At 63.6% G+C, this 56242-nt stretch carries 53 protein-coding genes, 1 tRNA gene and 1 rRNA gene (1 of these 55 cut by a window edge); 20 read left to right on the top strand and 35 right to left on the bottom strand.

From position 1 onward, the window contains the following. The 5 genes from hemN to O3300_RS17180 all read right to left on the bottom strand — a co-directional run. Positions 1-564, bottom strand: the 5' end (the start) of a protein-coding gene (gene hemN, locus O3300_RS17200) for an oxygen-independent coproporphyrinogen III oxidase (RefSeq protein WP_099666007.1). The gene continues 885 nt to the left of window position 1, outside the view; only the first 564 of its 1449 coding nucleotides appear in the window; it begins with the start codon at positions 562-564; its stop codon lies off the left edge, out of view. A 24-nt stretch (positions 565-588) separates the two neighbouring features. After that, on the bottom strand, positions 589-2247 hold the full coding sequence (locus O3300_RS17195) for a PAS domain-containing methyl-accepting chemotaxis protein (protein WP_305053630.1): 1659 nt from the start codon (positions 2245-2247) through the stop codon (positions 589-591). 195 nt (positions 2248-2442) lie between these two features. Continuing rightward, complete coding sequence (locus tag O3300_RS17190; RefSeq protein WP_305053629.1) at positions 2443-4554, bottom strand: EAL domain-containing protein; 2112 nt, start codon at positions 4552-4554, stop codon at positions 2443-2445. A gap of 42 nt (positions 4555-4596) precedes the next feature. Next, complete coding sequence (gene yiaA / locus O3300_RS17185; protein WP_289918812.1) at positions 4597-5028, bottom strand: inner membrane protein YiaA; 432 nt, start codon at positions 5026-5028, stop codon at positions 4597-4599. 84 nt (positions 5029-5112) lie between these two features. Continuing rightward, positions 5113-6060: a DUF808 domain-containing protein gene (locus tag O3300_RS17180; protein WP_305053628.1), complete on the bottom strand. Its 948-nt coding sequence runs from the start codon at positions 6058-6060 to the stop codon at positions 5113-5115. A 191-nt stretch (positions 6061-6251) separates the two neighbouring features. Here O3300_RS17180 and O3300_RS17175 point away from each other — a divergent pair, with 191 nt between their 5' ends. From O3300_RS17175 to O3300_RS17165, 3 genes are all read left to right on the top strand, one after another. Further along, positions 6252-6893 carry a LysE family transporter gene (locus O3300_RS17175; protein ID WP_251349666.1) on the top strand — a complete coding sequence of 214 codons (642 nt, stop codon included), beginning with the start codon at positions 6252-6254 and terminating at the stop codon, positions 6891-6893. 112 nt (positions 6894-7005) lie between these two features. Beyond that, entirely contained in the window at positions 7006-8793 is a 1788-nt protein-coding gene (locus O3300_RS17170) for a DUF6600 domain-containing protein (protein WP_305053627.1), read from the top strand. A 350-nt stretch (positions 8794-9143) separates the two neighbouring features. After that, entirely contained in the window at positions 9144-9440 is a 297-nt protein-coding gene (locus O3300_RS17165) for a DUF493 family protein (protein ID WP_070257888.1), read from the top strand. Here the strand turns inward: O3300_RS17165 and O3300_RS17160 are convergent. Further along, positions 9433-10632 carry a multidrug effflux MFS transporter gene (locus O3300_RS17160; RefSeq protein ID WP_305053626.1) on the bottom strand — a complete coding sequence of 400 codons (1200 nt, stop codon included), beginning with the start codon at positions 10630-10632 and terminating at the stop codon, positions 9433-9435. The two genes, O3300_RS17165 and O3300_RS17160, sit on opposite strands and share 8 nt — an antisense overlap. A gap of 125 nt (positions 10633-10757) precedes the next feature. Here O3300_RS17160 and O3300_RS17155 point away from each other — a divergent pair, with 125 nt between their 5' ends. From O3300_RS17155 to O3300_RS17140, 4 genes are all read left to right on the top strand, one after another. After that, positions 10758-12230, top strand: coding sequence for a PLP-dependent aminotransferase family protein (locus O3300_RS17155; protein WP_305053625.1), 1473 nt, complete (start codon positions 10758-10760; stop codon positions 12228-12230). A gap of 75 nt (positions 12231-12305) precedes the next feature. Beyond that, a complete protein-coding gene (gene lipB, locus O3300_RS17150) occupies positions 12306-13010 on the top strand; it encodes a lipoyl(octanoyl) transferase LipB (RefSeq protein WP_099666016.1) in 705 nt (234 codons plus the stop codon). A gap of 37 nt (positions 13011-13047) precedes the next feature. Beyond that, positions 13048-14058: a lipoyl synthase gene (gene lipA / locus O3300_RS17145; protein ID WP_077398299.1), complete on the top strand. Its 1011-nt coding sequence runs from the start codon at positions 13048-13050 to the stop codon at positions 14056-14058. A 145-nt stretch (positions 14059-14203) separates the two neighbouring features. Next, entirely contained in the window at positions 14204-14866 is a 663-nt protein-coding gene (locus O3300_RS17140) for a uracil-DNA glycosylase (RefSeq protein ID WP_305053624.1), read from the top strand. Between the two features lie 68 nt (positions 14867-14934). On the opposite strand, the gene O3300_RS17135 is transcribed toward O3300_RS17140, so the two are convergent. From O3300_RS17135 to O3300_RS17120, 4 genes are all read right to left on the bottom strand, one after another. Next, complete coding sequence (locus O3300_RS17135) at positions 14935-17106, bottom strand: TonB-dependent receptor (RefSeq protein ID WP_305053623.1); 2172 nt, start codon at positions 17104-17106, stop codon at positions 14935-14937. A 92-nt stretch (positions 17107-17198) separates the two neighbouring features. Continuing rightward, positions 17199-17543 carry a hypothetical protein gene (locus O3300_RS17130; protein WP_305053622.1) on the bottom strand — a complete coding sequence of 115 codons (345 nt, stop codon included), beginning with the start codon at positions 17541-17543 and terminating at the stop codon, positions 17199-17201. A gap of 67 nt (positions 17544-17610) precedes the next feature. Continuing rightward, the gene (locus O3300_RS17125) at positions 17611-18384 is read right to left on the bottom strand and encodes a helix-turn-helix transcriptional regulator (RefSeq protein WP_305053621.1); all 774 of its coding nucleotides are present in this window, start codon (positions 18382-18384) and stop codon (positions 17611-17613) included. Further along, the gene (locus O3300_RS17120; protein ID WP_289899746.1) at positions 18374-18919 is read right to left on the bottom strand and encodes a YbhB/YbcL family Raf kinase inhibitor-like protein; all 546 of its coding nucleotides are present in this window, start codon (positions 18917-18919) and stop codon (positions 18374-18376) included. The genes O3300_RS17125 and O3300_RS17120 overlap by 11 nt, the downstream gene beginning before the upstream one ends. Before the next feature lie 220 nt (positions 18920-19139). Between O3300_RS17120 and O3300_RS17115 the strand changes: the two genes are divergently transcribed. After that, positions 19140-20297: a PepSY domain-containing protein gene (locus O3300_RS17115; protein ID WP_305053620.1), complete on the top strand. Its 1158-nt coding sequence runs from the start codon at positions 19140-19142 to the stop codon at positions 20295-20297. A gap of 90 nt (positions 20298-20387) precedes the next feature. Continuing rightward, positions 20388-20810: a PaaI family thioesterase gene (locus O3300_RS17110; protein WP_076564607.1), complete on the top strand. Its 423-nt coding sequence runs from the start codon at positions 20388-20390 to the stop codon at positions 20808-20810. A gap of 2 nt (positions 20811-20812) precedes the next feature. Here O3300_RS17110 and O3300_RS17105 read toward each other — a convergent pair whose 3' ends face one another. The 7 genes from O3300_RS17105 to O3300_RS17075 all read right to left on the bottom strand — a co-directional run bounded on the left by O3300_RS17105 (position 20813) and on the right by O3300_RS17075 (position 25797). Then, on the bottom strand, positions 20813-21508 hold the full coding sequence (locus O3300_RS17105; protein ID WP_305053619.1) for an anti-sigma factor domain-containing protein: 696 nt from the start codon (positions 21506-21508) through the stop codon (positions 20813-20815). Next, a complete protein-coding gene (locus O3300_RS17100) occupies positions 21505-22095 on the bottom strand; it encodes a sigma-70 family RNA polymerase sigma factor (protein WP_077398290.1) in 591 nt (196 codons plus the stop codon). Before O3300_RS17100 ends, O3300_RS17105 begins: the two co-directional genes overlap by 4 nt. Before the next feature lie 218 nt (positions 22096-22313). Further along, entirely contained in the window at positions 22314-22835 is a 522-nt protein-coding gene (locus O3300_RS17095) for a peroxiredoxin (RefSeq protein ID WP_305053618.1), read from the bottom strand. 93 nt (positions 22836-22928) lie between these two features. Beyond that, entirely contained in the window at positions 22929-23615 is a 687-nt protein-coding gene (locus O3300_RS17090; protein WP_077398288.1) for a BON domain-containing protein, read from the bottom strand. Next, positions 23608-24204: a phosphoheptose isomerase gene (locus O3300_RS17085; protein WP_034752465.1), complete on the bottom strand. Its 597-nt coding sequence runs from the start codon at positions 24202-24204 to the stop codon at positions 23608-23610. Before O3300_RS17085 ends, O3300_RS17090 begins: the two co-directional genes overlap by 8 nt. A 57-nt stretch (positions 24205-24261) precedes the next feature. Further along, positions 24262-24621 (bottom strand): YraN family protein, encoded by a 360-nt coding sequence (locus O3300_RS17080; protein WP_099666026.1) that lies wholly within the window; start codon positions 24619-24621, stop codon positions 24262-24264. 9 nt (positions 24622-24630) lie between these two features. After that, positions 24631-25797 (bottom strand): penicillin-binding protein activator, encoded by a 1167-nt coding sequence (locus O3300_RS17075; protein WP_305053617.1) that lies wholly within the window; start codon positions 25795-25797, stop codon positions 24631-24633. Between the two features lie 213 nt (positions 25798-26010). On the opposite strand from O3300_RS17075, the gene rsmI reads away from it, so the two are divergent. Further along, positions 26011-26919: a 16S rRNA (cytidine(1402)-2'-O)-methyltransferase gene (gene rsmI, locus O3300_RS17070; protein ID WP_289906072.1), complete on the top strand. Its 909-nt coding sequence runs from the start codon at positions 26011-26013 to the stop codon at positions 26917-26919. A 5-nt stretch (positions 26920-26924) separates the two neighbouring features. Here rsmI and O3300_RS17065 read toward each other — a convergent pair whose 3' ends face one another. The 3 genes from O3300_RS17065 to O3300_RS17055 form a co-directional block, all read right to left on the bottom strand. Further along, complete coding sequence (locus O3300_RS17065; RefSeq protein ID WP_305053616.1) at positions 26925-27362, bottom strand: hypothetical protein; 438 nt, start codon at positions 27360-27362, stop codon at positions 26925-26927. Next, entirely contained in the window at positions 27301-27912 is a 612-nt protein-coding gene (locus O3300_RS17060) for a nucleotidyltransferase domain-containing protein (RefSeq protein ID WP_305053615.1), read from the bottom strand. The genes O3300_RS17065 and O3300_RS17060 overlap by 62 nt, the downstream gene beginning before the upstream one ends. A gap of 65 nt (positions 27913-27977) precedes the next feature. After that, positions 27978-28673: a hypothetical protein gene (locus tag O3300_RS17055; RefSeq protein ID WP_305053614.1), complete on the bottom strand. Its 696-nt coding sequence runs from the start codon at positions 28671-28673 to the stop codon at positions 27978-27980. Positions 28674-28785: 112 nt separating this feature from the next. Between O3300_RS17055 and O3300_RS17050 the strand changes: the two genes are divergently transcribed. Next, positions 28786-28862, top strand: a tRNA-Pro gene (locus O3300_RS17050). 105 nt (positions 28863-28967) lie between these two features. On the opposite strand, the gene O3300_RS17045 is transcribed toward O3300_RS17050, so the two are convergent. The 12 genes from O3300_RS17045 to O3300_RS16990 form a co-directional block, all read right to left on the bottom strand. Next, positions 28968-29888, bottom strand: a complete 921-nt coding sequence (locus O3300_RS17045; protein ID WP_099666031.1) for a hydroxymethylglutaryl-CoA lyase — start codon at positions 29886-29888, stop codon at positions 28968-28970. A 1-nt stretch (position 29889) separates the two neighbouring features. Next, positions 29890-30822, bottom strand: a complete 933-nt coding sequence (locus tag O3300_RS17040; RefSeq protein ID WP_305053968.1) for a glyoxylate/hydroxypyruvate reductase A — start codon at positions 30820-30822, stop codon at positions 29890-29892. A 21-nt stretch (positions 30823-30843) separates the two neighbouring features. Next, positions 30844-32871 (bottom strand): acetyl/propionyl/methylcrotonyl-CoA carboxylase subunit alpha, encoded by a 2028-nt coding sequence (locus tag O3300_RS17035; RefSeq protein ID WP_099666033.1) that lies wholly within the window; start codon positions 32869-32871, stop codon positions 30844-30846. 94 nt (positions 32872-32965) lie between these two features. After that, positions 32966-34012 (bottom strand): biotin synthase BioB, encoded by a 1047-nt coding sequence (bioB, locus tag O3300_RS17030; RefSeq protein WP_099666034.1) that lies wholly within the window; start codon positions 34010-34012, stop codon positions 32966-32968. 32 nt (positions 34013-34044) lie between these two features. Beyond that, positions 34045-34836 (bottom strand): dethiobiotin synthase, encoded by a 792-nt coding sequence (bioD, locus tag O3300_RS17025; RefSeq protein WP_305053613.1) that lies wholly within the window; start codon positions 34834-34836, stop codon positions 34045-34047. Further along, positions 34826-36022, bottom strand: coding sequence for an 8-amino-7-oxononanoate synthase (bioF, locus tag O3300_RS17020; RefSeq protein ID WP_305053612.1), 1197 nt, complete (start codon positions 36020-36022; stop codon positions 34826-34828). Before bioF ends, bioD begins: the two co-directional genes overlap by 11 nt. 1 nt (position 36023) lies before the next feature. Then, positions 36024-37352, bottom strand: a complete 1329-nt coding sequence (gene bioA / locus O3300_RS17015) for an adenosylmethionine--8-amino-7-oxononanoate transaminase (protein WP_305053611.1) — start codon at positions 37350-37352, stop codon at positions 36024-36026. A gap of 45 nt (positions 37353-37397) precedes the next feature. Continuing rightward, the gene (locus O3300_RS17010; RefSeq protein ID WP_099666038.1) at positions 37398-38186 is read right to left on the bottom strand and encodes an enoyl-CoA hydratase/isomerase family protein; all 789 of its coding nucleotides are present in this window, start codon (positions 38184-38186) and stop codon (positions 37398-37400) included. 21 nt (positions 38187-38207) lie between these two features. Continuing rightward, entirely contained in the window at positions 38208-39830 is a 1623-nt protein-coding gene (locus O3300_RS17005; protein ID WP_289918840.1) for a carboxyl transferase domain-containing protein, read from the bottom strand. 40 nt (positions 39831-39870) lie between these two features. Further along, complete coding sequence (locus O3300_RS17000; protein WP_305053610.1) at positions 39871-40323, bottom strand: YchJ family protein; 453 nt, start codon at positions 40321-40323, stop codon at positions 39871-39873. A gap of 80 nt (positions 40324-40403) precedes the next feature. Further along, a complete protein-coding gene (locus tag O3300_RS16995) occupies positions 40404-41690 on the bottom strand; it encodes a D-amino acid dehydrogenase (protein ID WP_305053609.1) in 1287 nt (428 codons plus the stop codon). Positions 41691-41781: 91 nt separating this feature from the next. Next, complete coding sequence (locus tag O3300_RS16990) at positions 41782-43101, bottom strand: serine hydrolase (RefSeq protein ID WP_305053608.1); 1320 nt, start codon at positions 43099-43101, stop codon at positions 41782-41784. A gap of 227 nt (positions 43102-43328) precedes the next feature. Between O3300_RS16990 and O3300_RS16985 the strand changes: the two genes are divergently transcribed. Next, on the top strand, positions 43329-44069 hold the full coding sequence (locus O3300_RS16985; protein WP_077398269.1) for a GntR family transcriptional regulator: 741 nt from the start codon (positions 43329-43331) through the stop codon (positions 44067-44069). A 2-nt stretch (positions 44070-44071) separates the two neighbouring features. Here the strand turns inward: O3300_RS16985 and O3300_RS16980 are convergent, their stop codons facing one another. Then, positions 44072-45199, bottom strand: a complete 1128-nt coding sequence (locus O3300_RS16980; protein WP_305053607.1) for a nuclear transport factor 2 family protein — start codon at positions 45197-45199, stop codon at positions 44072-44074. A gap of 142 nt (positions 45200-45341) precedes the next feature. Then, a complete protein-coding gene (locus O3300_RS16975) occupies positions 45342-46571 on the bottom strand; it encodes a helix-turn-helix transcriptional regulator (protein ID WP_305053606.1) in 1230 nt (409 codons plus the stop codon). A gap of 57 nt (positions 46572-46628) precedes the next feature. Between O3300_RS16975 and O3300_RS16970 the strand changes: the two genes are divergently transcribed. The 7 genes from O3300_RS16970 to O3300_RS16940 all read left to right on the top strand — a co-directional run bounded on the left by O3300_RS16970 (position 46629) and on the right by O3300_RS16940 (position 54090). Next, positions 46629-47510 (top strand): N-acetylmuramic acid 6-phosphate etherase, encoded by an 882-nt coding sequence (locus O3300_RS16970; RefSeq protein WP_099666046.1) that lies wholly within the window; start codon positions 46629-46631, stop codon positions 47508-47510. Positions 47511-47555: 45 nt separating this feature from the next. Next, entirely contained in the window at positions 47556-48866 is a 1311-nt protein-coding gene (locus O3300_RS16965) for an MFS transporter (RefSeq protein WP_305053605.1), read from the top strand. Positions 48867-48956: 90 nt separating this feature from the next. Continuing rightward, positions 48957-50618 carry a glycoside hydrolase family 10 protein gene (locus tag O3300_RS16960; RefSeq protein ID WP_289918855.1) on the top strand — a complete coding sequence of 554 codons (1662 nt, stop codon included), beginning with the start codon at positions 48957-48959 and terminating at the stop codon, positions 50616-50618. 94 nt (positions 50619-50712) lie between these two features. Continuing rightward, positions 50713-51693, top strand: a complete 981-nt coding sequence (locus O3300_RS16955) for a BadF/BadG/BcrA/BcrD ATPase family protein (protein ID WP_305053604.1) — start codon at positions 50713-50715, stop codon at positions 51691-51693. Then, positions 51690-52490, top strand: coding sequence for an N-acetylmuramoyl-L-alanine amidase (locus O3300_RS16950; RefSeq protein ID WP_305053603.1), 801 nt, complete (start codon positions 51690-51692; stop codon positions 52488-52490). The genes O3300_RS16955 and O3300_RS16950 overlap by 4 nt, the downstream gene beginning before the upstream one ends. 83 nt (positions 52491-52573) lie before the next feature. After that, a complete protein-coding gene (locus O3300_RS16945) occupies positions 52574-53476 on the top strand; it encodes a LysR family transcriptional regulator (protein WP_251349699.1) in 903 nt (300 codons plus the stop codon). Then, positions 53476-54090 (top strand): M15 family metallopeptidase, encoded by a 615-nt coding sequence (locus O3300_RS16940; protein WP_305053602.1) that lies wholly within the window; start codon positions 53476-53478, stop codon positions 54088-54090. Before O3300_RS16945 ends, O3300_RS16940 begins: the two co-directional genes overlap by 1 nt. On the opposite strand, the gene O3300_RS16935 is transcribed toward O3300_RS16940, so the two are convergent. Beyond that, positions 54091-55470, bottom strand: a complete 1380-nt coding sequence (locus O3300_RS16935; protein WP_289899767.1) for a sodium-dependent transporter — start codon at positions 55468-55470, stop codon at positions 54091-54093. Positions 55471-55986: 516 nt separating this feature from the next. Between O3300_RS16935 and O3300_RS16930 the strand changes: the two genes are divergently transcribed. Then, a 16S ribosomal RNA gene (locus O3300_RS16930) occupies positions 55987-56242 on the top strand; the annotation flags it as partial.

The raw sequence follows: 56242 nt of genomic DNA, 5'->3' as shown, positions 1-56242 counted from the left end.
CACGCCCAGGCTGATGCGGTTGAAACCTTGCGCGCGCAGCGAAAACACGCGTTCGCGCGACACGGTGCGCGGGTCGATCTCGATCGAATATTCGCCGTCTTCATCGGAAGCGAATTCGAAATGCTGGCGCAAATGCGCCATCAGTTCATCCATCTGCTTTTCGCTCAGGTAGGTGGGCGTGCCGCCGCCGAAGTGTAATTGCTCGATCTGGTTCATGCCGGCAAACAGCTTGCCCTGCATGGCGATTTCCTGTTTCAGGTAGCTGAGATAGGTGGCCGCCTTGCTGCGGTCTTTCGTGATGATCTTGTTGCAGGCGCAGTAGTAGCACAGGGTGTCGCAGAACGGCACGTGCACGTACAGCGACAGGGGACGGCGGCCGCCGCGCATGCGCAGGGCTGCCAGCGCTTCGAGGAAGTTGCCGTAGCCAAATTCCGCATTGAAACGGTCGGCGGTCGGGTAGGACGTGTAGCGCGGGCCGGACTGGCTCATCTTGCCGATGATGACCGGGTCGAATTCGACGACGGCGTCCAGGTCGGCGGAAGCACTGCTGAGTAGTGTAGGCATGATGTGTGTAAAGTCTTGAAAGGTTTAGGCGGCCAGGCGTTTCATGGCGGGTTTGCCGGCGTTCGCGGCGCCAGACTTGCCGCCAGGCATGGCGACGCGGCGCGGTGGCGGCATCTTGCCGAAATTGAACAGGCTCACGGCTTGCGACAGGCTGGCCGCTTCTTCCGCCAGGCGCGTGGCGGCCGCGGCGGCTTCTTCCACCAGGGCCGCGTTCTGCTGCGTCACCTGGTCCATGTGGGCGATGGCCTGGTTGACCTGGTCGACGCCGATGCTCTGTTCGCGCGAGGCGATGGAAATTTCCTGCATGATGGCCGTCACCTGCTTGACGGAGCTGACCACCTGTTCCATGGTGGCGCCGGCGCGGTTGACCTGCAGCATGCCGGCGCCCACCTTGCCGACGGAAATTTCAATGAGTTGCTTGATATCCTTGGCTGCCACGGACGAGCGCTGCGCCAGGTTGCGCACTTCGCCCGCCACCACGGCGAAGCCCCTGCCCTGCTCGCCGGCGCGGGCCGCTTCCACGGCCGCGTTCAAGGCCAGGATGTTGGTCTGGAAGGCGATGCCTTCGATCAAGCCGATGATGTCGACGATTTTCTTCGACGAGGTGTTGATCTCGTCCATGGTGGTGATCACTTCGGAAACGATCTCGCCGCCCTGCACGGCCACTTTCGAGGCGGCCACGGCCAGCTCGTTCGCCTGCACGGAGTTGTCCGCGTTCTGTTTCACCGTCGACGAGAATTCCTCGATGCTCGAGGCCGTCTCTTCCAGGCTGGCCGCCTGCGATTCCGTGCGGCCCGACAAGTCCATATTGCCGACGGCGATTTGCTTGGTGGCCACGGCCATGGTTTCCACGTTGATGCGCACGTCGCGGATGGTGGCGATCAGGTTGCTGTTCATCTGTTGCAGCGCGCGCAGCAGTTGTCCCACTTCATCCGTGCTCTCCGTTTCAAAACTGCCCGACAGGTCGCCGGCGGCAATGGCCCGCGCGCCGTTCAGGGCCTTGCCCAGCGGCTTGAGCACGGACATGCGCAAGGTGTACCAGAGGAAAACGTTGATCAGGAAACCGAACAGGGTGGCGCCGAAGATGGCGTAATTGGTGATCTGGCCGCCGCTGGCGAACAGGCTGATGACGCACACCAGCAATTGCAGGCAGTTGACGATGGAGGTGGCGGCCCAGATGCGCAGGTTGAGCGACATGTGCGTCAGGCTGTGCAGCAGGTGCGCCAGGCCCGGGCGCACGATCTGCCCGTTCTTGATGACGATGTTGCCGCCTTCCTTGTTGCGGATGGCCGCGTAGGCTTCTTCGGAGGCCTTGACCTGGTCCTTGTCCGCCTTGACGCGCACGGACATGTAGCCGATGGTCTTGCCCGCTTCGCGGATGGGCGTGACGTTGGCGCGCACCCAGTAGAAATCGCCGTTCTTGCAGCGGTTCTTGACTAGGCCCGTCCACGGCGTGCCGGCCTGGATCGAGGTCCACAGGTCGGCGAACGCTTCGGCCGGCATGTCCGGGTGGCGCACGATGTTCTGGGGCGAACCGAGCAGCTCGGCCTCGCTGAAGCCGCTGACCTGACTGAAGTAGGGGTTCACATACACGATATTGCCGTTCATATCCGTTTTCGACACGATGGCCTGATCGTCCAAGACGAGGACTTCACGGTTAGTCACTGGCAAATTTTGTCGCATGGTCGCGGCTTCCTGATCAGTTAAATAGGCAATTGGTGAGTAAGACTTGCACGATTGCAAGAATGGAGATCAGTGTAAGGAGTCGCCTGCGCAAATTTATTGATGTAGATCAAAATCCTCAAGATTGGTCGTGCTTGCACGCATTTAGCGATAGCAATGCGGCATTGTTTTAAAGGCACTGGTTGTCGGCAGCGGCTAATCGATACCCGCCGTCAGGGGGCGCAGGCTGCCCACGGCGTAGCCTTGCGCATAGTCGATGCCCAGTTCGCGGATGACGGCCAGGGTGGCTGCGTCTTCCACGTATTCGGCCACCGTTTCCAGGCCCATCACGTGGCCCACTTCATTGATGGCCTTGACCATGGCGCGGTTGATGGCATTGGTGGCGATGTCGCGCACGAAGACGCCGTCGATCTTCAAATAGTCGACGGGCAGGGCTTTCAGGTAGCCGAACGAGGAAAAGCCGCTGCCGAAGTCATCGAGCGAGAAGCGGCAGCCCAGGGCCTTGAGCTGGCGCATGAACACTTGCGCCTTGGGCAGGTTGGCGATGACGGCCGTTTCCGTGATTTCAAAGCAGATTTGCTCGGGCGCAATCGCGAATGCCACGAATTGCTCGGTGATGTAGTCGTGCAAGCCGGCATCGGCCAGCGACATGCCCGACAGGTTGACGGAATACAGGGCCGGTGCGCGGCGCCGGCTTTCCGCCAGCGCGGCCAACGGCGGCAGGCTGTCGCGCACGCTCTGGATATGCGCGCAGACGGCGCGGATGACCCAGCGGTCGATGGACAGCATCATGTCGTAGCGTTCGGCGGCCGGGATGAAAGCGCCCGGCAAGATCAGGTCGCCCTTGCTGTTGCGGATGCGGATCAGCACTTCGTCGTGGTGTTCCGGGCTGTCGTGCAGGTGCACGATGGGCATGGCGTACAGGCGGAAATAGTCGTGGGCGAACGCTTCGTTCAGGCGGGAGATCCACAGCATTTCGCCATGCCGCTGCGCCAGCATGACATCGGACTCCTGATAGATATGGATACGGTTGCGGCCCTGCTCCTTGGCCAGGTAGCAAGCCTGGTCGGCCGCGCTCAGCAGCTCGCTCATGGACTTGCTGTCCTGGCTGATTTCCACGATGCCGATGCTCACGCCCAGCTCGAAGCTGCGTTCGTCCCAGGCGAAACGGAAATCGCGCACGGACTGGCGCAGCTGTTCGCCGATCAGGCGCGCATGTTCGAGCGGACAGTGCGGCAGCAGCACGCCCAGCTCGTCGCCGCCCAGGCGCGCCAGGATGTCGCTGTCGCGCATCCGCCCCTGCAGCATCTTGGCCAGCAGCTGCAGCAGCACGTCGCCGGCGCCGTGGCCGCAGGTGTCGTTGATGACCTTGAACTGGTCCAGGTCCAGGTACAGCAGCGCATGCGCGTGGCCATCCTGCTTGGCCGTGCGCAGGGCACCGGCCACCAGGTGCTCGAATTCGCGCCGGTTGATCAGGCCCGTCAGGGTATCGTGCGTGGCTTGCCACGACAGTTCCTGGCTCAGCTTGCGCTCGTGGCTGACGTCGCGGAACACGACCACGGCGCCGAGGATGTGGCCGTCGCGCGACCAGATGGGCGCGGCCGATTCCTCGACGGCGATGCGCCGCCCGTCGCGCGTGACCAGTTGCGAGCGGGGCGAAATGCCGATGGCCTGGCGCTGTTGCAGGCAGCGCATGGCCACGTGCTCGCGTGCGTCGCCCGTGCGTTCATCGGCCAGCGGCATGGTCAGGCCGATGTCCAGGCCCTGCGCCAGCTCGTTGCTCCAGCCCGTCAACTGCTCGGCCACCCGGTTCAGGTAACGCGTCTTGCCCTGCGGATCGGTGGTGATGACGCCGTCGCCGATGGAGCTGAGCGTCACTTCGGCCAGTTCCTTGCGCTCGGCGATCATGAGTTCGCGCGCCATGTGCTCGGTGATATCCCAGATGATGCCCAGGGTACGGTCGGGCCGGCCGCCGGCATCCAGGAAGATGTGCGCCTTGGCCGCCAGCCAGTGTTCGCTGCCGTCGGGCCAGACGACGCGGTATTGCAAGGCGTAGCCGCCGCGCCGGCGCACGCCGTCCTGCAGCACGTTGACCACCTTGTCGCGGTCGCCGGCGTGCACGCAGTCGAGAAAGCTGCGGAATGGCTGCGTCAGCGCGCGTTCTTCCAGGCCCAGCAAGGTGGCGCCCTTGGCCGACCAGCTGACCGTGCCGTCGATGACCTGGCCAGCGACGATGCGCGAATCCCAGATCGCCATGTGCGCCGCCTCCAGCGCCATCTGCAAACGTTTCTGCTGGTCGCCCATCATCCTCTCCCGACATGGATACAGGAATAGACGCGCCGCTGGTGTTTAAGTTCCCGGCAGCTCGGCGGGTGTGCTGGCCGAGGCGCGCGCCACGTCGCGCACGTTCTTTTGCACGGCCACGGCAGCAAACAGGCTGAGCAGGAACGCCATGGCATAAAACCCTTTCTCGCTGTTTTGCAGGGTGGCGTTCCACAGGCCCACGGTCAATAACAGCAAGGCCAGCAGCACGGAAATCCAGCACAGGCCGAAATAGATGCCCGTCACGGCGATGCCTTCGCTGCGGTCGCGCACGGATTTTTGCAACGAAATGGCGGCGAACAGGCCATACATGAGGATGGTGAAGTAATAGCCCTTCTCGTTGAGGGCCATCGTGGCGTTCCACAGGCCGGACAGATAGGTGACGATGCCGATCAGCAATGCCGCCCAGGAGGCGCCGATAAAGGCGCTGCTGGGGCGTGGGGCGGGGGAAGCATGCATAGGGTCTCCATGGGCAGCGGGCGCCGCCGGCATGGCCGGGGCGGCAGGCACGGATGCGCCTGCCGCTCCATCAGACCAGAAAGCTTATTTGCTTGGCTTGATCATGCGCAACAAAGCCGACACGGCCGTGACGCCGGCCAGCACCAGGCCGCCGGCGATGAGGCCGGCCACCGCGTTGATCAGGCTGGGCGTGACGGCCGCCAGCACGGGGCCGATGCCGGCCACGCCGCCGACGGCTTCCTCGACGTGGTGCAGCATGCCGCTGGCCCACGGCCAGCCGTGCGTCAAAATGCCGCCGCCGACCATGAACATGGCCAGGGTGCCCACCACGGAGAGAAACTTCATCAGTTTCGGTGCCGCCGACACGAGCATGCGGCCAAAGCCGCGCACGCCGTCCATCAGCGCGCCCGCGCCCTTGCGCGCCGCCAGGTAGAAGCCCGCGTCGTCGAGCTTGACGATGCCGGCCACCAGGCCGTACACGCCCACCGTCATGATGAGGGCGATGCCGACGACGACGGCCACCTGCTCGGCGAAGGTGGCCGTGGCCACCGTGCCCAGCGCGATGACGATGATTTCCGCCGACAAAATGAAATCGGTGCGGATGGCGCCCTTGATCTTGTCCTTTTCCAGCGCCACCAGATCGACCTGCGGGTCGCGCAGCGCCTGCGCCAGCTCGGCCTTGTGGCTGTCGTCCGGGTGCAGGTATTTGTGCGCGATCTTTTCGAAGCCCTCGAAGCATAGGTAGGCGCCGCCCACCATCAGCAGCGGCGTGATGGCCCATGGGGCAAACGCGCTGATGGCCAGCGCGGCGGGCACGAGGATGGCCTTGTTCTTCAGCGAACCGACAGCGACGGCCCACACGACGGGCAGTTCGCGCTCGGCGCGCACGCCGGCCACTTGCTGCGCGTTCAGGGCCAGGTCGTCACCGAGCACGCCGGCCGTCTTCTTGGCGGCCACCTTGGTCATCAGGGAAACGTCGTCGAGGATGCTGGCGATGTCGTCGAGCAGGGCCAGCAGGCTGGAGCCGGCCATCTCAGCGCGCTCCCACGGTGGTGGCAGGAAATTGTGGAGCGAGGAAAGTGTTGTTTTTCATGATGTTATTCTTGGTTGTACGGCAAGGAACGATGTGGCGAAGGCGTGACCGCGATCTTACCTCAGGCGGGGCCGGCAAGGCCGCACGGGCCGGGTTAAAATTGCCTCTCATCACCATTTTTGGAAACCGCATGCCCTTTGCCACCTGGATCACCTTTGTCATCGCCGCCTCCATCATCGCCGTCTCGCCCGGCTCGGGCGCCGTGCTGTCGATGTCGCACGGCCTGTCCTACGGGGTGAAAAAGGCCAGCGCCACGATTCTCGGCCTGCAGCTGGGGCTGCTGGTGGTGCTGGGCATCGCGGGCGCCGGCGTCGGTTCCTTGCTGCTGGCGTCGGAAGTGGCCTTCAATATCGTCAAGACGGTGGGCGCCTTGTACCTGATCTACCTGGGCCTGTCGCAATGGCGCGCCAAGGTAGCCGTGACGGGCGACCTGCATGCGGACGCCGTGGCGCCGTCCATGCGCCGGCGCGTGCTGACGGGTTTCCTGACCAACGTGACGAATCCGAAGGGCATCATCTTCATGGTGGCGGTGTTGCCGCAATTCATCAGCCCCACGTCGCCGCTGCTGCCGCAATTGCTGATCCTGGCCGTCACCATGTGCACGATCGACCAGATCGTCATGCACAGCTACGCCTTTTTAGCGTCCTCGATGCAGCGCTTCTTCCGCGACGCGCGCGCCGTGAAAAAGCAGAACCGCTTCTTTGGCGGCTTGCTGATGGCCGTCGGCGCCGCCCTGTTCTTCGTCAAGCGGGGCGGCCAGACGGCGTCCTGAGCCAGATCAAGATGCAAACATTTGTAAGCCCGCTTGCGATGCCCGCCCGATAGGACTGTAATCGGGGTGTTGTCTACCTTTCATCTCTGTCCGTCCTGCCTGGAGCGCTGCCATGCGTCCGACCCTGTCTTCCCCCTTCTTGAACACCGTGTGCGCCGTGCTGCTGTCGTCGGCGTGCTCCCTGGCCCTGGCGCAAGACCCGCCCGCCCGCGTGGGGCGCATTTCCACCGTCGAAGGGCAGGTGCTGGTGCGCGCCGGCGAGGGCGAGGCGCAAAATGCCCTGCTGAACTGGCCCGTCACGACGGATAACCGCTTGACTACCCTGCGCGGCGCGCTGGCGGAATTGCGCGTGGGTGCGGCCGCCGTGCGCCTCGATGGTGATTCCGAGCTGGAAGTGAGCGAGCTCGATGACGACAGTTTCAAATTGCACCTCGGATATGGCACGGTCAGCGTGCGCGTGCGCAATCCCGACGCGCTGCGCGGCTTCGAGCTGACCACGGCCCAGGCCCGCGTGATCCTGACCCAGCCGGGCTGGGTGCGCATCGAGGCGGGGCGCCAGCCCGGCACCAGCATCGTCAGCGTGCTCGAAGGCGCGGCCGACGTGGATGGCGCGACGGGCAGCGTCACCTTGCGTGCAGGCAAGCGCGCCGAATTGACGGACGAAGAATTGCGCACGGGCGCCTTGCAGAGAATCGCCTTCGACAACTGGCCCGAAGCCTTGCCCGCCGCCGCGCCGGCCTTGCGCTATGTCACGGACGATACGACCGGTTATGAAGAGCTGGACCGCTATGGCGCCTGGCAGGACAACGCAGAATACGGCCCCTTGTGGCTGCCCAGCACGGTACCGGCCGGCTGGGCGCCGTACAGCGACGGGCGCTGGACGTGGATCGCGCCGTGGGGCTGGACCTGGGTCGACAATGCGCCGTGGGGCTATGCGCCCTCGCATTACGGCCGCTGGGTGCTGCTGGGCCAGCGCTGGGGCTGGGCCCCGGGCCGCGAGCGCGGCCGCGTGCCCTGGGCGCCGGCCCTGGTGGGCTGGGTCGGCGGCAATCACGGGACCGGCCACGGCCAGCAGCCGGGCGTGGGCTGGTTTCCCCTGTCGCCGCACGAGCGCTACGTGCCTGGCTACCGCAGCAGTGCCGAGTATGAACGCCGCCTCAACCGCGTCGCCGACGGGCGCCGTTCCGTGATGGGCGAGCGCGAACGCCGTGAAGGCATGACGATGCTGCCGGGCGAGCGTTTTGGCGGCGCGCGCACGGTGGACGTGCCGCGCCGCAACCGCACCATCATGCCGGCGCCCGTGCTGCAAAGCATGCCCTTGAGCACGCCGCCTGCGCCGGCGGGCAACTGGCAGCGTCCCGCCGATGCGCCGCGCCAGCAAGACGGTTTCCGGCGCGACTGGGGCAACCGTCCTGGCCGTTTGCAGACGGACGATGGCCAGACGCACCTGGCGCCGCGTCCCATGCAGCCGAACCGGCCGCCCGTGCCAGTCCAGCCGCCGCAGCCGCCGATGCCGGCCCAGCCCGTGATGCCGGCGGTGCCTTCCTTGCCGCCCGTGCAAGACCCGGTGGCGCACCCCGGCTGGCGTGGCGAACAGCGGCCGCAGCCGCGCCCCGCCATCGAGCGTCCTGCCGAGGTGCAGCGCCCGGACGGCAACCGCTGGGAGCGTGGCGGCCGCCGCGAAGTGCTGCAGACGGCGCCGCCGCCTGCCATGCCTGCGCCACCGCCCGTGGCCCAGCCGCGGCCCGCGCCGCCGCCGATGCCGGCTCCTGTGGCACGTCCGGCACAGGAGGCGCGCGGGGGCGAACGCAGCGGGCCGCCACGTGAGCGGAACAATGACCGGGGCAATGAGCGCGGCGGCCCCGGCCGTAATGGCCGGATGCAGGAAGCGGAGCGCTGAACTGGCCGCTGGCGCTGGCTGCCTGTCCGTCCGGTCATGGATTATCGACGTTCAAGCCGCCAAACCGACAGTTCGTCACATTTCAGCGGTCAAGCCGCGGTGTTTTGTCTACAGTGGAGTCATTGCAGCACAGCGCAATGCCTGCGCGGCTGACAGCACCGATTTTCCGGCTATTTTGTCCAAACGAAATAGTTTTCGCCAGCTTACAAAGCTGGCTTTTTTTTTCCGCGCCCCTGGCGCCATGGCGGCGGGCGCAGGCGCCGCCAAAGTTGGCTACAATACGCCTTTCTGCAGCCGCCGCGCGCCATGCGCCGCGCCGTCTGTTCTGACCGGCACTGATTGGATTTCCCATGCAAACCACCCCACCCACCGAAGTGACGATTCCTCCCAGCGAATCGCTGATCGAATACCCGAGCGACTTTCCCATCAAGATCATGGGTCCGACGCATGTCGACTTCGCGCCGACCATGCTGGAACTGGTGATCAGCCACGATCCGACCTTCCACGCAGGCCGCATGGAAGAGCGCCCATCGGGCAAGGGCAATTACACGGGCCTGACCGTCACCGTGCGCGCCATCAGCCGCGAGCAGCTCGACGCCCTGTACATGGCGCTGTCGGGCCACCCGATGGTCAAGATCGTCATGTAAGGCTGGCTGCCGCCACGCTGGCCCGGCTCTTCGTGAGCAGCCAGACGGCGGCAAAGGCCGCGCTGGCCGCCGCCGTCACCCACAGCAGCGGTTGTGCGCTGCCGTCCGTGATGGCGGCGATGACGGCGCCGCAGGCGGCCGTGATGAGCATTTGCACGAAGAAGAACAGGCCCGAGGCGCTGCCCGCCTGGTCGCCGTACGGCTGCAGCACGGCCAGCTGGCAGGCGGGGATGGCCATGCCCACCGACACCATCACCAGCAGCATGGGCGCCACCAGCGACGCCACGTGCCGCGGCGCCAACGTACCGGCCAGCAACAAGCTGGCCGCACCCGCCACATTGATCAGCACCGCCACGCCCAGCATGGTATCGGCGCCCAGGCGCGGTCCCAGCGCGCGAAACAGACTCGATCCCGCGATATAGCCGCTGACCGTCAGCGCGAACACCAGCGCATATGCGTGCGGCGACAGGTGCATGCCCCTTTGCAACAGCACGGACGATTCCGCGATGAACGGGAAATACGTGCAATATACACAAGCGATGGCCAGCGCATAGCGCAGGAAATACGCGTCGCCCAGCAGGCGGCGGTACAGCGCCAGGGTATTGCCCTGTGGCACGACGCTGGCCGGCCTGGTTTCCGGCACCCAGGCGGCGATCAGCCCCAGCGACAGCGCTCCCAGCAGGCACAGCACGCCAAACACGGCGCGCCAGCCGAACGCCGCATCGAGCACGCTGCCGGCCAGCGGCGCCAGGATCGGCGACAAACCCATCACCATCGATATTTTGCCCAGCATGCGCGCCTGCGTGGCGGGATCGAAGCGGTCGCGCACCATCACCCGGCCGATGATGGTGCCGCTGCAGCCGCCGAACGCCTGCAGCACGCGCGCGGCGATCAGCACGTGCACGTCGGAAGTCACGGTGCAGACGATGCTGGCGAGTACAAAAATGCCCGTGCCGGCCAGCAGCACGGGGCGGCGTCCGTAGCGGTCGGCCAGCGGCCCGCACGCGAGCATCGAGGCGGCCGAGCCGGCCATGAACAGGCTCAGGGTCAGTTGCAGCTGCGCATCGCTGGCATGCAGGGCATCGGCCATGGCCGGCAGCGAAGGCAGATAGATGTCGATGCTGATGCGCGACAGGCAGACCAGCAGCAGCACGATGCCGCCCCAGGCCCATAAAGCGATTTGTTTCTGCATTGTTTTACACGATCCAGGCAAGCGTGCGCCCCGCTGGCGCACCGGAACGGTGAGAGTAGAATGTTTGTGGTGTAATGCGAAGTGCCAGTCATCAGAAAATTCATTGGACCACTTGGACGATTATTATGCCCCGAGGAAAATCACCGCACGCCCTGGACTTGCCTCGCCCCACCAGCTGGCTCGACAAGGCGGGCGTCAACAAGCAGGATGGCGCGTATGAAGCGCTGCGCTCGGCCATCCTGACGAAGATGTTGCCGGCGGGCAGCCGTTTGCCATCCAGCCGCACCCTGGCGGAACGGTGGGAGTTGTCGCGCGGCACCATCGAAACCGTGTTCGACCGCCTGCACGCGGAAGCGTACGTGACGCGCGTGCCCGGTTCCGGCACGCGCGTGTGCGCCGTCGTGCCGGAGCGCTTCCTGATGGCGGGCCTGGGCGACGCCGTTCCCGCCCCGCTGGCCGTGGCGCCCGCGCCTGCCTCGGATACGGGCGTGCGCGACGGCTTGCCCTTCGTGGCGCGGCGCGCCGACGCCAGCCTGTTTCCCATGGCTGCCTGGTCCAAGTGCGCCACGCGGGCGCTGGCCGCCGCCACGCCGGAGCAGTTGTGCAGCGCCGATCCCGCCGGCTTGCCCGAACTGCGCCAGCAGATCGCCGATTTCCTCGCCAAGTACCGCGGCGTGCGCTGCGACCCGCAAGACATCCTTGTCACGACCGGCATCCGCCACGCGATCGACTTGCTGGCGCGCAGCATCGTGCGCGAGGGCGACAAGGTGTGCCTGGAGGAACCGGGCTATCCGGCCGCGCGCGCCCTGTTCGCCCTCGCGGGCGCCGTGCCGGTGGACATAGCCGTCGACGCCGAGGGCATCGATTGCGCCGCCCTGGCCGCGCACGCGGATGCCCGCCTCGCCTACGTGACGCCGGCGCACCAGTCGCCGCTGGGCGTGACCATGTCCGTCACGCGTCGCCTGGCCTTGCTGGAATGGGCGAACGACCACGGCGCGTGGGTGCTGGAAGACGATTACGACAGCGAATTCAATTACCAGAGCGCGCCGCTGGCAGCCTTGAAGGCGCTGGACCAGTACCAGCGCGTGATTTATTGTGGCAGTTTTAACAAGACCCTGTTTGCCGGCCTGCGCGTGGGCTTCATGGTGCTGCCGCCCGCCTTGCGTCCGCAGTTGCTGCGTACCCTGCAGTTGACGGGCAGGTCCGTGGGCGTGACGGAGCAGCTGGCGCTGTCCGCCTGGATGGAGGATGGCGCTTTCGTGCGCCATTTGCGCCAGGCGCGGCTGGCCTACAAGGAGCGGCGCGACCTGCTGCTGGCCTGCCTCGAGCAGATTGCCCCCGGGCGCTACGCCATTTCCGGCCAGCAAGCGGGTTTTCATTGCGTGCTGTGGTTGCCGCCGGGCAGCGACGAGCGGACGTTTTGCGCGCGCGCGGCGCACGAAGGGCTGGCGCTGCAGCCGCTCGGTGATTTTTGTCACACCGCACAATTGGCGCCAGCCGTGCTGCTCGGCTACACGGCCTTGAATGGGCCCCAGATACGCCATGCTGCACAAAAATTGGGCAGATTGTTGCTGTTGCCGGAGTCTGCCCCGGAATGAAACGGCGGCCTGGCTTATAATCACGGCTTCGCCGCAGCGTCCGCAGGGCGCCGGCAGCTGATTACAGAATCCGTCATGACCACCACCCGAACCGAAACGGCGCTGATCCGCGAGCTGGGCCGCGTCGATTACGAGCCGACCTTTGCCGCCATGCGCGCCTTTACCGACGCGCGCACGACGGACACGCGCGACGAACTGTGGGTCGTCGAGCATCCGCCCGTATTCACCCTGGGCCTGGCGGCCGACCGCGGCCACCTGCTGGCCGGCGCGGAGAATGTGCCCGTGGTGCAGACGGACCGTGGCGGCGAAGTGACGTTCCACGGCCCTGGCCAGGTGGTGATTTACCTGCTGATGGACTTGCGCCGCAACAAGCCGGGCGGCAAGCTGTATGCGCGCCAGTTCGTGCATAAAATCGAGCAAGCCATCATCAACGTGCTGGCGGCGTATAATCTCGCTGGCGAACGCATCGATGGCGCGCCTGGCATCTATATTGCCGGCGGACCAGACAAGGGTGCGAAGATCGCCGCGCTGGGCTTGAAAGTGCGCGGCAACGGCTGCACCTACCATGGCGTGTCGCTCAACGTGGCGATGGACCTGGCACCGTTTTCCTGGATTAACCCTTGCGGCTATTCCGGCCTGAAGACGGTGGACATGCGCAGCATGGGCGTGCTGGCGCCGCTGGCCGACGTGCAGCGGGCCCTGGCCCACGAATTGACCGTATTACTCGATGTAAGCGAAGTAAACAGCGCCGCAGGCGCGCCTCAGGCAGCGGATGCCTGAGCAAACAAACCAACATGCCCCTCAAGGGCTTGCAGCCATGACTTCTGAGACCATTTCCAGCACCGCCCCCGCCGCTCCCGCCGCCTACAACCCGAGCGAAAAGCAAAAAGGCGCCAGCAAGACTTCGCGCATCCCGATCAAGATCATTCCGATCGAGCAAGTCGAGCGCCTGAAAAAGCCGGACTGGATCCGCGTCAAGGCCGCTTCGGCATCGACCCGCTTCTATGAAATCAAGGACATCCTGCGCGAAAACAAACTCGTGACGGTGTGCGAGGAAGCCAGCTGCCCGAACATCGGCGAATGCTTCGGCAAGGGCACGGCCACCTTCATGATCATGGGCGACAAGTGCACGCGCCGCTGCCCGTTCTGCGACGTCGGCCATGGCCGCCCGGATCCGCTGGATAAGGAAGAGCCGGCCAACCTGTCGAAAACCATCGCCAAGCTGCGCCTGAACTACGTCGTCATCACCTCCGTCGACCGCGATGACTTGCGCGACGGCGGCGCCGGCCATTTCGTCGAGTGCATCCAGCAAACGCGCGCCCTGTCGCCGAACACCCGCATCGAAGTGCTGGTGCCCGACTTCCGCGGCCGCCTGGAAAAAGCCCTGAACCTGTTCAAGGATGGCTTGCCTGACGTCATGAACCACAACCTGGAAACGGCGCCGCGCCTGTACAAGGAAGCCCGTCCCGGTTCCGACTACATGCACTCGCTGAAGCTGCTGAAAGACTTCAAGGCCATGTACCCGGACGTGAAGACCAAGTCCGGCATCATGGTGGGCCTGGGCGAGACGGACGAGGAAATCCTGCAAGTCATGCGCGACATGCGCGAGCACGACATCGACATGCTGACCATCGGCCAATACCTGGCCCCATCGAACAGCCACTTGCCCGTACGCCGCTACGTGCACCCGGACGTGTTCAAAATGTTCGAGGAAGAAGCCTATAAAATGGGCTTCACCCACGCCGCCGTGGGCGCCATGGTGCGCAGCTCGTACCACGCGGATGAACAGGCGCACAGCGCCGGCGTGGAATCGGCGCTGAATTTCTAAGCCCTTTGTGCTGTATCAAGCCGCCCGCTGCAGAGCCGGGCGGCTTTTTTTTTGCCTGTGCGTATCGTATGCGCCTCATCCGGCCGGGCGTTCTATACTATCGTGCTGAAAATGCATGGTTGACGAATAGGCTATGAGGTGAGGCATGGACGTACGCATCGACGCATCGTGGAAGGCGCGGCTGGAGGCTGATTTCGCCGAACCTTACTGGGAACGCCTGGCCGCCTTCGTGAAGGCGGAATATGCGGCGGGGCCGTGCTGTCCACCCGGCAAAACCATCTTCCGGGCCTTCGACCTGACGCCGTTCGAGCAGGTGAAAGTCGTGATCCTGGGGCAAGACCCGTACCACACGCCGGGCGCGGCCATGGGACTGTGCTTTTCCATCCCCGACGGCACGCCGCCGCAGCCCAGCCTGCAGAATATTTTCAAGGAATTACAGAGCGACGCAGGCGTCGTACGCACCCGGACGGATTTGTCCGACTGGGCGCAGCAAGGGGTATTTTTGCTCAACAGCGTGCTGACCGTGCGCGCGGGGGCGGCCGGTACGCATGCGGGCAAGGGCTGGGAAAAGCTGACGGACAGCGCCATCCGCCACCTGTCCGCCGAGCGCAGCAATCTCGTCTTCATCCTGTGGGGCGGCTACGCGCAAGCCAAGCGGCCCCTGATCGACCCCGGCAAGCACCTGGTGCTGACGGCGCCCCATCCATCTCCCTTGTCGGCGAATAAAGGTTTCTTTGGCAGCAAGCCGTTCAGCCTGGCAAATGCGTATTTGCAAGCGCACGGCCAGGCGGCCATCGCCTGGGGATAAGGCATGACACGGTACGGCAACCGACAGCGGCAGGCGTTGCTCCCTGCCGCTGTCTTCGCGCGTAACTCTTAAAAACTCGTCGATAAACCCGCATAGATGCTGCGGCGGGCGCCGTACTGCGGCGCTCCCACGCCCACGCCGGAACCGTCGCGCAGCAGGTAGGACTTGTCGAACAGGTTGATCAGGGCCAAACGTCCTTCCACCTTGCCGACCGGCGTATTTTTCCACGTGTGCGTGAGCGCCGTGTTGACGGTGAAGTAACTCGGCAAATGGCCTGAATTCGGCGCGCCGCCATCCGGCGTCATGCGCAGGCCGCTGCCGTAGAGGAAGTCAGCGCTCACTTGCGAATCGCCGAAGTGATAATGGCCGCCGCCGGACAGCGTGTATTTCTGGTCATGATCGAGATAGACATAGTTCTTGCTGATGTAGTTCAACTCATCGGCGCCAAACAGGGCCTGGCCCGAATTGATGTTGCGGCCCTGCGCCTTTTGCGTGCTGGCGTTGAGGAACAGGCCCCAGTTTTTCTCGCTGTAGATGGCCGACAATTCCAGGCCCTTGGCGTAGCCATCCGCATAGTTGAACGGCGTCAAAATCAATGCCTGGCCGAACTGGCCTTCGTCCAGCAGGTTGTTGATCTTTTTATAGTACACATCGGCCGTCACGGTCAGCTTCGGACTCACCTGGTGGCTGATGCCCACGTCGTAATAATGCGTGCGCTCGGCCTTGACGTTGTCCGACTGGCCGATTTCCGGCGCATTCGTCGTGTTCGCGTACAGGTCGATGCTGCCTTGCGCCGCCAGTTCCTGCGGCGGCGGCGTGAAGTAGCGCGAATAGCCCGCGTGCAGGGCCGTGCCCGGCGCCAGCTGGTATGCCAGGTTCACGCGCGGACTCCATTGCTGCTCGCTCGTGTAGGCCGAGACCTTGTCGAAACGGGCGCCATAGTTCAGGGTCAAGGGCTTGCTGATATGCCATTCATCCTGCAGGTAGAAACTGGCCAGGGTGCCCGTCTTGCCGCTGTTGTCGACGATGGAAACCGGCGTGGTGGCGCTTTGCGCGCCGTCCAGCGCCGGGAAGACGGCCACCGTGTTGTCGCTCGTCGTCTTCTGGCGCGTGTAGGCCAGGCCGGCGCGCACGGTATGGTCCTGGTGCAACTTGTAGCTGATATCGAACTGGGCACCCGAGGCGCTGTTCGCGCGGCGCGAATCCGAGGCCACGCCGTTGTAGATCAGGTCGCCGATGGAGTCCGGCGTGAAGTGCAGCTCCGAATACTGGTGGAAGGCGGAGACCTGGTAATTGAGGTCGCCCAGGCTCTTTTGCAGCGACAGCACGAGGAAGCGGTTCACTTCGCGCTGGTTTTCATTCAGCTGCGACGACGGCAAGGTGGACGTGCCCGCCTGCGCATCGCTGTGACCGGCCAGCGAGAAGCCCGGCGCCTGGTCCGGATTGTTCGGGATCTGGAAGCGGCCGTTATACGTGCCGAACATGGCGCCCAGGCGCGTGTTGTCATCAAGGAAATACGACAGGCTGCCGAACGATTTGTTCTGGCGCGTCTTGTCGTGCAGGGCGCTGCGCGTGTCCTGCGGGTTTTCCACGCCCAGGGAATTGCCCAGGTAGCTGCCGGACAGGTAGTAATTGAACTTGCCCACGCTGCCGAAAAATTCCGCACTCGGCTCCACATGGTCGTGGCTGCCGACCATGATGCCGATGCGCCCGCCCGGCGTCATGCCGCCCTCCTTCGTTTCGATGTCGACGATGCCGGCCGTGCGCAGGCCGAACTGGGCCGGCAAGGCGCCCGTCATGAAATCCGTCCTGTCGATCAGGCGCGTGTCGATCGACTGGCCAAAGCCGCTGATGCTTTCCGGCAATTGCACGCCATTGATGCGGTATTGCACGTTGGCATGGTCGTCGCGCACGTGCAGGGCGCCGGAACCCTTCGAATCCTGCGATACGCCCGGCAGGCGCAGCAGCACTTCATTGAACGGCGTGTTGTCGCCCTGGCCCAGCATGTCGACCATGTGGCTGTCGATGCTGTAGATGGTGGTGCCGACTTTCGGCGACAGCTCGATGCGCGCGCTTTTCAAATGGGCGGACGTGACTTCCACTTTTTGCATCTCTTGCGGGGCAGCATCGGCGCCGGACGCTGCCGGGCTGGCATCCGCGGGCTCGGCGGCATGGGCGGAAAAGCTGAACAGGCTGGCAAGGGCGAGCGACAGCGCGCTCAGGCGTGGTGTGTGTTGCATGGTGAACCTCGAAAATAGTCTACGCCAGGCGGCCCGGCGCGCATGAGGACGCGGCGGTGCAGCCTGAAAAAAGGATAAAAACAGCGTGGGAACTACAACGAGGCGGCAGGCGGGCCGCGCACGGGCGGCAAGATGAGGGCGGCGGCGGGCGCCAGGGTGGCGGGCGCGATGGCCAGCAAGCGGTACGGCAATAACTGGGCGGGCGGCTCGGTGACGGCCGGCGGCACGGCGATATCGGCCACCTTGTCGATGACGGTGGCGCACAGCGCGCACTCTTCCGCGTCGAGGCTGGTCTTGTGCAGGTGCGAGGCGGCCGTCGACAGCAGCAACACGAGGGCCAGCGCACTGAATAGCGCCACGCACAGCCGCCACGGCGTGCGCGCGAGGGCGGCGGCACCGTGATGAGCAAGCTTGCGGGTGGGCTGGCGGGAAGACATGGGCGCATAGTAGCAAGAAAAACGCCGCCTTGTCAGCGCTTGTTGCGTCATTTGCGCCGGAGCGAGCTTACAGGGTGGCGCGCAAGTCGCGCGGCGACAGGCCGTAATGCTGGCGAAAACGGGCCGCGAAGCGCGAGGGCGAGGCGTAGCCGCAGGCGGCGGCGATGTCGCCAATGGGTAAGATGCCAGATTGCAATTCTTGCAAGGCCAGGCCCAGGCGCACGTCTTCCAGGATGGCGCGGAAGTGACGTTGTTCCAGGGCCAGCTGGCGGCGCAGCGTGGACGCGCCCAGGTGCAGCTGGCTGGCGACCTTGGCCACGCTCCAGTCGGCGGCCGGGTCCAGCAGCAAGGGGCCGCAGTGGCCGCCCAGGGCCAGAGCCAGCAGCAAGCCTTCGGCCTGGTGCGCCAGCAGCGCGGGCGGGCTACCGGCAGCCAGGCTGGCCATCAGCTGGTCCCAGGCCAGCGCCGCGTGGTCATCGAGCGGCACGCACAAGCTGGCCGTGGCCGCCTGGCGCAGCTGGCCATCGACCAGGCTGCCATGGCGCGCGCGGAAACGGGCGATCAGGGCTGGCGAAAAACTCAGCACTTCGGCCCGGTAGCCTTGCGTGCCGGGCAGGTTGGCCACGCCCAGTTCCTGGCCCGCCGGCATCAGCACCACGTCGTGCGTCCCGGCGCGCGCCTGGCGAGCGCCCCATTCCAGCAGTTTTACTCCCTGCCGCACGCGGCACAGGGCGCTCTGGAAGACGGGTACGCGGCGCAGGGTTTGCGCGCGGCGCGCCTCGATGGTGCCGTGGGCGATGCGCAGTTCGCTCAGGGCCACCGCTTCCATCTTATCTTCCATACAGTCCCGTCAGCTGTGCCTTGCCCAGCACGTTGGCGTTGAGCATGTAGCCGAGCATGGCGCCGCTGGCCTGTTGATCCAGGGGCAGCTTGTCCACGCCCAAGGCCCAGACCGTGATCTGATAGCGGTGCGCCTTGTCGCCGGGCGGTGGGCAGGCGCCGCCGTAGGCGCTGTCGCCGAAATCGTTGCGTCCTTGGATGGCGCCCGCTGGCAGGGTGCCGGCCGTGGCGCCGCCCGGCAAGGAAGTGGTGCCGGCGGGCAGATTGAATACGCTCCAGTGCCACCAGCCGCTGCCCGTCGGCGCGTCCGGGTCGTACAGGGTGACGGCGTAGCTTTTGGTGCCGGCCGGCGCGCCGTGCCACGACAGCTGCGGCGCCAGGTTGCCGCCCGTGCAGCCGAAGCCCTGGAACACTTGCGCAGGTGCCAGGGTCTGGCCAGGGGCGATGTCGGTGCTCGATACCGTGAAATCGGCCGCGTGGGCGCCCAGGTGCAGAGCGAGGCCCAAGGTGGCGGCGAAGAGGCGGGCAGTGGTCATGGTTTTCCTTTCGATGAAGTATAGGGGAAAGTGTATGCCTTGCAACATTCCTCCGCGATGCCGATGCGCTCGCTGATGGTGCCGAAACGCTCGGTTTCCTCCAATTCGCGCGTTCTGATGAGCGTGTTGTATGGTTCTTCCCTTTCTTGCCGCACGTGATTTTCACTGCAGGGCTTTCATGCTATCGTTTCGCAGCCCAAAATTCCCAGAGTCCCCCTTCATGTCCAAGCGCCCGATCCCATGGCTGTTAGCCAAGCTGCACCTGTATGCGGGCCTGTGGTTCGGCGCCCTGTTCGTCCTGCTGGGCTTGACGGGGTCCGCCATCGCCTGGATGCCGGAACTCGATGCATATCTGAATCCTAATTTGCTGCAGGCGAGCACGCCCGCGCCCGGCCAGGTGTTCCAGGTGACGCCGCGCACGCTGCAAGCGGTGGTGGACCAGCTGACTGCCGACCCCGCCTACGGCCAGCCTTCGCAGCTCAATCCGCCCGCCGATGCGCGCGACGTGTACGTGGCGTCGTACCGCCAGGCCGGCAAGCCGTCGCCCTTCAGCCAGGCCATCGTGCGCCAGGTGATGGTCGACCCCTACACCCTGCAAGTCAAAGGCGAGCGCGACTGGGGCCGTTTCGGCCTCACGCGCCCGCTGCTGATGTCGGGCATGTTTCATTTGCACCGCTATGTATTGTCCGGCGAAGTGGGCAAGACCATTACCGGCATTTCCGGCGTGATGCTGCTGTTGATGGCGCTCACCGGTATCTATCTGTGGTGGCCGCGCCTGCAGTGGACGGCGGTCAAGCGCGCGCTGACGGTGTCGCATGGCGGTTCCTGGCCCCGTTTTCATTATACGTTGCACAAGGCGGCCGGCTTCTTTGCCGCGCCCGTGCTGGCTGTGCTCGCTTTTTCCGGCATCTATTTCAATTTGCCGCAATTGATCGTGCCGCTGGTGGAGCTGGTGTCGACGGTGCCGGATACGGCAAAATTGAAGAATGTGGCGCAGGACGGTGCCATGCTCGATGCGGGCCAGGCCATGGCCGCCGCGCAGCTGCTGTATCCGCAGGCGCGCGTGTCGCGCATCGTGCTGCCGGCGAAAAAGGACCAGCCGTATGACGTGCGCGTGCGCCAGCCCGGCGAAATCGCCCACGGCGACGGCGCCACGCGCATTACCCTGGACGCGCGCAGCGGCTTGCCCCTGCGCATACGCGATCCCTTGCGGGCGCCGGCCGGCGATGTTTTCCTCGGCTGGCAATTCCCCCTGCATTCGGGCCAGGCGTTCGGCGTGGCCGGGCGCACCTTCATTACCGTCTTCGGTTTGATGCCGCTGCTGTTCTTGCTGACGGGCAGTTTGGTGTGGTGGAAACGGCGGCGTGGCCGGAAATAGGCGGTTGCCAAACCGCTGCGGGGAAAGTTGCTATCATCATAGTATTTTCCGGCAGATCCGCTGTCCGGATTCACCCGCACAAGGACCCGCATGAGCAATCCCGACATCACCGTAGCAATGTTGAATGAACGCGGCACCGGCCGCCTGCCCGGCCACCTGGGCATCGTCATCACGGCAGTGGGCGACGGCCAGCTGACGGCGGAATTGCCCGTGCTGCCGCACTTGCTGGCGCCGAATGGCTACCTGCATGCGGGCAGCGTGGTGACCCTGGCCGACACGGCTTCCGGCTATGGCTGCATCGTCAACCTGCCCGAAGGCGCGAGCAATTTCACGACCATCGAGTTGAAATCGAACCACCTGGGCACGGCCCGCGAAGGCACGCTCACCTGCACGGCGAAAGTCGAGCACAAGGGCCGCAACACGCAAGTGTGGGATGCCGTGGTGAAAAGCAAGGAAACGGGCAAGACTATTGCCCTGTTCCGCTGCACGCAGATGATTCTGTATCCTAAATAAGCTTAGATTTTCACCCAGTTACCCTTGTACAAGATTGGTCCCGTCGGTCCGTTCGGATCCGGCGAACCGCCTTTCGGCTCCAGGGTGACGGCCAGCAAGGCCACGTCGCTGCCGATGGCGCGCTGCGACAGGGCCAGTTTCACGTTGCCCTTGTCTGCCAGCAAGCCGAGCGAACGTGGGTTGCCGCTCTTCGGCACGGCCCACAGTTCCAGATCCTTATCACTCGGCACGGGCGCGTTGCCGACCATGCGCACCTCGAGCGCCCCATGGCGGCTGTCGGCCGTCAGCAGCAGGGCCGTTTGCGCTTTCTCGTCCGTCAGGCTGGCCACATAGCTGATCTGCGGCGCATCCATCACGCGCGTGGCCACGACGATCACCAGCAGCGCGGCGATGGCGCTCGACGCCATGCCCAGGCCACGCCAGAACGCCAGCGAATCGCGCAGCCAGGACTTGCCGCCCTGCGGACGCAGGTGCAGGCGCTGCTCGATCTGTTGCCAGACGCGCTTGGGCGGCGCCACGGGCGTGGCAAATTCGGCCATCGGTTCCAGGCGCTGGCGCCATTCGGCCGTGATATTGCGCAAGTCGGCGTCGTTGTGCAGCCAGCCTTCGAAACGCCGCCGCGCGCCCCCTTTCAGGGTGCCCAGCACGTATTCGGACGCCAGTTTCTGGCGCAGCACGTCATTGCCGCGGATATTCATGATGCCTCCCGTTTCGCCAGGCACGTGCGCAGCCGTTCCAGGCTGCGCCGTATCCAGGTCTTCACGGTGCCGATCGGCAGCGACATCTGCTGCGCCACTTCGCTATGTGACAGGTCGTGATAGAACGCCAGGGCGACCACCTGCCGGTGCAGCCCTTCCAGGGCGGACATGCAAAACGCCAGCGCCTTGGCGTCACCGCTCAGCTGCAGTGACTCGATCGGCGTGGCCTGGGGGTCTCGGAGTGCATTCATGACTTCGCTATCAAACTGTTCGGCATCGATTTCCACGGTATCGTCGCTGCGCCGCAGCACATCGAACGCCTTGTTGCGCACGATGGTGGCCATCCAGGTCATCGGCGCCGCCAGATGGCTCTGGTAAGCGGCGGCGTTGTTCCAGATGGCGACGAACCCCTCTTGCAAGGCTTCTTCAGCGAGCTCTTGCTTATGCAATATACGCAGCGCGAAGCCAAACAGTTTCGATGAGGTGGAGTTATATAGCTGGCGGAACGCGGTGGCGTCCTTGTTGCCGGCGGCGAGCAGCCAGGTTTTCAGTTGCTGCGGGTCGAGCGATTGGGCGGCTGGGGACACGGCTGGCCTTCACAAGGTGAGTGGGATCACGCAAGGGAAGGTTATAACAGATTGGCAACACCTGGCAACAGGGTTTTGTGCGGTGTTCCCCTCGTCTTCAACGCCTCACAGAAGCGTAGCGAGCGGAAGTGAGTTGCGGCGGAGAAGCGGAACTGTGCTTGAGCACAGTGAGCATCGCAGGCTGCAAATCGCGACGCGCAGTAGCTTATGTGAGACGTTTAGCCGGCGATGGCGGATTCGAGCAGCTTGTGCAGTTCAGCGAATTCCGGCTTGCCCACGTAGCGCTTGAGGATCTTGCCCTGTTTGTCCAGGACGAAGGTGGTGGGCGTGAGGGCCACGTCGCCGTAGGCCTTGGCCGCCTCGCCCGTCACGTCGAGCGCCACCTTGAACGGCAGCTGGCGCGTTTCGGCGAAGTTCAGCACGTAGTTGGCCGGATCGTATTTCATGGCCACGGCCACGAATTCCAGTCCCTGCCCCTTGTACTTGTTGTAGGTGTCGACCATTTCCGGCATTTCCGCCACGCAAGTCGTACACGAGGTGGCCCAGAAATTGACCATCACCACCTTGCCGCGCAGGCTGTTTGACGTGATTTTCTCGCCATGGATGCCGTGGAAGGTCACGTCCGGCGCGCTTTGCTTGTCATTCAGCGACAGATAGCCGGCTGCTGCCACGCCCGCCACGAAGACGGCGATCAGGGCTGGCTTGATCCAGGACTTGCTTGCGGATGGCGAAGTTGACATGGTTTTCACTTGAAAAGCGGGGCGATGCGGCCACGATGCGACTATTATAGCCGCCGCATCGTTAGCGCGCCCTAGGTCGGATGGCGGAGGCGCTTACTGCTGTACCGTGTCGCTGACGGTGCTCGTCGTGCGTTGCTGCGGCGGGTCCGGCTGCAATTGCTTCAGTTCCGCTTCCGAAATGTAGTCGAACAGCTTGACCACTTTCTGCACGCCGCCCACGCCGCGCGCCACGTCGGCCGCGACCGTGCCTTCGCGCTGGGTGACTCTGCCCATCAGGAAGACGGTGGCGTTCTCGGTGACGACCTTGAACGAGGCAGCCGAGATGGTTTTCATGTCGACCAGGCTGGCCTTGACCTTGGTGGTGATCAGCGCGTCGTTCGAGCGCGAGGTATAGCTGGCCGGGCCGGCGATGATCAATTCATTCGCCACCGATTCCACGCCCTCGATATTGCGCACTTCGCGCTCGACGGCATTTTTCATCGCCTCGTCGCGCACTTCGCCCGTCAGCAGGACGCGGCGGTTGAAACTGGTGACGTTCACGTGGCCCACGTCGCCCACGATGGAGGGGATGCGCGACTCGCCTTTCAGGGCGATCGACTTGTCTTCGGTCTGCGCGCCCAGGGTGCGGCGGTCCGCTGCGGCCACGCCGCCCATCACCGCGCCGCCGACCATCAATTCGATGCAGCCGGTGAGCGAAGTAAGCATGGCGCCGCACAGCAGTGCGGTGGCCAGCGGGCGTTGTACGCGTTTCCAGCCTGGGCCAGTACCGAATTTAGTCATTCACGTCTCCTCCGAATAGGGCGACATCGATGCCGTCGCAGATGCAATGTATGGTGGTCAGATGGACTTCCTGGATGCGCGCCGTGCGCTCGGCCGGCACGCAGATATGCACGTCGGCGTCCGTCAGCATCTTGCCGATGGCACCGCCGTCCTTGCCCGTCAGCGCCACGACGCGCATTTCGCGCTCGAGCGCCGCTTCCACGGCGGCCATTACGTTGGCCGAATTGCCCGACGTGGAGATGGCCAGCAGGATGTCGCCGGCCTGGCCGAACGCCTGCACCTGCTTCGAGAAGATCTCGCGGTAGCTGTAATCGTTCGCCACGGCCGTCAGGATGGACGTATCCGTCGTCAGCGCCAGGGCCGGCAGCGGAAAGCGCTCGCGTTCGAAGCGTCCGACCAGCTCGGCCGCGAAATGCTGGCAGTCGGCGGCGGAACCGCCGTTGCCGCAGGCGAGGATCTTGTTGCCGTTGGACAATGCATAAAACATCAGGTCGATCGCCTGCGCAATCGGTTGCGCCAGTACGGTGGCGGCCTGGATCTTGAGTTCGGCACTTTCGTGGAAGTGCGAGAGGATGCGTTGATTATTCATAGTCTGCCGATTATAGTGCAGGCGCGCGGCATGGCGGACAAGCACTGTTAAAAATGCTTACATATCGAGGATGTTCTTCAGCCAGCTGATGCGCCCGCCATCGATGGCCAGCGCGTCGAAGCGGCAAGGCGGCAGCGTCTTTTGTGTCAGCAGCCAGGTTTGCGCGGCCAGCACCATGCGCCGCTGCTTGGCCGGCGTGATGCTGGCCAGGGCGCCGCCGTAGGCTGTACTGCTGCGCAGCCGCACTTCGACGAAAACGATGGCGGCGCCGTCGCGCATGATCAGGTCGAGTTCCCCGCCCTTGCACAGATAGTTGCGTTGCAGCAGCACCAAGCCTTGCAGCAACAGATACGCGAGCGCATCGTCTTCCCCTTGCCGTCCCCGTTCCCGTTTGTTCCAGAAAGCGAAGGGCGGCATGGCGTGTCCTTATTGCGCCGGCGGCAAGGCGGCCGGTGTTGTTGCCGTGGACGGCGGCCAAGTACCCAGCACGCCCTGCTGGTAGGTGGCGGCCTGTTCCGTGCGTTCGAACACGCTTTGATCACCGTCAAAGCGCACGGCCAGGCGGCCCGTCACGCCATCGAGGATAAATGGCGCGTTCGGCCGCAGCGCCACTTCGCGCGCCACGCGGAAGGCATCGATGCCCAGCGCGTACAGGCGTTCCATGTCGGCCGTCAGCCGGCGTTCGGCGGGCTGCTCGGGTTGTGGATACACCATCACTTGCGGATGGTCGCGCTGCACTTGCCATGGCAAGTCCAGCAGACGCGCGCCGTCGAGTTCCGGGCCGCTGGCGCCGCGTCCGGCGCCGGGATTCAAGGACGAGGTGCCATACAGCGGTAAATCGCTGCCGATGGCCACGCGCAGCTGGCGCGCCTGGTCGGCGTCGAGCGCGGCAAACAGCAGGCCCGGCGGCGTGGCGGCCAGGCGCGCGCGCAGCTGCACCAGCTCGGCATCGCTCAGGTAGCCATTCGTGGCCGTCAAGTCCATGGTCTCGATCTTGCCGCCCTGGCGCAGCCATTCCTGCTTGAAGGCGGCGCTGATGCGGCGCTGCGAGGGCGAACCGGCCGACAGGACCAGCGCGCTGGCGCCCGGCTGTTCGCTGGCGGCCCAGGCGGCGACCTGGCGCGCTTCCGCCTCGATCGACAAGCCCATCACCAGCAGCTTGGCAGGCAGGCGCGCGTCGCCGCGGTTGTCCGGGTGGTTCAGGGCGATCGTCGGTTTTCGTACCAGGTCGCTGTTCGCCACGGCCGTGACGGCCGAGCGCGACAAAGGCCCGACGACGATGTCCTGTTCTTCCTGCGCTTGCGCAAACTTGTTCAGGACGTCGCTGCTGCCATCGCCCGTATCGATCACCGTCACTTCAAAGCCGCTGCGGTCGCGCTCGTACGCGGCCATGAAACCGGCGCGCAGCAATTCGGCGGCCGGTCCCAGGGAAGCCGAGCGCAGCGGCAGCAGCAGGCCGATGTGGTGGACATTGCCGTCGGACGGCGCCGGCGCCGTGGCGGCCGGCATGTCGAGCGGCGTGCCGGTGGCCGGTTTGTTCTTGATAGGCGCGAGTGGCGCGCCGTTGCCGTCGTACGCGGTAATATCGGGCACGGCCACGGCGAAAGTGACGGGTTCGGGTGCGGGCGGCTTCGGCGGCAGGGGCGGTGGCAGCGGCTTCGGTGGCGGCAGCGCCCTTGTGTTAGATTCAATAGGCGCGCACAATTGCCCGGGCGCGTCGCAAGGCGTGCTGCAAGCGCTCAGCATGCCGGTCGCGGCACAAACAAGCAGTAACTTCACACTATTAGCAAGCATTTAACCTCCAAAATGACCGTACAAGAAATCAGTTCCATCGCCAGCCTGCCCATCATGACAGAGGCGGCGCACCAGGTCTATCCTATCGCAACATTGTATATAGTGGCCACGCCGATCGGCAATGTGACCGATATCAGCCTGCGCGCGCTGCATTTGCTGAGCCTTGCCGATGCCGTCGCCTGTGAAGATACGCGCAATACGGCGCACCTGCTGACGCGCTTTGGCTTGAACAAGCCGTTGATTGCGGCGCATCAACATAACGAACGCGAAGTGGCGCAAACTTTGATTGCCCGCCTGCACGCCGGCGAGCGCATCGCCCTCGTCTCCGACGCCGGCACGCCCGCCGTGTCCGACCCGGGCGCGCGCATCGTCGACGCCGTGCGCGCGGCCGGCTTGCGCGTGCTGCCCCTGCCCGGCCCATCGGCGGCGATCACGGCCATTTCCGCCAGCGGCTTGCTGAATGATCAGTTTTACTTTGTCGGCTTCCTGCCAGCCAAGGCCAAGCAGCGCGAAAACATGCTGCACAGCCTGCGCGGCGTGACGGCCACGATGGTGTTCTATGAAGCGCCGCACCGCATCCTCGATTGCGCCACGGCCCTGGCGGCGGCGTTCGAGCCGACGCGCCAGGTGGTGTTCGCGCGCGAACTGACGAAACTGTTCGAGGAAATCCACCGCTGCCCCCTGTCCGAAGCGGAGGCGTGGATACGCGCCGATGCGCACCGCGAAAAGGGAGAGTTCGTCGTCCTGCTGGAAGGCGCCACGGAAGCGCAGGACGCGGAAGACGTGGAAGCGGAACGCATCTTGAACATTTTATTGGCCGAATGCAGCGTCAAGCAGGCGGCGAATTTGACGGCGCAGATCACGGGCCGCAAGAAAAACGCCCTGTATGAACGGGCGTTGCAGTTGAAGGGGCAGGAATAAGGCGATCAGGACGGTGGCTGGACATCGAGCGCCTGTGCCGCCGCGAGCAGTTGTTGCACATGCTCGATCAACTCGTCGACAAAGCCCTGCGTGACATCCAGCTCGCCCTCGTATTCCGCCAGGTTGCGCTTCTTGTGCGCCTGGCTTAACAGCAGCCATTGCTGTGGCGTGAAACCCAGCGTGTGTTCCAGGCTTTGAAAGACGAGATAGCGATTGTCGCTGCGATAACCATGTTGACGCAGCGCAGACAAGGCAGCTGCATGCGCCGCGTTATATGCCAGGTCGAAGCGGCTTTCCAGCGACAGTATCGACTGCCTGGCATCGCGCAGGCGCACGGTAGCCGAGCGCAGCAAGCCGGCCCGTTCGCGTGCGTCCGGTGGCTCAGCCTTGAGCTGGTCGATGCGTGCCAGGTTCGCCAGCGCCGGTGAGCTTGATGAAGTCATCATTGGCTCCTTTGACAAAAATCTTGGGCTGGTCGAGGACCCGCACCACGAACGACTTGCCGTCGTCTATTCTGTGCCGCCATTCTGCCGGCGTGTACAAGGTGGGATTGATGCTGCGTCCCAATTGGTGCTCTGCCGGTTGCAGCGCCGCCAGTAGCTGGGCGTTCGATGCCATGCTGCCGATCACCATCAGGTCGATGTCGCTGTGTGCGTGTTCCGTGCCCTTGGCCATCGAACCGTACACAAAGGCCAGGTCGATTTCCTGCCAGTATGGCTGTAGCGCCACGCGCAGCACGTCGGCGACGCCAAAGGTTTTCAGCACGATGCTGCGCAGTTCGTCGAAGATGGGTGCCGCGTGATTCGCCTGATAATGCTTTTGGTTGCCCACTTTTTTCACCGTGACCAGGGCCGACTTCTCCAGCTTGGCCAGCTCGCGCTGCACGGCGCCCGACCCCATGGCTGCGAAGGCGATGATTTCATTCGCATAGAAAGAGCGTTGCGCCTGGCCAAAGAGCAAGGCCAGCACGCGTTGCTGTGTCTTGGAAAACAATGTGCCTGCATAAATACCCATATTGGGTATGATAGTACCCAATATGGGTAGAGTCAATCACGTCTTCACCACTTGCAGCCGCTATCCTTCTTGTCGAGCAGCATCAGCACGGGCGCCAGCAAGCCCGCGCCGGAATAGGCCGTGCGGCAATCGCCGCGCTTGCCTTGTGCGATGTCGCGCGCCAGCTGGGTTTCCGTTTGCAGCGGCTTGTCGGGGATTTGCCCCACGGCCGTGCCCACCTTGGACGGATCGCGTTCGCCCGCCATCTTGCGCGCCGTTTTTCTGGCCGCTTCCATGTCGAATTTCGGCGTTTCCGGGGTTTCTTGCCTGAAGGTATCGGCACTGGCCGCTGGCGTGGCCGGTGATGCCGGCACGACCGTGATGGCTTGCGGGCTGGCCGCTGGCGTCACGGTGGCCGCCGGCGTTTCCCGGACCGTGGCGACCTTTGGCTTGCTGATGGGCTTGGGTTCGCGTTTTGGCTTGACCACTTCGGCGGGCGGCGGCGGGGGCTTGGCGGCCAGCGGACGTATCCACACGGCGATCGATTCCACGCGCGGGGCCGTGTCCATCCGCGCGGCCGGCTGCACATGGCGCCATAGATAGATCAAGGCGCCATGCAGCAGCAGGGACACGGCGATGCCCAGCACGATGCCGCGGCGGTTCGGCAGGGGCCGGCCACCGTCGCTTCTTTCTATCCTGAACTCCATTGCCGTCGTCACCTTCATGTCTGATCGGGAAAACTTGCCAAGCCAGTGTCGCATACTTCAATCGTTTTGAAAAATACATGGATTCCAGTGCCGCGCGTAAATAATTTACACAGAGTTTCACCTGACCCTTGACCGAAATCGATACGGCCTGTATTATCTTGGTCTTCGGAGTGTGGCGCAGCCCGGTAGCGCACCTGGTTTGGGACCAGGGGGTCCAAGGTTCGAATCCTTGTACTCCGACCAAATTTGTAGAAAAAAACCCAAGAGTTTAGGCTCTTGGGTTTTTTTTCGTCTGTCGCGCCTGCGGCGCGAGGCCGGCAGCAAAAAGGGGCCGCAGCCCCTTTGCATTTACCCCAGGCGTTTCGCCGCGATGGCGTTGCCGGCCCGGCTGGAACCTTTGCGCCCCAGCTGCTGCGAGATGAACTGCCCCGCATCGACGACCAGGTCCAGGTCGATGCCGGTGGCAATGCCCAGCCCCTGCATCAGGTACAGCACGTCTTCGGTGGCCACGTTGCCGGTGGCGCCCTTGGCGTACGGGCAGCCGCCCAGGCCGGAGACGGACGAGTGATAGATCGCGATGCCCGTTTCCAGGCTGGCGTAGATGTTCGCCAGCGCCTGGCCATAGGTGTCGTGGAAGTGGCCGGACAGGCCTCCCACGTGGAAAGCCTGGATCGCGCGCTCCATTACCGCCTGCGTCTTGCGCGGCGTGGCCACGCCGATGGTGTCGGCGATGTCGATTTCGTCGCAGCCCAGGTCGCGCATGCGTTTCACCACGTCGGCCACGGCGTCGAGCGGCACGTCGCCCTGGTAGGGGCAGCCGAAGGCGCAGCTGATGCTGCCGCGCAGGCGCAGGCCGTGTTCCTTGGCCGCTTTCGCCACGCCTTCGAAGCGGGCGATCGATTCGGCGATGGAGCAGTTGATGTTCTTTTGCGAGAACGCCTCGGAGGCGGAGCCGAAGATCACCACTTCATCGGCCTGCGCCGCCAGCGCGGCATCGAAACCCTGCATGTTCGGCGTCAGCGCCGAATAAATGGTGCCGGGGCGGCGCGCGATTTTCTGCATGACTTCCGCGCTGGTGGCCATCTGCGGCACCCATTTCGGCGACACGAAGGACGCCGCCTCGATATTGGCGAAGCCGGCCAACGTCAGGCGGTCGACCAGTTCGATCTTGACGGCGGCGCTGATGGTTTCCTTCTCGTTTTGCAGGCCGTCGCGCGGACCCACTTCGACGATCTTGACCTGCTTGGGCAGACTGGTAGTAGGGTTCATCTCAATATCCTTGCAAACGGTTGACGATGCCGGCGACAGAGTCGCCGGCGTGCAGGCGGCGCATCTTGGCGGCGATTTGCGCCACGCTTTCGCGGCGCAGGGTGGCGGCCGAAATATGCGGCGTGATGGTGATGCGCGGTTCTTGCCAGAACGGGTGCTGCTGCGGCAGCGGCTCGTTGCGGAACACGTCCAAGGTCGCTCCGGCGATGTGCCCGGAGCGGATCAGGGTCAGCAAATCCGGTTCGGCGAGATGCGCACCGCGCGCCACGTTGATGACGTAGGCGCCCGGCAGCAGCATCGACAGGCGCGCGCGGTCGAGCAGGTTGTGCGTGTCCGGCGTGAGCGGCAGCATGCAGACCAGCACGCGCGTGCCGCGTAAAAAGGCTTCCAGCTCCTCTTCGCCCGCAAAGCACTGCACGCCATCGACGTGTTTCTGGCTGCGGCTCCAGCCGCGCAGGGGGAATTCGAACTGCGCCAGCGCTTGCAGCACGCGGGTGCCCAGCACGCCCATGCCAAGCACGCCGACGGGGAAATCCCCCTTGTCGAATGCGGGCAGCGGTTGCCAGATGCCGGCGCGGCCCTGCGCCTCGTAGTCGTCGAAACGGCGGAAGTGGCGCAGCACGGCGTGGCTCACATATTCGGCCATCTGCACGCCCATGCCTGCGTCATCGAGGCGCACCAGCGGCACGTGGGCCGGCAGCGCCTCGCCGAATTTCAGCAGCGCGTCGACGCCCGCGCCCGTGTTGAAGATGGCTTTGACTTCGCTCAATACGGGCAGCATGGCGGCGGGCGGCTGCCACACGACGGCATAGTCGCAAGGCGCGAACGACTCGCCCTCGCGCCAGAAGACAATTTCGGCTTCGGGCAGCAAGTCGCGGAAGTCGCTGATCCACGCCGCTTCCTTGCCGTCCGCGCGCTGTAACAGGATGCGCATCGAGGTTTCCAAGAGCGCTCCTCAGGCGGCGGCCTTGAAGGCCAGCAGCGGCGCGCCATCGGCCACCTGGTCGCCGACCGCGTACAGCACCTCTTCCACCAGGCCGTCGTGCGGCGCGGCGATCGTGTGCTCCATCTTCATCGCTTCCATGATGACCAGCGGCTCGCCCTTCTTGACGTCCTGGCCTTGATTGACCAGCACGGCGACGACCTTGCCCGGCATCGGCGCCGTCAGGCGGCCGCCTTCCGCTTCCGTTTCGCCCGCATGCGCCATCGGGTCGCTGTAGTGCAGGGTGTGGTGCAAGCCGCTGGTGAACACGTGGAATTGCTCGCCGTCGCGCAGCACGGTGCCATGCACGGCACGCTCGCCCAGCTTGATGTGCAGCTCGTTGCCTTTGCGCGCCGTCAAGGTCAGGGGCTGGCCGTTGAACAGCCAGCCATCCGTCTGGTAGGCGATGCGCGCGGCATAGGCCTTGCTGTCGCCGGCCAGCGCGAATTCGTCGGCAAACGCCAGGCTGCGTCCCAGGGTGCTGTTCAAGCGCCAGCCCAGGGCATTGCCCCACGGGTCGGCGCGGTTGGCCGACTGCGTTTCGGCGGCCGCTTTTTCTTCCAGCAGCAGGGCCACGGACGCCAGCGCCAGGGCCGTGTCGGGCGCCGCCTGCAGGGCGGGGAACAGCGACGCTTGATTGCGCTCGATCAAACCCGTGTCCAGGTCCGCGCTGGAAAATGCCTGGCCTTCGACCAGGCGTTTCAGGAAGGCGATATTGCTGGCCAATCCCACGATCTGGTATTCCGACAGCGCTTGCGCCATGCGCGCCAGCGCTTCGCGGCGGTCCGCGCCCCAGACGATCAACTTGGCGATCATCGGGTCGTAGAATGGCGAAATGGCGTCGCCTTCGCGCACGCCCGAATCGATGCGCACGGACGCCGGCACGACCGTGCCACCCAGTTCGAACGTGACGGCCGATGGCGACTGCATGTGGCGCAGGGTGCCGATCGACGGCAGGAAGCCCTTCTCCGGATTTTCCGCGTAGATGCGCGCCTCGATGGCGTGGCCGTGGATCGCCAGTTCGCTCTGTTTTTTCGGCAGCGGCTCGCCAAAGGCGACGCGCAACTGCCATTCCACCAGGTCGGTGCCGGTGATCATTTCCGTCACCGGATGCTCGACCTGCAGGCGCGTGTTCATCTCCATGAAGTAGAACGAGCCATCCTGGTTGGCGATGAATTCCACCGTGCCCGCGCCCACGTAGCCGACGGCCTTGGCGGCGGCGACGGCCGCTTCGCCCATGGCTGCGCGGCGCTCGGCCGGCATGCCCGGCGCCGGCGCTTCTTCCAGCACCTTTTGATGGCGGCGCTGCACCGAGCAATCGCGCTCGAACAGGTAGATGCAGTTGCCGAGCGTATCGGCGAACACCTGGATTTCGATATGCCGCGGGCGCGACAGGTATTTTTCGGCCAGCACCTTGTCGTCGCCGAAAGAGCTGATCGCTTCGCGCTTGCACGAGGCCAGCGCGGCCTTGAAGTCGGCGCTGTTGTCGATGACGCGCATGCCCTTGCCGCCGCCGCCGGCCGAAGCCTTCAGCAGGACGGGGTAGCCGATCTTGTCTGCTTGCGTGTGCAAAAAGTCCGCATCCTGTTCCTCGCCATGGTAGCCGGGCACCAGCGGGACATTCGCTTTTTCCATCAGCGACTTGGCGGCCGATTTGGAGCCCATGGCGCGCATGGCGGACGCCGGCGGGCCGATGAAGACGAGGCCCGCCGCGTGGCAGGCGTCGGCGAAATCCGCGTTTTCGGACAGGAAGCCGTAGCCGGGGTGGATCGCCTGTGCGCCAGTGGCCAGCGCCACGGCGATGATCTTGTCGCCGCACAGATAGCTTTCCTTGGCCGGCGCGGGGCCGATCAGGACGGCTTCGTCGCACACGGCGACGTGCTTGGCGTTGGCGTCCGCTTCCGAATACACGGCGACGGTCTGGATGCCCATGCGGCGCGCGGTAGCGGCGACACGGCAAGCGATTTCGCCGCGGTTGGCGATCAGGATTTTAGTGAACATGGTCTCTCTCTTTGCAGCTCGTGGCTGGAAGTTTTTTATCTGAGGTGTCGCGATGAAGGAATGCGCCCTGGTGGGGCGCATTCCGATGGCTGGATCAGCAGCCGCACTTCTCTTTCTGTACCGAGTCCAGCATGGCGCCGCGCGTTTGCAGGCCCAGCTTGTTCAACAGGACGCGGTCGTCTTCCGCTTCCGGGTTGTCGGTGGTGAGCAGCTTGTCGCCGTAGAAGATGGAATTGGCGCCAGCCAGGAAGCACATGGCTTGCACGGCTTCGCCCATCTGGCGGCGACCCGCCGACAGGCGCACGCGCGCCTTCGGCATGGTGATGCGGGCCACGGCGATGGTGCGCACGAATTCGAACGGATCGAGCGCTTCCATGCCATACAGTGGCGTGCCTTCCACCTGCACCAGGTGGTTGACGGGCACCGATTCCGGATACGGATTCAGATTGGCCAGCTGGGCGATCAGGCCCGCGCGCTGCAAGCGCGTTTCACCCATGCCGACGATGCCGCCGCAGCATACTTTCAAGCCTGCTTCGCGCACGCGGCCCAGGGTGTCCAGGCGGTCCTGGTATTCGCGCGTCGAGATGACGTTGTCGTAGAACTCGGGCGCCGTATCGAGGTTATGGTTGTAGAAGTCGAGGCCCGCGTTCTTCAGGCGGTCCGCTTGTCCTTCTTCCAGCATACCCAAAGTAGCGCATGTTTCCAGGCCCAGCGCCTTGACCTTGGTCACCATCTCTTCGACTTTTTCCATGTCGCGCTCTTTCGGGCTGCGCCAGGCGGCGCCCATGCAGAAGCGCGTGGCGCCGTTGGCTTTTGCCTGGCGCGCCGCGTCGAGCACCGTGTCGATGTCGAGGATTTTTTTCGCTTCCACGCCCGTGTCGTAGCGGGCCGCCTGCGGGCAGTAGCCGCAGTCTTCCTCGCAGCCGCCCGTCTTGATCGACAACAGGGTCGCCAGTTCCACGTCGCCGTCGGGGAAGTTGACGCGGTGGGTTTGCTGGGCCTTGAACATCAGGTCATTGAATGGCAGGTCGAACAGGGCCAGCACGTCGGCGACGGGCCAGGTGGCCGCTTCCGGCACGGTGATGCGCGCCGCAGGGCGGTGCAGTTCGACGGTTTTTGCTGCTTCTTGGACTAAAGACATGGTGATTCCTTCGCTTCTATTTTTTAGCTACATTAAGTGTTGGGATGCTGCGCCGGCCAGTTGGGCAAGCCGGTGAAATCGAGATAGGACGCCGCCGCTTGCGCGCTCGGCTGCGCAAGGCGCGGCACCCTGCCCAGCAGCGGCGCCGGGATGCGCTCGATCAGCGCATCGATATTTTCGTCGAGGAAGCGCATTTCCACTTCCAGCGTGTTGGCGACCCAGCCGACGACCGTCAAGCCGCGCGCCTCGACGGCTTCCACCGTCAGCAAGGCCTGACTGATGCAGCCCAGGCGCATGCCGACCACGAGGATCACGGGCAGGTCGAGCTGCTGCGCCAGGTCGGCCGAGTCGAAACCGGGCGACAGCGGCACGCGGAATCCGCCCACGCCTTCGACCACCACGGCGTCCGAGGCGGCGGCGATTTCCAGGTAGGCGGCCAGGATGGGCACCGATTCGATGCTCACGCCTTCGAGCGCGGCGGCGATATGCGGCGCGGCCGGTTCCTTCAGCATGTAGGGCGTCGTCAGGCTGCGCAGCATGGTAACGTTGCCGGCCGCGATCAGGCTGTCGGCGTCTTCATTATGCAGTTCGCCATCGCGCATCTCGGCGCCGGCGGCGACCGGCTTCATGCCGCAGGCGCGCACGCCGCGCGCGACCAGCGCGTGCAGCAGGGCCGACGACGTCAATGTCTTGCCGATTTCCGTGTCGGTGCCGGTGACGAAACAGGCAAAGCGCGAGGGCAGGCCGGCAATGGCCGGAGCCGGCTGCACGGCCGGCGCCAGGTCCGCCAGCACTTCCGCCACGATAGGGTCATCAAGGCTCATGGCGAGTCCTTTCCAGGGTGTTGACTGCGTTGATCAATTGCGCCACTTCCTGCGCCGTGTGGCCGGCCGACAGGGTGACGCGCAGGCGCGCCGACCCCGCCGGCACGGTGGGCGGGCGGATGGCGCCGACCCACAGGCCCTGTTCATACAGGGTGGCGGCGATGTCCAGCATGTCCGCGTTCTCGCCGATGATGACGGGCTGGATGGCGGTCACCGAGGGCAAGGCTTGCCAGCGTTGCAGCTGCAGGCCGTCGTTCCATTGCGCCACCAGCGCCGCCAGGTGGGCGCGGCGCTGCCGGCCTTCCTCGCTGGCGATGATGTCCAGGCTGGCCAGCAGCGCATGCGCCAGCGCGGGCGCCGCCGCCGTGGTGAAGATGTAGGGGCGCGCCTTCTGTATCAGGGTGTCGATCACGGCTTCGTGCGCGCACACAAAGGCGCCGCCCACGCCGGCCGACTTGCCCAGGGTGCCCACGTACACGAGGTAGGGCGAATGCAGGTCGAAGTGTTCGAGCGCGCCGCGGCCGTTGGCTCCCAGCGCGCCGAAGCCGTGCGCGTCGTCGACCACCAGCCAGGCGCCGTATTGTTCGCACAGGGCCAGCAGCGCGGGCAGCGGCGCCAGGTCGCCATCCATGCTGAAGACGCTGTCGGTGACGACGATCTTGGTTTTCGCCGTGCTGGCCGCCAGCAGTGCCGCCAGGGCATCGAGGTCGGCGTGCGGATATACGCGCGTTTTCACGCGGGCCAGGCGCGTGCCGTCGATCAGCGAGGCGTGGTTCAGCGCTTCCGAGAAAATCTCCGCGTCCGCGTCGCCCGCCGACAGGGCCGTCAGCACGGCCAGATTGGCCATGTAGCCGGTGCAGAAATACAGGGCGCGGGCGTTTTCCAGGTTGGCGCCCACGAAATTGGCCAGGCGCTCTTCCAGCTGCGCGTGGGCGCGGCCATGGCCGCTGATCAGGTGCGACGCGCCGCTGCCCGCGCCATACAGGTCGGCGCCCTCTTTCAGCGCCGCGACGATGCGCGGATGCGACGCCAGGCCCAGGTAGTCATTGCTGCAAAAGGCCAGCATGGCGCGGCCGTCCACCGTCAGGCGCGGCGCGCACGGCGTGTCGACGGTGCGGCGGCGGCGGATCAGGCTGCGCTCTTCCAGCCCTTGCAGCTGCTGTTGTAATCGGGCGATCAGTTCCATCTCAGGCCCCGATCACATGATTGAAGACGGCCAGGGTCTGCTGGCCCAGGCCCGCGATCTCTGCGTCGTCGAGGATGTACGGCGGCATCAGGTAGACGGTGGAGCCGATGGGGCGCATCAACAGTTCATGTTCCAGCGCCGTGCTGAAGAAGCGGCGCGAAAAATCGGGCGCCGCATCGACGGCGTCAAACGCCCAGATCATGCCCTGCTGACGGAAGTTTTTTACCTTGTTATGCTGCGCCAGCGGCGCCAGCGCTTGCGTGATCTTCTCGGCGCGCACGCGGTTGGTGGCCAGCACATCGTCTTCCTCGAAGATGGACAGCGTCGCCAGCGCGGCGCGGCAGGCCAGCGGGTTGCCCGTGTACGAGTGCGAATGCAAAAAGCCGCGGCGCACGTCGGTGCTGTAGAACGCCTGGTAGATGTCTTCGCGCGTCATCACCAGCGATAAAGGCAGATAGCCGCCGCTGATGCCTTTCGACAGGCAGACGAAGTCGGGCCAGATGCCGGCCTGTTCGCAGGCGAAGAAGGTGCCCGTGCGGCCGCAGCCGACGGCGATTTCATCGAGGATCAGATGGACTTGATAACGGTCGCACAGGGCGCGCACCAGCGCCAGGTACAGCGGGTCGTGCATGGCCATGCCGGTGGCGCATTGCACCAGCGGCTCGATGATGATGGCGGCGATCTTGTCGGCCTTTTGCTGGAACAAATGCTCGACGTCGGCAGCCGCGCGGCGCGCCACGTCTTGGGCGGACTCGCCTTCGGCCGCCTGGCGGAAGTCGGGCGACATCACCGTTTGCGTTGCCCGCAGCAAGGGGCCGTAGGCATCCTTGAACAGGGCGACGTCTGTGACGGCCAGCGCGCCGATGGTTTCGCCGTGGTAGCTGCCTTTCAGGCAGACGAATTCCTGTTTTTCACCCTTGCCGCTGTTGCGCCAGGCGTGAAAACTCATTTTCAGGGCGATTTCCACGGCCGACGCCCCGTCGGACGCGTAAAAGCTGTGGCCAAGCACGCCGCCTGTCAAGGCGGAGAGCTTTTCCGACAGCTCGATCACCGGTTCATGCGTAAAGCCGGCCAGCATCGCGTGTTCCAGCCGGTCCAGCTGGTCCTTCAGCTCCGCATTGATGCGCGGATTCGCGTGGCCGAACAGGTTCACCCACCAGGAGCTGATGGCGTCCAGGTAGCGTCGTCCTTCGTGATCATACAGCCAGGCGCCGCGGCCGTGGCTGACGGGGATCAATGGGACCGTCTCGTGGTGCTGCATCTGTGTGCACGGATGCCACACGCTGCGCAGACTGCGTTCGACCCAGCCCGATTGTTTTTCTGCTTTCAAAACTGCTCCAATGATATTCTTAGTCCATGAGCTGTGGACTATTAACTAGCCCATGAGCCAACTCGGCTTGCGCTTGTCGAGGAACGATTGCACGCCTTCGCGTCCCTGCTCCGAGGCGCGGATCTGCGCGATGCGCTCGGCGGTGTCCGCCAGCAGCGCGTCGTCGACGGGTTGGCCGACGATCTCGCGCACCAGCGTTTTCGCTTGCGCCACGGCGTGCGGACTGTTGCCCGTCAGCGCTTTGAGCACCTCGGCCGTTTTCGCGTCCAGCGCGTCTGCCTCGACTACCTCGTGGGCAAAGCCGATGCGCAGCGCTTCCTGAGCGGAGAATCGCTCGGCGGTCAGGAAATAGCGGCGTGCCGCGTTTTCGCCCATGGCCTTGATGACATACGGTGAAATAGTGGCGGGAATCAGTCCCAGCCGCACTTCGCTCAGGCAGAAATGCACGTCTTCCGCAACCAGAATGATATCGCATGCGGCGACGAGGCCCATGCCGCCCGCATAGCAGTCGCCCTGAACCTTCGCCACCACGGGTTTCGGACACAGGTAAATCGTGCGCAGCATCTGCGCCAGCTGCAGCGCGTCGGCCTGGTTTTCGGCGTGCGTATAGCCTGCCATCTTCTTCATCCAGTTCAAGTCCGCACCGGCGCAAAAGGCCGCGCCATTCGCCGCCAGCACGATGGCGCGCACCATGTCGCTGCGTCCCAGGCCCTCGAAGGCGCGCGCCAGTTCGGCGATCGTCGTCTCGTTGAAGGCGTTGCGCACGTCCGGGCGGTTCAGGGTCACGGTGGCAACATTGCCTTCGATGACCAGCTTTAAGGTTTCAAATTCCATTATCTTCCCCCTGAATGCTGCTTACATGCGGAATACGCCGAACTTCGTGTCCGGGATTTCCGCGTTCAAGGCGGCCGACAGGCCCAGGCCCAGCACCATGCGGGTATCGGCCGGGTCGATCACGCCATCGTCCCACAGGCGCGCGGTGGCGTAATACGGGTGGCCCTGGTGTTCGTATTGCTCCTTGATCGGCTGCTTGAAGGCCGCTTCCTCGTCCGCGCTCCACTGCCCGCCCTTGCCTTCGATGCCGTCGCGCTTGACGGTGGCCAGCACGGATGCGGCCTGGTCGCCGCCCATGACGGAAATGCGGGCATTCGGCCACATCCACATGAAGCGGGGCGAAAACGCGCGGCCGCACATGCCGTAATTGCCGGCGCCGAAGCTGCCGCCGATGATCACCGTGAACTTTGGCACGCTAGCCGTCGCGACGGCCGTCACCATCTTGGCGCCATTGCGGGCAATGCCCTCGTTTTCGTATTTGCGGCCCACCATGAAGCCCGTGATATTTTGCAGGAAGACGAGCGGGATCTTGCGCTGGCAGCACAATTCGATGAAATGCGTGCCTTTCAGGGCCGATTCGGAGAACAAGATGCCGTTATTGGCGATGATGCCGACTTTGACGCCATAGATATGCGCGAAGCCGCAGATCAGGGTGGTGCCGTAGCGGGCCTTGAATTCGTCGAAATCGCTGCCGTCGACGATGCGCGCGATCACCTCGCGTACGTCGAACGGTTTGCGCGTGTCGACGGGGATCACGCCATACAGTTCTTGCGTCGGGTATTTCGGTTCGACGGAGTCGCGCAAGGCCATCTGCTGCGGTTTTTTACGGTTCAGGTTTGAGACGATGGTGCGCGCCAGCGACAGCGCGTGCAGGTCGTTCTGCGCCAGGTGGTCGACCACGCCGGACAAACGCGTGTGCACGTCGCCGCCGCCCAGGTCTTCGGCCGTCACCACTTCTCCCGTCGCCGCTTTCACCAGCGGCGGGCCGCCGAGGAAAATCGTGCCCTGTTCCTTGACGATGATCGATTCGTCGCTCATGGCCGGCACATAGGCGCCGCCCGCCGTGCAAGAGCCCATGACGACGGCGATTTGCGGAATGCCCTTGGCCGACAGGTTCGCCTGGTTGTAGAAGATGCGGCCGAAATGGTCGCGGTCGGGGAAGACGTCGTCCTGGTTCGGCAGGTTGGCGCCGCCCGAATCGACCAAATAAATGCAGGGCAGGTTGTTCTGGTCGGCGATTTCCTGGGCGCGCAAATGCTTTTTCACCGTCATCGGGTAATACGTGCCGCCCTTGACGGTGGCGTCGTTGCAGACGATGACGCATTCCTGGCCCGAGACCCTGCCGATGCCCGTGATGATGCCGGCGGCGGGCGCCGCATCGACGCCCTTGGCGTCCTGGTACATGGCGTAGGCCGCCATCTGGGAAAACTCGAGGAAGGGCGTGCCGGGATCGAGCAGCATCTGCACGCGGTCGCGCGGCAGCAGCTTGCCGCGCGCCAGGTGCTTGGCGGCCGCCGCCTCGCCGCCGCCGGCCGCGATTTTCTCGACCTTGTCGCGCAAATCGTCGACGATGGCTTGCATTGCCGCGGCATTGGCCTTGAAATCTTCACTGCGCGGATTGAGTTTGCTTTCGATGTGCGGCATTGCGGTTCCTTTTTATTATCGCCCGGTCTCTCGGGTCGCGCTATTCGGGAAAACTGCCGTCGAGATAAAACCAGCGCAGGGCGCCACCACCGCGCTTGTCCGCCTCGCGCACGAAGCGGCTCACTTCATGCAGGCGGTGCGCGCGGCCGTTGACCTTGTAGCGGGCCACGAATTCCACGCTGTCGCGCTGTATCTCTTCGGCTTGATCTGCTGATTCTGCTTTACGTTGACGTAAACGTAAAGCAGATTTTACCTCAAGTCCCAGCCAGTGGACTTTTTCTTCTTCGGCGAATAAAGCGTCGGCGGGACAGGTGCTGGCGTGCCAGGTGGCGCGCAGATAGGGCTCGTCGCGCAAGGTGAAGGCCGTGTAGCGCGAGCGCATCAGGGCTTCGGCCGTGGGCGGCAAGGCGTCGCCCGCGATATACGGGCCGCAGCAACTGGCGTAGGAGGCGCCGCCACAGGGGCAGGCGGCAGAGGTCGAGGGTGTGGGCATGCGCTGGCAGACAGGAGAACTGAAAAGTTCCGCAATTATCCGCCATAACGGCAGCGGCGCGTGCGCGCCGCCTTGGGCAGCTATTTTTTCGGGCTGAGGAAGTCCAGCGCGAACGGCGGCGCCTTGTTCTGCATCAGGTCGGCCAGGATGCGCGCCGTGCCGGCGGCAAAGGTAAAGCCCAGCGGACCATGGCCCACGTTGAGCCACAGATTGCCGACTTTGCTGGCGCCCACCAGCGGCGCGCTGTTCGGCGTGGCGGGGCGCAGGCCGGCCCAGGCCGTGGCCTGGTCGTAGTCGGCGCCGTGCGGCATGGCTTCGCGCGCCAGCCGCGTCAGGCCGGCGATGCGGTTCCAGTCGATGCTGTTGTCGGCGCCCACCATGTCGACCATGGCGGCCACGCGCAGGTCGCCGCCTATGCGCGCATACAGCACCTTGCGTTCGAAATCCGTGATGCTGATCTCGGGCGCCTGGTCCTGTGCGCGGATGGGCGCCGTCAGGCTGTAGCCTTTCAGCGGATACAGGGGCAGGTAGACGCCTGCCGTGGCGGCCAGGTCGCGGCTCTGGATGCCGGCCGCCAGCACGTAGTGATCTGCCTGCAACAGGCCCAGGCTGGTGTCGATGCCCGTGACCTTGCCCTTGTGCGTGACGAGGCGGCGCGCCTCGCCTTTCAGCAGGAGGGAAAAATTCGGGTGCTGCAGCAAACGCGCTTCCAGGGCCAGGCAAAAGGCGTGGCAATCGGCCACGGCTTCTCCTTCGGTAAAGATACCGCCCGCCAGGGCACCCTGCAGGGCCGCCAGCGCCGGTTCGCGCTGCACGGCTTCAGACGGCGACAGGACGACGCGCGCCTCTTCCGATTCCGGCCGCGCCACGGCCCGCTGAAAGATGGCGGGCGTGCGGTAGACGATGAGTTTACCTGCATCGCGCCAGGCATACGCTTCCGGCGGCACCGTCAATTCCAGCTGCGCCATGCCGGCGCGGCTCCATTCTCCCAGTTGCAGCAGCTTGGCCGTCGTGCGGGCATTGCTGGCGCTGTTGCAATTACGCAAGAAACTGGCCATCCAGCGCCATTGGCGCCAGTCCGCCTCGGGACGGAAGCGCAGCGGACCGTCTTTTTGCAGCAGCCACTGCAAGGCTTTGAAGGGCACGCCCGCGTCCGCCAAGGGCGCCACATAGCGATAGCTGAGCTGGCCGCCATTGCGGTAGCTGGCGGCGATGGCCACCTGTTCATTGCGTTCCAGTACAGTGACCTTGTATCCGGCCTCGGCCAGCCACCAGGCCGATGTCAGACCGACGATGCCGCCGCCGATGATGATGACTTGTTGCTGCATGTTGCCTCGCTGCGTTGCGCTCCCATGGTGCGGGAGCATTCGGGAAGAGCTTAGAGGCTGGCCGTCAACGCAGCCAATGAAACATCATGGTGCAGCCATAACTTTCAGGAATGCACTATTTCGGTGCAAATTATTCATGCTTGTCAATCGCACCACGGTATAGGGTGGTGAGTATCAATTCCTCGCTGCGGCCCATGGCGGAGTACGTGCCTGGATAGCGTTCGGGATCGCTGCCCGTGCCGCCCACCAGCATCACCATGCCGTTCCTGTTCTTGAAATCGAGCACGAAGGCGGACACCAGGCCATACGCGTCGCCCAAATGGCCCACGGCCGTGAAGCTGGCGCCCTCGACCAGGCCATTGCCCTGCCCCGCCACCGCGTCGAATTGCTGGTTGCCCAGCCCCCAGGCGCGGTACAGGCCCCGCTCGCTGTCGCCATTGCTGGCGTCTGGCGCCAATTGCCATTGCCGGCCAAACATCAGTGCGATGCTGGCCGGCTGCAATAGCTGCTGATCCTGGTAGCGGCCCCCGTCGAGCAGCATCTGCATGACCTTGCCCAGTCCCGCGGCGGAAATGCGCAAGCCGCCCGTGGGACTGAAGACGGTGGCGTTGCTGCCGATCACATAGCTGGCCATGCCGGCCGGTGGACGCTGGTAAAAATCGTCGGCCTGGGCGATCCATGGCCCGTGCGGCTGCCACACTTCCGTCTCCAGCGTGCGCTTGCGGTACAGGGTGGCCGTATTTGCGACCTCTTCCGGGGAAAAGGCGGCCGGGTTGTAGCCGCCGCGCACGTCGAGGGGATCGAGCAGTAGGCGCCGCATCAGCAAGTCGAAGCGCTCGCCCGTGACTTTTTCCATCACCGTGCCGATCACGCCCCAGTTCAGGTTGGCATACGTAAAGTAGCGGCCCGGCGCTGCGGCGCGATCCCACATGCTGTCGCCGCCGGCCGTAAACACGTCGCGCAGGCTGCGTTCCGGTCCCCAGGCGTAGCCGCCCGCGTCGCGCAGCGAGGAAGTGTGGCTGAGCAAGCTGCGCAGGGTCAACGGTTGCTGGGGGAAATGCGGGTTGCGCAGGGAAAAGCCCAGATAAATGCCCACGTCCTGGTCCAGGCTCAGCTTGCCCTGCTCGACCAGCCGCATCAGGCCCAGCGTGGTCATCATCTTCGAGACGGAAGCGATGCGGAACAGGGTGGCCGGCGTCACGGGCAAGCTGTCCGCCGGCGTGGCGGCCATGTGCCGGCAGCCAAATTGTTGCTGATAAGACACCTTGCCATGGCGGATGGCCAGCACGGACAGGCTGGCCAGCGGGTGGGCCGTATCGTCGACGATGGCGGCCAGCGTGGCATCGAGCGCGCGCAGCTGGTCGCTGCCGCTGCCGGGCGGGGCGGCCAGCGCGCTCCAGGTCGTGCCCAGCAGCAGCAAGCCCAGTAAACCCGTCATTTTATTGTGCATGTTTCCCTGTTGTCCGATGTGGTGGAGGCGTCACCAGCATAGGGCGCGATGGTTTACATGGCTAATGAAAATTGCTTATTTATCTATAATGCAAAGCTATACGTAAGGTAAAACATTGTTTTTTTAAGTGTATAACCGTTATTTATGGTCATTTTCCATTTATTCATGGGTGGACGGGCTACGCGCAGGCGCCATCGCTATTACACTAGGAGGACAAGGAGAACTGTATGAGCCAGACCAGCGTAGAACTCAAGGTCGATTTAAATGACAATTCGCCTTTATATATGCAGATCGCCCGCAAGCTGAGCGATGACGTACGCAACGGCCGCTACCAGGTAGACCAGGCCCTGCCATCCGAACGTACCCTGTCCGAACTGCTTGACGTATCGCGCGTGACTGCCCGCAAGGCCATCGACCAGCTCGTCGAGCAAGGTCTCGTCGTGCGCCGCCGCGGCTCGGGCAACTATATTGCCCCGCGCATCGAACAGCCGCTGTCGAACCTGTCGAGCTTTTCCGAGCAGCTGCAGCAGCGCGGCTACCGCCCCGGTTCGCGCTGGCTCAAGCGCGAAGTCGTCATCGCCAGCAGCGATGAGCAGCTGAGCCTGGGCCTGGCGCAGAACACGAAAGTGGCGCGCCTGGAGCGCTTGCGCCTGGCCGACGACGTCGTGATGGCGTATGAAGTGAGCGTGCTGCCGTTCAGCGTGGTGCCGGACCCGGATACCATGGGCGACTCGCTGTATGAATACTTGAGCAGCATCAAGAAAGCTCCCGTGCGCGCCTTGCAGCACATCCGCGCCATGAATGCGACGGACGTGCTGGCCAAGCAGCTGGGCATCCCCGATGGCCAGGCCGTGCTGTTCATCACGCGCATCGCCTACCTGGAGTCGGGCGAAGCGGTGGAACTCACGCATTCGTATTGCCGCAGCGATCATTACGATTTTGTGGCGGAAATGCGCCGCGCTCCGTAAATCTACTGCTCGATCAGGCGGATCATGGATTCCGCCACGCCGACGGACGCTTCCCAGCTCATGCCCGTCACCAGCCTGCCGTCGACCTCGACGTGGCTCTTGCCGTTGGCGCCGTGCCTGAATATGCCGCCATGGCCCTTGATGCTCGCTTCTGCCGAAAAGGGATAGGCCTTGTAGACCGGCGATTCCTTGTTCAGAAACGCATCGGGGAACGAGGTGAGCACCTTGCCCTGGATCAGGAAAGTACCGTCACGCAGCTTCAGATTCTTGATGCCCTCGGTGCCATGGCAGATGGCCGCAATCACCCCGCCCTGTTGTTCGTAGATACGCAAGGCGATGTCCTGCAGCGGCTTGTTGTCCGGGATGCCGACGATGGCCGCGCCGCCGCCGACGAAAGCCATGCCCGCATACTCGTCTGCCCTGACCTCGGCGACGGGCTTGGTATGGGCCAGCGCCCACATGAAATCACTGTCGTACAGATGCTTCTTGAGCAGCGCGTCCGACGTGACGATCATTTCCAGGGGAATGGCGCCCCCCTCGGGACTGACGAAGTCGACGGCGTACCCTGCTTTGCGAAAGACATCATAGGTATACGCGATCTCCGGAAAATTATTGCCTGCGTTAACCTTTGTGCCGGGATATTGATGCACATTCGACACGACCAGCAGCACCTTGCGTGCCTGGCGCGGGGCTGCTGGCTCGCGATCTGCCGACTTGCTGATGATCTTCCAGTTGCCGGCGATCTTTTTCAACAGAAAGACATCCACATAGCGCACCCCTTGCTGGGGAATGTGGATCTCGGCCTTGGCGGTGGCCACCTTGCCGCTCACATCCACCTTGATCAGCCGCCCGTGGCGCCCATTGAATTGCCCTATTTTCTCTTGGGAAAAGAGTTTGGCGTATTCCGGACCGCTCAATTCCCATTCCGCATCGTTTTTGCCGTCCAGGTAAAGGCGGGCATTGGCATAAAAGGCCTGGTTGATCTCGCTCTGCACGTTAAAGCTGGTGCCATGCATATACAAGCGCACGGTTTCCCGGATGGCATTTTCGTCCTGGTCTGCGGCAGAGCCGACGGCGGTGATGCTCAGGAAGCAACAGGCGAGTATCGTTCGCAATAAAAACTGAATCATGGATGTACCCTGCATGTAGAACTGCGTTTATCGGAGCAACGACTATTTCAGATCGCTGGTGGTCGATAATTTATCGAAATGCAGGGGAATTGATGTCGCCAAACATGATTTCAGACTCCGGAATGGCGATTCCGGAGAGGTTTCATGCGGAAATGGCCCTGGCCGCCTGGCTGGATTGGGCCCGGAAGCTGGCGGGAGTCTGGCCAGCCACTTTCTTGAAGGTCGAGTAGAAGGTGGAACTGGAATTGAACCCGCAGCGCTCGGCGACGCTATCCATGTTCCATTGCGGCTCGTCGCTCAATACCTGTTTCGCTTCGGCGATACGGTATTCGTTGACGTAGGTAGTGAAGCTCTTGCCCAGCTTGTCATTCAATACCTGCGACACCTGCGCCTGCGTGCATCCCGCCCGCTTGGCGAGCTGGGCCAGGGTCAGGTTCGGATTCAGATAGGATTTCTGCCCGCTCATCTGTTGTTCCAGCGCGGCGAGCACGGCAAGCGTATCGTCGTGCGTCAGGCGGCTATTCCGGTACTTTTGCTGCGGGTCGGCAGGCGCCAGGATTTCCTTTCTCAGCAGAAAGACCATCACCGCCACATGCAGCGAGAAGGTGAACGACAAGGCGCCGACAATATAGGACGTGAACGGCGTGCTCGCGTAGGCCGCCAACATGAGACAACTGCCTGCAAAGACGCTCAGCAGGAGCACGCTGCTGGTCGCCATCCGCTGTCCCTCGTTCCACCATGCGCGGCGGCTTTGCCACAGCAGCCTGGCGGTTGCCAGCAGGTAGCATAGCCAAAACACATGAATGGCATGGCTCGACTGGTTCCACACAGCACGATACGCGGAATATGGAAAGGCAACACCAATGCCGATCAGCAGGAAGGACAAGCCCAGATGCCAGCGCCATTCTTGTCCGGCAGGCCGTTGCGCCAGCCCGGCGATGAAGGCGCGTACATATAAATAGGTCAAGGGACCGATCAGCAGGCAGGCCGACAGGCCCAGCTGGCGGAATTCGATGGCGATCGCAGGGTTGAAGTAGAGGAAAGCGGACTTGGCGGTGCGCACCCCGACGGCAAGCAGCAATGCCCCCAGCATGCAGTCGGCGAGGCAGCGTGGCCGGCGGCTGAAAAAATAGACGGCCAGGAAAATGCCGTTGATGGCGCCAAGGGCGCTAAACAGGAACAGCAATTGGCGAGCGATCATGGGGCGTGTCGTGGATGTTGGCGTCGAACTGAAGTATAGACATAAACGGGTCTGAAACTTGCCTCTGGGCCACTGAATGAACAAATTCAGCAACTGGTTTGCCGCCGTAGCGAAGTACGCCTGGTTGCACTGGCCATAAACTCCCGTTATGCCTGCCCGCCATCCTTTCATGGTTGATCCCGCTCGTTGGTATTAAACTGGTTTCACGGTCAACCATGTTCTGAAATCATGTTGAAAACTGAAACTCCGAGCCGGCGGCATCCGGACCTGGACCTGTATCCGGTGGAGCAACTGGTGGCGGCGCTGGTCGACGACCAGTTCTGGGCCGTCGAAGCCGTCCGGCTGGCGTCGCCCGGCATCGCTGCCGCCATCACGGCAGCCCTGCCCCGCATCGCGGCCGGCGGGCGCCTGTTGTACGTGGGCGCGGGCACGTCGGGCCGCCTGGGCGTACTCGACAGCGTTGAACTCAATCCCACGTTTTCCTGGCCGCCCGAACGGGCCGTCGCCATCCTGGCCGGTGGCGCGGGCGCCATGTTCACGGCCGTCGAAGGGGCGGAAGATGATTTACAGCAAGGTGAGGCGGACTTGCTGGCCCTGCAGCCGCAGAGCAATGACGTGGTGATCCTGCTGGCCGCGTCCGGCGCCACGCCGTATGTGCTGGGCGCGCTGCTGGCCGCGCGCAAGGCGGGCGCCTTGACCATCGGCATCGCCAACAATGTGGACGCCCCCGTGGCGCACGAGGCGCAATGCGGCATCGTGCTCGACACAGGTACGGAAGTCATTTCCGGCAGCACGCGCCTGAAGGCGGGCACGGCGCAAAAAATCACCTTGAACACGATTTCCAGCGCCCTGATGGTCGGTTTGCACAAAACTTACGGAAACTTGATGGTAGACTTGAAGCCGACCAACGCCAAGCTGATCTGGCGGGCCGTGCGTCTGACCATGCACGCCACCGGCGCCAGCGAAGTGCAGGCCAGAACCGTGCTGGAGCAATGCCACTATCACGTCAAGGTGGCGATTGTTGCCTTGATCAAAAAAATCAACACAAACCAGGCACAGGCATTGTTGGCCGGCGCGGACGGCAGTGTGCGGGCGGCACTGGCGGCGTGATCCGATGGCGCGGCATTCTTCTGCCTGGGAGACCAAGAAGGATGTATGGAGCTTGTGAAACAAACCGCCCCGGCGCGCGCGAATAAGCCGTCAAATAAGCCGTGGCTGTGGATCCCTTCCCTGTATTTCGGCCAGGGCATCCCCTATGTTGTTGTCATGACACTGTCCGTGATCATGTACAAGAACTACGGCTTTTCCAATACGGATATCGCGCTGTATACGAGCTGGTTGTACTTGCCCTGGGTTATCAAGCCCCTGTGGTCGCCCTTCATCGATATGTACCGCACCAAGCGCTTCTGGATCGTCGGCTTGCAGCTGGTGATCGGCGCCGCGCTGGCGCTGGTGGCCTTGACGACGTCCCTGCCCCATTTTTTCCAGATCAGCCTGGCCATCTTCTGGCTGATGGCTTTCAGTTCCGCCACGCATGACATCGCCGCCGACGGCTTTTATATGCTGGGGCTGGAAGAGCACCAGCAGGCGGCCTTCGTGGGTGTGCGCAGCACGTTTTACCGCCTGGCAATGATCGCCGGCCAGGGGGGCCTCGTGTATCTGGCCGGCTACCTGACGCATACGACGGGCAATGTGCAACTGGCCTGGTCCGTCGTGTTCGCCATCCTGGCGGGCCTGTTCATCGCCCTCTTCCTGTATCACTATTTTATTTTGCCCAAGCCCAAGGATGACCGGCCCAGCATCCAGGGCGCCGGTATTTCCCCTCTGCAAGAGTTCGTCGCCACCTTTGCCTCCTTCTTCAAGAAGAAGGATATTTTCGTCATCCTGGGCTTTCTGCTGCTGTTCCGCCTGGGCGAAGCGCAACTGTTGAAACTGGCCGCGCCCTTCCTGCTCGATCCGGTCGCGAAGGGCGGCCTGGGCCTCAGCACGGAACAGGTGGGCCTCGTCTACGGCACCATCGGCGTCATCGCCCTGACCCTGGGCGGCTTGCTGGGCGGATTCATCATTTCCCGCTTCGGCTTGAAACGTTGCCTGTGGATCATGGTGCTGTCCGTCCACTTGCCCGATCTGGTCTTCGTTTACCTGGCCACGGCCTTGCCCAGCAGCATTTATGTGATCGCTGGCGGTATTGCGTTGGAGCAATTTGGCTATGGCTTCGGTTTCGCGTCCTACATGTTGTACATGATCATGGTCTCCGATGGCGCGCATAAAACGGCCCATTACGCCATTTGCACGGGGTTCATGGCCCTGGGCATGATGTTGCCGGGCATGGCCAGCGGCTGGATACAGCAAATGCTCGGTTACCAGCATTTCTTCATCTGGGTGTGCATCGCCACCATTCCCGCCTTCATCATGGCCGCGCTGGTCAAGATCGATCCCGAATTCGGCAAGAAGGCCGAGGCCTGATTCTTTTGAACGGTGCGCCCGCAAGGATGGCGGGCGCACAGTAAAATGCCCCACCGATAGACCTGCGCTCCACCACTGCAAGGAATTGTTTTGTTGTCTACTTTTAAAAAACGCCTGGGCGCCAGCGCCGGCGTATTGGCCGCGCTGGCCACCGCCACATTGCTCAGCAGCTGTACCAGCACCAAGCTGCCTTCCGCAGTGACGCCGGGTGAAGCGGGTTTGCCGGCCGTGCCGCCCGTGCAGCACATCACGGGTGAAGTGCCGCCGCCGGCGCCGCGCGAGTTCCGCGCCGCCTGGGTGTCAACCGTGGCGAATATCGACTGGCCCAGCCGCAGCAATTTGCCGGTCGCCAAGCAGCAAGCGGAAGCGCTGGCCATCCTCGACCGCGCCAAGTCCTTGAATTTGAATGCGATTGTGCTGCAAGTGCGGCCCAGCGCCGACACGATATACCCGTCGCAACTGGAGCCCTGGTCGGAATACCTGACCGGCAAGCAAGGCCAGCCGCCGTTGCCTTTGTATGACCCGCTGGCCTTCTGGGTGGCCCAGGCGCATGCGCGGGGACTGGAATTGCACGCCTGGTTCAATCCCTACCGTGCCCGCCATGCGACGGCCAAGTCGCCGCTGGCGCGCGACAGTTTCGCGTCCACCAACCCGGCGTCCGTCAAGCAATACGGCCGCTACCTGTGGATGGACCCGGGCGACGCCGCCGCTTCCAAGCACACGACGGACGTGGTGCTCGACGTGGTGCGCCGCTACGATATTGACGGCGTGCACATCGACGATTACTTTTACCCGTATCCGATCGACGCGCCAGGCGCCGGCGCCGGTGCGGAAACGGCCGCGCTGGACGCGGGCAATGGCGGCGCCAAGCGCGAACTGCCGTTTCCCGATGAGCCTTCCTGGCAGCAATATCTGCTGGCTGGCGGTCAGCTGGATCGTCCGTCCTGGCGCCGCCAGAACGTCAACCAGTTGATCGAAGCGTTATATACAGGCATTCACCGCGAAAAGAGCTGGGTGCGCTTCGGCATCAGCCCGTTCGGCATCGGCCGTCCCGACCGCCGCCCTGCCGGCATCGTCGGTTTCAGCCAGTACGACAAATTGTATGCGGATGCGGAACTGTGGCTGGCCAAGGGCTGGCTCGATTACCTGTCGCCGCAGCTGTACTGGCCCGTGGCGCAGGCGCCGCAAGCGTTTGGCGTGCTGCTCGACTATTGGCTGGCGCAAAACCCGTATGGCCGCCACGTGTGGCCGGGTTTGTATACGAGCCGCATCGACAATTCCGCCAAGTCCTTCACGCCGCAAGAGATCATCAAGCAGATCGAAGTGACGCGCACGCGCCCCGGCGCGAATGGACAAGTGCATTTCAGCATGGTGCCCCTGATGCAAAACCGCAAGGGTGTCAGCGACCAGCTCAAGGCGAGCGTGTATCAAAGCCCTGCCCTGATTCCCGCCACGCCATGGCTGGGCAAGGAAGCGCCCGGTACGCCCGTGCTGGCCTTGCGCCGCGATTCCACCAGCCTGAACGTCAAATTGGCGGCGGGCGGCGGCAAACCCGTGGCGCAGTACGCCGTCTGGGCCCGCTACGGCGAAGACTGGCGCTTTACCGTGGTCACGGGCGTGCAGGGCGAACTGACCCTGGTCGACGATGCCACCGGCAAGGTCAATGCGGTGGTGGTCAGCGCCGTCGACCGCCTCGGCAATGAAAGCCCCCGCGTCACCGTGCGCGAACCGTTTGCGGCCCCCGCCAAGTAGTTGCTGAGCGTTTATCCGTAGTCCATAACCTGCAGGCATGAAACATGCGCAAGCTTTCATGCCTGCAAGCTCCGCTTGGCTTTACACTCATGCCATGATTTTCTCCCCTGCAACCTATACTGATACTGCCGTGCTCGGACTGGGCATCGACGCGGGCGGCACGCAGACGCGCTGGGCCCTGGCCAACGGGGACGGCGCCATCGTGGCCGACGGCGTCGTGGAAGGCTTGTCTGCCTTGCAAATGAGCAGCGATGCGGGCCGCGCAGCCGTGCACGCCACGTTTACCCGGCTGTGCCAGGCCGTGCTGGCTGTCGGCCAGCCCTGCGCCGTGGTGGCGGGCTTGACGGGTTTTGGCGGTGACGATGTAACGCTGGCGCCCATGCTGGCGCAATTGCTGGCGCTGGATGCCGGCGACGTGCGCTTGGGCAACGATATCGATATCGCCTATCGCGACAGTTTTGAACCCGGCGAAGGTTATCTGGTCTACGCTGGCACGGGCTCGATTGCCGCCTGGATCGATGCGGATGGCGGCTTTCACCGCGCAGGCGGGCGCGGCGTGCTGCTCGACGATGGCGGCGGCGGCTACTGGATCGCGCGTGAAGCCTTGCGCCACATCTGGCGCCGCGAAGACGAGGCGCCCGGCAGCTGGCAAGGCTCGCCCATGGCCGAGGCCGTGTTTGCGCAACTGGGCGGCAGCGACTGGTCGCTGTCGCGCGCCTTCATGTATGGCCAGGACCGGGGCGCCATCGGCCGGCTGGCGCTGGCCGTGGCCGCCAGTGCGGATGCCGACCCGCTGGCGCTGGACATCTTGCAGCGCGCGGGACAGGAATTGGCGCGCCTGGCGCTGGCCCTGACGGCGCGCCATGGTGCGCGTCCCGTCGTGCTGGCGGGCCGCGCGGCGCAGTTGCACCCGGCCATCGCGGCTGCCATGCGCGCCGCTTTGCCTGTATCGTTGACGCTGGAACAGAAAGTTGCCCGTCCACATGAAGCGGCGGCCAGGATCGCCGTCAAGACGGCCGTCAAGACACAGGCCAGCACTGAACATTTTATTAACCCGAACACGGATCTTCCATGAAAAAAATCGCCCTCGCCCTGCTGGTGGCCTTGCTCTCCGCCTGTACCACGCCCGCGCCGCACCTCGACCACAGTTTGACGGCGCGCAGCCAGAGCCCGCGCGTAAAATTCATCGTCATCCATTACACGGTCAGCGACCTGCCCCGCTCGATCAAGATCCTGACGGAACAAGTGGTCAGCAGCCATTATTTGCTGACGGACACGGACAAGCCGAAGTTTTACGTGCTGGTCGACGAATCGCGCCAGGCCAATCACGCGGGTGTGAGTAACTGGAAGACTTATACACAGTTGAATGTCAGCTCGATCGGCATCGAGATCGTCAACCCAGGCTACAAAGATACGCCGGAAGGCCGCCTCTGGTATCCGTTTCCCCAGGCACAGATCGATGAGCTCATTCCCCTGTTGAAAGATATCCAGGCCCGCTACAACATCGCGCCGGAAAATATCCTCGGTCATAACGAGATCGCCCCCCAGCGCAAGCAGGATCCGGGCCCATTGTTCCCTTGGCGCCAGCTGGCCGATGCGGGCCTGATCGTCTGGCCCGATGCGAATCGTGTCGCTACGCAGCGCCTCATTTTTGAGCAGCAAGTGCCGGACGCCGTCTGGTTCCAGAAAAAGCTGGCCCAGCATGGTTATGCGACGCCGAATACGGGCGTGCTCGACGAAGCGACGCGCAATGTGCTGATCGCTTTCCAGATGAAATACCGCAACAAATTGTTCGATGGCACGCCCGATGGTGAAACGGCGGCCTTGCTGGAAGTGCTGACGACGCCGGCCCCGGCTGTTGCAACAAAGTAGCATGGCCGTTCCAGCCCATGACTTTTTCTTATATGCTGAACATTGACGGCCCTGGCGGCCACGGCAAGGTAAAGGAATAGCTCATGCGGTTGCGTCATATCGAAGTGTTTCACGCCATCATGCAAGTTGGCACCATCAGCGGCGCCGCCCAGGTGCTGCATATCTCGCAGCCGGCCGTCACCAAGGTCTTGCAGCATTGCGAATTGCAACTGGGCATGCCGCTGTTCGAGCGCGTGCGGGGCAAGCTGTACCCGAAACCGGAGGCGCACCGGCTGTTTGTCGAGACGGAAAAGCTCAACCGCGATTTATTGGGCATCCGCCGCCTGGCGGCCAGCCTGAAGGGCCACGCGGTGGAAACCATCCGCCTCGTGTCCACGCCGACGATCGCCATCAGCGTCTTGCCATTCGCCATGACGGAGTGGCGGCGCGACTTTCCCCACACGCGTTGTCAGCTGGCTACCCACCACACTGGCGAGATCGTCAACACCTTGCGTCTCGGCGAAGCGGACCTGGCCGTGTCCCTGCAAGACCCGCGCCATCCGGGTATCGTGGCCGAACCGCTCGCGCATGGCGTCATGACGGTGATCGCGCCCGCCGGCACCTGGCATGCGGCCGATTGCGGCACGCCCCTGACGGCGCATGGCTTGAATGGCGAGCTGATCGGCCATGCCGACAACGATCCGCTGGGCGAACTGGTGGTGGCCGCCTGCGAGGCGCAGGACATTCACCCCGTGTTTTCCACCGTGGTGCAAACCTATCAAATTGCCCGTTCCCTGGTGGAAGCGGGCGCCGGCATGGCCGTGGTCGACCCGTTTACGGCTGCCTCCGGCTCGCCCGAGCGCCTGCAGCGCCGCCCTTGGGCGCCAGCTATCCCCATCCAACTGTATTTATTGACGGCGAGCCACTCGCCGCTGTCGCATGGCGCGCGGCGCCTGGCCGATAGCATCGGCGTGGCCGCGCGTAATTGCCTGGAAAGAGGAGTCTGATGTCTGTTGCAAGTTTACAATTGGAAGCGGTTGGCAACGATCCGCAATTTCGCCACCTGAGCAGCATCGCCGGCATCGCCGTCGACTTGCGCTATGCCACGCCCGACAATTTCGTCGGCCGCGACTTATACAGCCCCATCGATTGCGCCTGGCTGCACCGCGATGCGGCCGCCGCGCTGGAGCGGGCCGTGGCGTGGCTGGCCGCGCGGCGCCCCGATCATCATTTATTGGTGCTCGACGCCTTGCGCCCGCAGCGGGTGCAGCAGCAATTGTGGGACGCGTTGCAGGGTACGGAGTTGCTTGGCTATATCGCCGAACCGTCGCGCGGCTCCATCCACTCGTTCGGCATGGCGCTCGACATCACCATCGTTGGGCCGGATGGGCGGGAACTGGATATGGGGACAGGCTTTGACGATCTGAGTGAGCGCTCGCACCCGGCGCTGGAGTTGGTTTTGCTGGAAAAGGGGGAAATTACGCAGGAGCAGGTGGCACATCGCCGATTGTTGCGCGACGCCATGTTCCAGGCGGGCTTCTTTGGCATCAACAGCGAATGGTGGCATTTCGATTGCGGCGACCGGGTGCTGGTGCGCCAGACCTACACCCGGGTACTCTGATTAAAAGACCTTTAATCCCTTCAGCATCACGATCAGGATCAATACGGGCGAGACAAAGCGCAGCAGGAATAGCAGCACATGCGCCAAGGTTGTATTGTGCAACTGGCCGTGATTGCTGATCGCCTCGATGAAATGCTGCTTGCCCCAGGCCCAGCCGGTAAACAAGGCAATCGCGATGCCGCCCACGGGCAGGAAGATATTCGACGAGACAAAGTCGAACAGATCAAACATATTCAAATCGAATAACTTGAAGTCCGCCAGGGTGCTGTTACTGAGGGCGCACACGGAACCGAGCACGGCCAGCAGCAGCATGGTCACGACGGTGGCCTTGGTGCGCGCCCAGCCAAAGCGTTCATGGAAAATGACCACGGGCACTTCCATCAGCGACAGCATCGCGCCCGTGGCGGCCACGGCGGCCAGGATGAAGAACACCACCATCAGGGCTTGCCCCATGGGAATTTGCGAAAACACGGCAGGAATCGTGATGAACACCAGCGACGGTCCCGCGCTGGGGGCGAAGCCAAACGTGAACACGGCGGGGAAGATGGCGATGCCGGCCAGCATCGATACGCCGAGGTCGGCCGCCATCACGCGCAAGGTCGTGACGGGGATATTCTGGTCATCGCGGAAATAGCTGCCGTACGTCATCATCGTGCCCATGCCGACGGACAATTTAAAGAAGGCCAGGCCCATGGCTGTCAGCACGACGGAGGCCGTCAGCTTGGAAAAATCAGGACGGAACAGAAAAGCCAGGCCTTCGCCCGCTTTATCCAGCGACAGGCTGACCGCGCACAGCAGGAGCAGCAGCAGGAACAGCAGCGGCATCAGTTTCTTGGCAATCGCCTCGATGCCCTTGGTCACGCCCAGCATCAAGATGCCGCCGATAAACAGCAGCACGCCCCATTGCCACAACAGCGATTGCAAAGGATTGCTGATCAGGGAGGCGAAGGCTGCTTCCGTCACCAGTTTGTCGCTGCTGAGGATGGAACCGTCGATGGCTTTGGCGATATAGGCAAACACCCAGCCCACCACTTCCGAGTAAAACGCCACGATCAGGAAGGCGGCCACCATGCCGATGACGCCGACCAGCCACCAGGGCTTGCCCTTCGGCGCCAGCTGTTCCATGGTCGAGATCGGGTTGACCTTGGCGCGGCGTCCCAGGGTGATTTCCGCGATCATCACGGGCAACCCTACTAATAAGGTGGCGAGTAAATAGATGAGCAGGAAGCCGGCGCCGCCATTGGCACCCGTCAAGTAGGGGAACTTCCAGATATTGCCGAGACCGACTGCGGAACCGAGGGTGGCGGCGAGCACGCCGAAGCCAGTGGTAAAGCCAGCTCGTTTCAGGGTCAGGCCTGATCCTTGAGCTTGTTGTTTCATGGTGAATCTTCTATGGATGGACGCGAATGTGCGCTGAGGGGGCGAAATTGTAGCAGTTGGCCGCAAATACCCCGGAAAAGCCTTGCTACTCCCGGGGCGCTTTGCTATAGTTCGCCTCCCCAATGAGACGCACTAGTTTGCGGCACAAAAGGGACAGCCTTCAGGGGCTGGGTAGTAGAAAAGAAGGTGTTGACGATTGTGCTGAAATGCTTCATACTCTTCCTTCTTCGCAGCTGACAAACACAACGCTTTGTCGATAGCGCGAAAGCAGTAACCGAATACAGTTCTTTAACAATTAACAGTCGATAAGTGTGGGCATTTGATGTAAGTGCAGCGCCAATCTTCGGATTGGCGTAATACTTAAAATATATCAAATGTTCACAAGAAATAATGAAATAGGATACTTCTTCGGAAGTAGCCTGTCAGTTTTTTGAGTGAGCAAATCTTTTGCAATGTAAAAGATTTGGATGGTAGCGATACTGTCCGACCTGTCAGAAATGACATTAAACAGAGATTAAACTGAAGAGTTTGATCCTGGCTCAGATTGAACGCTGGCGGCATGCCTTACACATGCAAGTCGAACGGCAGCACGGAGCTTGCTCTGGTGGCGAGTGGCGAACGGGTGAGTAATATATCGGAACGTACCCTAGAGTGGGGGATAACGTAGCGAAAGTTACGCTAATACCGCATACGATCTAAGGATGAAAGTGGGGGATCGCAAGACCTCATGCTCGTGGAGCGGCCGATATCTGATTAGCTAGTTGGTAGGGTA

Source organism: Janthinobacterium sp. SUN206, assembly GCF_030587305.1.
In the GTDB taxonomy this organism is placed as follows: Bacteria; Pseudomonadota; Gammaproteobacteria; order Burkholderiales; family Burkholderiaceae_D; genus Janthinobacterium; species Janthinobacterium kumbetense.
This window is presented reverse-complemented; position numbering and strand designations above follow the sequence as displayed.

Excerpts from the sequence above, each read along its gene's own strand:
- O3300_RS17195 (WP_305053630.1), bottom strand. The coding sequence starts at position 2,247 with ATGCGACAAAATTTGCCAGTGACTAACCGTGAAGTCCTCGTCTTGGAC.
- O3300_RS17190 (WP_305053629.1), bottom strand. The coding sequence starts at position 4,554 with ATGATGGGCGACCAGCAGAAACGTTTGCAGATGGCGCTGGAGGCGGCG.
- yiaA (WP_289918812.1), bottom strand. The coding sequence starts at position 5,028 with ATGCATGCTTCCCCCGCCCCACGCCCCAGCAGCGCCTTTATCGGCGCC.
- O3300_RS17180 (WP_305053628.1), bottom strand. The coding sequence starts at position 6,060 with ATGGCCGGCTCCAGCCTGCTGGCCCTGCTCGACGACATCGCCAGCATC.
- O3300_RS17175 (WP_251349666.1), top strand. The coding sequence starts at position 6,252 with ATGCCCTTTGCCACCTGGATCACCTTTGTCATCGCCGCCTCCATCATC.
- O3300_RS17170 (WP_305053627.1), top strand. The coding sequence starts at position 7,006 with ATGCGTCCGACCCTGTCTTCCCCCTTCTTGAACACCGTGTGCGCCGTG.
- O3300_RS17165 (WP_070257888.1), top strand. The coding sequence starts at position 9,144 with ATGCAAACCACCCCACCCACCGAAGTGACGATTCCTCCCAGCGAATCG.
- O3300_RS17160 (WP_305053626.1), bottom strand. The coding sequence starts at position 10,632 with ATGCAGAAACAAATCGCTTTATGGGCCTGGGGCGGCATCGTGCTGCTG.
- O3300_RS17155 (WP_305053625.1), top strand. The coding sequence starts at position 10,758 with ATGCCCCGAGGAAAATCACCGCACGCCCTGGACTTGCCTCGCCCCACC.
- lipB (WP_099666016.1), top strand. The coding sequence starts at position 12,306 with ATGACCACCACCCGAACCGAAACGGCGCTGATCCGCGAGCTGGGCCGC.
- lipA (WP_077398299.1), top strand. The coding sequence starts at position 13,048 with ATGACTTCTGAGACCATTTCCAGCACCGCCCCCGCCGCTCCCGCCGCC.
- O3300_RS17140 (WP_305053624.1), top strand. The coding sequence starts at position 14,204 with ATGGACGTACGCATCGACGCATCGTGGAAGGCGCGGCTGGAGGCTGAT.
- O3300_RS17135 (WP_305053623.1), bottom strand. The coding sequence starts at position 17,106 with ATGCAACACACACCACGCCTGAGCGCGCTGTCGCTCGCCCTTGCCAGC.
- O3300_RS17130 (WP_305053622.1), bottom strand. The coding sequence starts at position 17,543 with ATGTCTTCCCGCCAGCCCACCCGCAAGCTTGCTCATCACGGTGCCGCC.
- O3300_RS17125 (WP_305053621.1), bottom strand. The coding sequence starts at position 18,384 with ATGGAAGATAAGATGGAAGCGGTGGCCCTGAGCGAACTGCGCATCGCC.
- O3300_RS17120 (WP_289899746.1), bottom strand. The coding sequence starts at position 18,919 with ATGACCACTGCCCGCCTCTTCGCCGCCACCTTGGGCCTCGCTCTGCAC.
- O3300_RS17115 (WP_305053620.1), top strand. The coding sequence starts at position 19,140 with ATGTCCAAGCGCCCGATCCCATGGCTGTTAGCCAAGCTGCACCTGTAT.
- O3300_RS17110 (WP_076564607.1), top strand. The coding sequence starts at position 20,388 with ATGAGCAATCCCGACATCACCGTAGCAATGTTGAATGAACGCGGCACC.
- O3300_RS17105 (WP_305053619.1), bottom strand. The coding sequence starts at position 21,508 with ATGAATATCCGCGGCAATGACGTGCTGCGCCAGAAACTGGCGTCCGAA.
- O3300_RS17095 (WP_305053618.1), bottom strand. The coding sequence starts at position 22,835 with ATGTCAACTTCGCCATCCGCAAGCAAGTCCTGGATCAAGCCAGCCCTG.
- O3300_RS17090 (WP_077398288.1), bottom strand. The coding sequence starts at position 23,615 with ATGACTAAATTCGGTACTGGCCCAGGCTGGAAACGCGTACAACGCCCG.
- O3300_RS17085 (WP_034752465.1), bottom strand. The coding sequence starts at position 24,204 with ATGAATAATCAACGCATCCTCTCGCACTTCCACGAAAGTGCCGAACTC.
- O3300_RS17080 (WP_099666026.1), bottom strand. The coding sequence starts at position 24,621 with ATGCCGCCCTTCGCTTTCTGGAACAAACGGGAACGGGGACGGCAAGGG.
- rsmI (WP_289906072.1), top strand. The coding sequence starts at position 26,011 with ATGACCGTACAAGAAATCAGTTCCATCGCCAGCCTGCCCATCATGACA.
- O3300_RS17065 (WP_305053616.1), bottom strand. The coding sequence starts at position 27,362 with ATGACTTCATCAAGCTCACCGGCGCTGGCGAACCTGGCACGCATCGAC.
- O3300_RS17055 (WP_305053614.1), bottom strand. The coding sequence starts at position 28,673 with ATGCGACACTGGCTTGGCAAGTTTTCCCGATCAGACATGAAGGTGACG.
- O3300_RS17045 (WP_099666031.1), bottom strand. The coding sequence starts at position 29,888 with ATGAACCCTACTACCAGTCTGCCCAAGCAGGTCAAGATCGTCGAAGTG.
- O3300_RS17040 (WP_305053968.1), bottom strand. The coding sequence starts at position 30,822 with ATGCGCATCCTGTTACAGCGCGCGGACGGCAAGGAAGCGGCGTGGATC.
- O3300_RS17035 (WP_099666033.1), bottom strand. The coding sequence starts at position 32,871 with ATGTTCACTAAAATCCTGATCGCCAACCGCGGCGAAATCGCTTGCCGT.
- bioB (WP_099666034.1), bottom strand. The coding sequence starts at position 34,012 with ATGTCTTTAGTCCAAGAAGCAGCAAAAACCGTCGAACTGCACCGCCCT.
- bioD (WP_305053613.1), bottom strand. The coding sequence starts at position 34,836 with ATGAGCCTTGATGACCCTATCGTGGCGGAAGTGCTGGCGGACCTGGCG.
- bioF (WP_305053612.1), bottom strand. The coding sequence starts at position 36,022 with ATGGAACTGATCGCCCGATTACAACAGCAGCTGCAAGGGCTGGAAGAG.
- O3300_RS17010 (WP_099666038.1), bottom strand. The coding sequence starts at position 38,186 with ATGGAATTTGAAACCTTAAAGCTGGTCATCGAAGGCAATGTTGCCACC.
- O3300_RS17005 (WP_289918840.1), bottom strand. The coding sequence starts at position 39,830 with ATGCCGCACATCGAAAGCAAACTCAATCCGCGCAGTGAAGATTTCAAG.
- O3300_RS17000 (WP_305053610.1), bottom strand. The coding sequence starts at position 40,323 with ATGCCCACACCCTCGACCTCTGCCGCCTGCCCCTGTGGCGGCGCCTCC.
- O3300_RS16995 (WP_305053609.1), bottom strand. The coding sequence starts at position 41,690 with ATGCTCCCGCACCATGGGAGCGCAACGCAGCGAGGCAACATGCAGCAA.
- O3300_RS16990 (WP_305053608.1), bottom strand. The coding sequence starts at position 43,101 with ATGCACAATAAAATGACGGGTTTACTGGGCTTGCTGCTGCTGGGCACG.
- O3300_RS16985 (WP_077398269.1), top strand. The coding sequence starts at position 43,329 with ATGAGCCAGACCAGCGTAGAACTCAAGGTCGATTTAAATGACAATTCG.
- O3300_RS16980 (WP_305053607.1), bottom strand. The coding sequence starts at position 45,199 with ATGATTCAGTTTTTATTGCGAACGATACTCGCCTGTTGCTTCCTGAGC.
- O3300_RS16975 (WP_305053606.1), bottom strand. The coding sequence starts at position 46,571 with ATGAAAGGATGGCGGGCAGGCATAACGGGAGTTTATGGCCAGTGCAAC.
- O3300_RS16970 (WP_099666046.1), top strand. The coding sequence starts at position 46,629 with ATGTTGAAAACTGAAACTCCGAGCCGGCGGCATCCGGACCTGGACCTG.
- O3300_RS16965 (WP_305053605.1), top strand. The coding sequence starts at position 47,556 with ATGGAGCTTGTGAAACAAACCGCCCCGGCGCGCGCGAATAAGCCGTCA.
- O3300_RS16955 (WP_305053604.1), top strand. The coding sequence starts at position 50,713 with ATGATTTTCTCCCCTGCAACCTATACTGATACTGCCGTGCTCGGACTG.
- O3300_RS16950 (WP_305053603.1), top strand. The coding sequence starts at position 51,690 with ATGAAAAAAATCGCCCTCGCCCTGCTGGTGGCCTTGCTCTCCGCCTGT.
- O3300_RS16945 (WP_251349699.1), top strand. The coding sequence starts at position 52,574 with ATGCGGTTGCGTCATATCGAAGTGTTTCACGCCATCATGCAAGTTGGC.
- O3300_RS16940 (WP_305053602.1), top strand. The coding sequence starts at position 53,476 with ATGTCTGTTGCAAGTTTACAATTGGAAGCGGTTGGCAACGATCCGCAA.
- O3300_RS16935 (WP_289899767.1), bottom strand. The coding sequence starts at position 55,470 with ATGAAACAACAAGCTCAAGGATCAGGCCTGACCCTGAAACGAGCTGGC.